The 55,565-nt window shown below is 57.9% G+C and carries 56 protein-coding genes, 1 tRNA gene and 1 pseudogene (1 of these 58 running past the window's edge); 31 read left to right on the top strand and 27 right to left on the bottom strand.

The window, feature by feature from the left end; translation table 11 throughout:
• The 3 genes from AC3WP4_RS24215 to cysC form a co-directional block, all read left to right on the top strand.
• Positions 1–4,347, top strand: part of the annotated coding region (locus AC3WP4_RS24215) for an Ig-like domain-containing protein (protein ID WP_256581787.1) (this coding region is incomplete at its 5' end). The annotated region extends 1,963 nt beyond the left edge of the window; 4,347 of its 6,310 annotated nt are in view.
• A gap of 42 nt (positions 4,348–4,389) precedes the next feature.
• A complete protein-coding gene (locus AC3WP4_RS24210; RefSeq protein WP_074872442.1) occupies positions 4,390–5,904 on the top strand; it encodes a TolC family protein in 1,515 nt (504 codons plus the stop codon).
• Positions 5,888–6,484, top strand: a complete 597-nt coding sequence (cysC, locus tag AC3WP4_RS24205; protein ID WP_074872444.1) for an adenylyl-sulfate kinase — start codon at positions 5,888–5,890, stop codon at positions 6,482–6,484. Before AC3WP4_RS24210 ends, cysC begins: the two co-directional genes overlap by 17 nt.
• A 170-nt stretch (positions 6,485–6,654) precedes the next feature.
• Here the strand turns inward: cysC and AC3WP4_RS24200 are convergent, their stop codons facing one another.
• The 3 genes from AC3WP4_RS24200 to AC3WP4_RS24190 all read right to left on the bottom strand — a co-directional run bounded on the left by AC3WP4_RS24200 (position 6,655) and on the right by AC3WP4_RS24190 (position 8,676).
• Positions 6,655–7,038, bottom strand: a complete 384-nt coding sequence (locus AC3WP4_RS24200) for a DUF6124 family protein (protein WP_102616237.1) — start codon at positions 7,036–7,038, stop codon at positions 6,655–6,657.
• Positions 7,039–7,384: 346 nt separating this feature from the next.
• Positions 7,385–8,143 (bottom strand): slipin family protein, encoded by a 759-nt coding sequence (locus AC3WP4_RS24195; protein ID WP_074872448.1) that lies wholly within the window; start codon positions 8,141–8,143, stop codon positions 7,385–7,387.
• A 2-nt stretch (positions 8,144–8,145) separates the two neighbouring features.
• Entirely contained in the window at positions 8,146–8,676 is a 531-nt protein-coding gene (locus AC3WP4_RS24190; RefSeq protein ID WP_074880437.1) for an NfeD family protein, read from the bottom strand.
• 197 nt (positions 8,677–8,873) lie between these two features.
• Between AC3WP4_RS24190 and AC3WP4_RS24185 the strand changes: the two genes are divergently transcribed.
• From AC3WP4_RS24185 to AC3WP4_RS24160, 6 genes and pseudogenes are all read left to right on the top strand, one after another.
• Positions 8,874–9,335 carry an aminoacyl-tRNA deacylase gene (locus AC3WP4_RS24185; protein ID WP_008148137.1) on the top strand — a complete coding sequence of 154 codons (462 nt, stop codon included), beginning with the start codon at positions 8,874–8,876 and terminating at the stop codon, positions 9,333–9,335.
• A gap of 140 nt (positions 9,336–9,475) precedes the next feature.
• Positions 9,476–9,721, top strand: a complete 246-nt coding sequence (locus AC3WP4_RS24180; protein WP_074872451.1) for a DUF2789 domain-containing protein — start codon at positions 9,476–9,478, stop codon at positions 9,719–9,721.
• A gap of 111 nt (positions 9,722–9,832) precedes the next feature.
• Positions 9,833–10,078: a type II toxin-antitoxin system Phd/YefM family antitoxin gene (locus AC3WP4_RS24175; protein WP_074872453.1), complete on the top strand. Its 246-nt coding sequence runs from the start codon at positions 9,833–9,835 to the stop codon at positions 10,076–10,078.
• A pseudogene (locus AC3WP4_RS24170) lies at positions 10,068–10,397 on the top strand (type II toxin-antitoxin system RelE family toxin). Before AC3WP4_RS24175 ends, AC3WP4_RS24170 begins: the two are co-directional and overlap by 11 nt.
• An 82-nt stretch (positions 10,398–10,479) precedes the next feature.
• Complete coding sequence (locus AC3WP4_RS24165) at positions 10,480–11,118, top strand: NADH:ubiquinone oxidoreductase subunit N (RefSeq protein WP_074872455.1); 639 nt, start codon at positions 10,480–10,482, stop codon at positions 11,116–11,118.
• Between the two features lie 290 nt (positions 11,119–11,408).
• Complete coding sequence (locus tag AC3WP4_RS24160) at positions 11,409–12,914, top strand: YdgA family protein (protein ID WP_102616236.1); 1,506 nt, start codon at positions 11,409–11,411, stop codon at positions 12,912–12,914.
• A 118-nt stretch (positions 12,915–13,032) separates the two neighbouring features.
• On the opposite strand, the gene AC3WP4_RS24155 is transcribed toward AC3WP4_RS24160, so the two are convergent.
• On the bottom strand, positions 13,033–14,562 hold the full coding sequence (locus AC3WP4_RS24155; protein WP_102616235.1) for an FAD-dependent oxidoreductase: 1,530 nt from the start codon (positions 14,560–14,562) through the stop codon (positions 13,033–13,035).
• A gap of 139 nt (positions 14,563–14,701) precedes the next feature.
• Here AC3WP4_RS24155 and AC3WP4_RS24150 point away from each other — a divergent pair, with 139 nt between their 5' ends.
• From AC3WP4_RS24150 to AC3WP4_RS24130, 5 genes are all read left to right on the top strand, one after another.
• Entirely contained in the window at positions 14,702–15,262 is a 561-nt protein-coding gene (locus AC3WP4_RS24150) for a YbhB/YbcL family Raf kinase inhibitor-like protein (RefSeq protein WP_102616234.1), read from the top strand.
• 88 nt (positions 15,263–15,350) lie between these two features.
• Positions 15,351–17,054: a vWA domain-containing protein gene (locus tag AC3WP4_RS24145; protein WP_102616233.1), complete on the top strand. Its 1,704-nt coding sequence runs from the start codon at positions 15,351–15,353 to the stop codon at positions 17,052–17,054.
• A gap of 1 nt (position 17,055) precedes the next feature.
• Positions 17,056–17,622, top strand: coding sequence for an RNA polymerase sigma factor (locus AC3WP4_RS24140; RefSeq protein ID WP_074872463.1), 567 nt, complete (start codon positions 17,056–17,058; stop codon positions 17,620–17,622).
• The gene (locus tag AC3WP4_RS24135) at positions 17,619–18,242 is read left to right on the top strand and encodes a hypothetical protein (RefSeq protein WP_102616232.1); all 624 of its coding nucleotides are present in this window, start codon (positions 17,619–17,621) and stop codon (positions 18,240–18,242) included. The genes AC3WP4_RS24140 and AC3WP4_RS24135 overlap by 4 nt, the downstream gene beginning before the upstream one ends.
• Positions 18,243–18,263: 21 nt before the next feature.
• Entirely contained in the window at positions 18,264–18,533 is a 270-nt protein-coding gene (locus AC3WP4_RS24130; RefSeq protein ID WP_232252221.1) for a hypothetical protein, read from the top strand.
• Positions 18,534–18,808: 275 nt separating this feature from the next.
• Here AC3WP4_RS24130 and AC3WP4_RS24125 read toward each other — a convergent pair whose 3' ends face one another.
• The 19 genes from AC3WP4_RS24125 to AC3WP4_RS24035 all read right to left on the bottom strand — a co-directional run bounded on the left by AC3WP4_RS24125 (position 18,809) and on the right by AC3WP4_RS24035 (position 32,732).
• Positions 18,809–19,117, bottom strand: a complete 309-nt coding sequence (locus AC3WP4_RS24125) for a hypothetical protein (protein WP_102616231.1) — start codon at positions 19,115–19,117, stop codon at positions 18,809–18,811.
• The gene (locus tag AC3WP4_RS24120) at positions 19,117–19,377 is read right to left on the bottom strand and encodes a hypothetical protein (RefSeq protein ID WP_102616230.1); all 261 of its coding nucleotides are present in this window, start codon (positions 19,375–19,377) and stop codon (positions 19,117–19,119) included. The genes AC3WP4_RS24125 and AC3WP4_RS24120 overlap by 1 nt, the downstream gene beginning before the upstream one ends.
• A 13-nt stretch (positions 19,378–19,390) precedes the next feature.
• Complete coding sequence (locus AC3WP4_RS24115) at positions 19,391–21,616, bottom strand: S8 family peptidase (protein ID WP_158242616.1); 2,226 nt, start codon at positions 21,614–21,616, stop codon at positions 19,391–19,393.
• Positions 21,616–22,746 carry an AAA family ATPase gene (locus AC3WP4_RS24110; RefSeq protein ID WP_102650626.1) on the bottom strand — a complete coding sequence of 377 codons (1,131 nt, stop codon included), beginning with the start codon at positions 22,744–22,746 and terminating at the stop codon, positions 21,616–21,618. The genes AC3WP4_RS24115 and AC3WP4_RS24110 overlap by 1 nt, the downstream gene beginning before the upstream one ends.
• 531 nt (positions 22,747–23,277) lie before the next feature.
• On the bottom strand, positions 23,278–23,469 hold the full coding sequence (locus AC3WP4_RS24105) for a helix-turn-helix transcriptional regulator (protein WP_102616227.1): 192 nt from the start codon (positions 23,467–23,469) through the stop codon (positions 23,278–23,280).
• Positions 23,470–23,537: 68 nt separating this feature from the next.
• Positions 23,538–24,290, bottom strand: a complete 753-nt coding sequence (locus tag AC3WP4_RS24100) for a hypothetical protein (protein WP_102616226.1) — start codon at positions 24,288–24,290, stop codon at positions 23,538–23,540.
• Positions 24,291–24,713: 423 nt separating this feature from the next.
• Positions 24,714–26,504: a DUF927 domain-containing protein gene (locus AC3WP4_RS24095; protein WP_102616225.1), complete on the bottom strand. Its 1,791-nt coding sequence runs from the start codon at positions 26,502–26,504 to the stop codon at positions 24,714–24,716.
• Positions 26,501–27,511, bottom strand: coding sequence for a toprim domain-containing protein (locus AC3WP4_RS24090; RefSeq protein ID WP_102616224.1), 1,011 nt, complete (start codon positions 27,509–27,511; stop codon positions 26,501–26,503). Before AC3WP4_RS24090 ends, AC3WP4_RS24095 begins: the two co-directional genes overlap by 4 nt.
• Positions 27,504–27,857 (bottom strand): hypothetical protein, encoded by a 354-nt coding sequence (locus tag AC3WP4_RS24085; RefSeq protein ID WP_102616223.1) that lies wholly within the window; start codon positions 27,855–27,857, stop codon positions 27,504–27,506. The genes AC3WP4_RS24090 and AC3WP4_RS24085 overlap by 8 nt, the downstream gene beginning before the upstream one ends.
• Positions 27,847–28,128, bottom strand: coding sequence for a hypothetical protein (locus AC3WP4_RS24080; RefSeq protein WP_256581215.1), 282 nt, complete (start codon positions 28,126–28,128; stop codon positions 27,847–27,849). Before AC3WP4_RS24080 ends, AC3WP4_RS24085 begins: the two co-directional genes overlap by 11 nt.
• A complete protein-coding gene (locus AC3WP4_RS24075) occupies positions 28,121–28,384 on the bottom strand; it encodes a hypothetical protein (protein ID WP_102616222.1) in 264 nt (87 codons plus the stop codon). The genes AC3WP4_RS24080 and AC3WP4_RS24075 overlap by 8 nt, the downstream gene beginning before the upstream one ends.
• On the bottom strand, positions 28,377–28,559 hold the full coding sequence (locus AC3WP4_RS24070) for a hypothetical protein (protein WP_102616238.1): 183 nt from the start codon (positions 28,557–28,559) through the stop codon (positions 28,377–28,379). Before AC3WP4_RS24070 ends, AC3WP4_RS24075 begins: the two co-directional genes overlap by 8 nt.
• A gap of 474 nt (positions 28,560–29,033) precedes the next feature.
• Entirely contained in the window at positions 29,034–29,288 is a 255-nt protein-coding gene (locus AC3WP4_RS24065) for a helix-turn-helix transcriptional regulator (RefSeq protein ID WP_102616221.1), read from the bottom strand.
• Entirely contained in the window at positions 29,285–29,527 is a 243-nt protein-coding gene (locus AC3WP4_RS24060) for a helix-turn-helix transcriptional regulator (protein ID WP_102616220.1), read from the bottom strand. Before AC3WP4_RS24060 ends, AC3WP4_RS24065 begins: the two co-directional genes overlap by 4 nt.
• On the bottom strand, positions 29,524–29,862 hold the full coding sequence (locus AC3WP4_RS24055; RefSeq protein ID WP_102616219.1) for an ogr/Delta-like zinc finger family protein: 339 nt from the start codon (positions 29,860–29,862) through the stop codon (positions 29,524–29,526). The genes AC3WP4_RS24060 and AC3WP4_RS24055 overlap by 4 nt, the downstream gene beginning before the upstream one ends.
• 122 nt (positions 29,863–29,984) lie before the next feature.
• Positions 29,985–30,164: a helix-turn-helix domain-containing protein gene (locus AC3WP4_RS24050; protein WP_256581217.1), complete on the bottom strand. Its 180-nt coding sequence runs from the start codon at positions 30,162–30,164 to the stop codon at positions 29,985–29,987.
• A 132-nt stretch (positions 30,165–30,296) separates the two neighbouring features.
• Complete coding sequence (locus AC3WP4_RS24045) at positions 30,297–31,178, bottom strand: hypothetical protein (protein ID WP_102616217.1); 882 nt, start codon at positions 31,176–31,178, stop codon at positions 30,297–30,299.
• Between the two features lie 73 nt (positions 31,179–31,251).
• Positions 31,252–32,487 (bottom strand): tyrosine-type recombinase/integrase, encoded by a 1,236-nt coding sequence (locus AC3WP4_RS24040; RefSeq protein WP_102616216.1) that lies wholly within the window; start codon positions 32,485–32,487, stop codon positions 31,252–31,254.
• Positions 32,488–32,655: 168 nt separating this feature from the next.
• Positions 32,656–32,732, bottom strand: a tRNA-Arg gene (locus tag AC3WP4_RS24035).
• 350 nt (positions 32,733–33,082) lie between these two features.
• On the opposite strand from AC3WP4_RS24035, the gene gabD reads away from it, so the two are divergent.
• The 3 genes from gabD (at position 33,083) to AC3WP4_RS24020 (ending at position 37,365) form a co-directional block, all read left to right on the top strand.
• On the top strand, positions 33,083–34,525 hold the full coding sequence (gene gabD / locus AC3WP4_RS24030; protein WP_102616215.1) for an NADP-dependent succinate-semialdehyde dehydrogenase: 1,443 nt from the start codon (positions 33,083–33,085) through the stop codon (positions 34,523–34,525).
• Positions 34,526–34,722: 197 nt separating this feature from the next.
• A complete protein-coding gene (gabT, locus tag AC3WP4_RS24025) occupies positions 34,723–36,000 on the top strand; it encodes a 4-aminobutyrate--2-oxoglutarate transaminase (protein ID WP_074872471.1) in 1,278 nt (425 codons plus the stop codon).
• Positions 36,001–36,150: 150 nt separating this feature from the next.
• Entirely contained in the window at positions 36,151–37,365 is a 1,215-nt protein-coding gene (locus tag AC3WP4_RS24020; RefSeq protein WP_102616214.1) for a response regulator, read from the top strand.
• A gap of 126 nt (positions 37,366–37,491) precedes the next feature.
• Here AC3WP4_RS24020 and AC3WP4_RS24015 read toward each other — a convergent pair whose 3' ends face one another.
• Together AC3WP4_RS24015 and desA are read right to left on the bottom strand one after the other, a co-directional pair.
• Positions 37,492–38,481: a GGDEF domain-containing protein gene (locus AC3WP4_RS24015; protein ID WP_074872475.1), complete on the bottom strand. Its 990-nt coding sequence runs from the start codon at positions 38,479–38,481 to the stop codon at positions 37,492–37,494.
• Positions 38,482–38,719: 238 nt separating this feature from the next.
• The gene (gene desA / locus AC3WP4_RS24010) at positions 38,720–39,907 is read right to left on the bottom strand and encodes a delta-9 fatty acid desaturase DesA (protein ID WP_074872477.1); all 1,188 of its coding nucleotides are present in this window, start codon (positions 39,905–39,907) and stop codon (positions 38,720–38,722) included.
• 147 nt (positions 39,908–40,054) lie between these two features.
• On the opposite strand from desA, the gene dibA reads away from it, so the two are divergent.
• The 6 genes from dibA to AC3WP4_RS23980 all read left to right on the top strand — a co-directional run bounded on the left by dibA (position 40,055) and on the right by AC3WP4_RS23980 (position 46,377).
• The gene (gene dibA / locus AC3WP4_RS24005; protein ID WP_074872479.1) at positions 40,055–41,980 is read left to right on the top strand and encodes a phosphodiesterase DibA; all 1,926 of its coding nucleotides are present in this window, start codon (positions 40,055–40,057) and stop codon (positions 41,978–41,980) included.
• A gap of 208 nt (positions 41,981–42,188) precedes the next feature.
• Complete coding sequence (gene oscA / locus AC3WP4_RS24000; protein ID WP_007941032.1) at positions 42,189–42,371, top strand: sulfur starvation response protein OscA; 183 nt, start codon at positions 42,189–42,191, stop codon at positions 42,369–42,371.
• Positions 42,372–42,441: 70 nt separating this feature from the next.
• Positions 42,442–43,455, top strand: coding sequence for a sulfate ABC transporter substrate-binding protein (locus AC3WP4_RS23995; protein WP_074872480.1), 1,014 nt, complete (start codon positions 42,442–42,444; stop codon positions 43,453–43,455).
• Positions 43,456–43,683: 228 nt separating this feature from the next.
• Positions 43,684–44,502 (top strand): sulfate ABC transporter permease subunit CysT, encoded by an 819-nt coding sequence (gene cysT / locus AC3WP4_RS23990; protein ID WP_102616213.1) that lies wholly within the window; start codon positions 43,684–43,686, stop codon positions 44,500–44,502.
• A 12-nt stretch (positions 44,503–44,514) separates the two neighbouring features.
• Positions 44,515–45,384, top strand: a complete 870-nt coding sequence (gene cysW / locus AC3WP4_RS23985; RefSeq protein ID WP_007899636.1) for a sulfate ABC transporter permease subunit CysW — start codon at positions 44,515–44,517, stop codon at positions 45,382–45,384.
• 3 nt (positions 45,385–45,387) lie between these two features.
• Positions 45,388–46,377: a sulfate/molybdate ABC transporter ATP-binding protein gene (locus tag AC3WP4_RS23980; RefSeq protein WP_102616212.1), complete on the top strand. Its 990-nt coding sequence runs from the start codon at positions 45,388–45,390 to the stop codon at positions 46,375–46,377.
• Positions 46,378–46,474: 97 nt separating this feature from the next.
• Here AC3WP4_RS23980 and AC3WP4_RS23975 read toward each other — a convergent pair whose 3' ends face one another.
• Entirely contained in the window at positions 46,475–46,993 is a 519-nt protein-coding gene (locus tag AC3WP4_RS23975; RefSeq protein WP_102616211.1) for an Mpo1 family 2-hydroxy fatty acid dioxygenase, read from the bottom strand.
• An 85-nt stretch (positions 46,994–47,078) separates the two neighbouring features.
• On the opposite strand from AC3WP4_RS23975, the gene AC3WP4_RS23970 reads away from it, so the two are divergent.
• From AC3WP4_RS23970 to AC3WP4_RS23955, 4 genes are all read left to right on the top strand, one after another.
• A complete protein-coding gene (locus AC3WP4_RS23970; RefSeq protein ID WP_102616210.1) occupies positions 47,079–47,765 on the top strand; it encodes a Crp/Fnr family transcriptional regulator in 687 nt (228 codons plus the stop codon).
• A gap of 63 nt (positions 47,766–47,828) precedes the next feature.
• Positions 47,829–48,194 (top strand): response regulator, encoded by a 366-nt coding sequence (locus AC3WP4_RS23965; protein ID WP_074872488.1) that lies wholly within the window; start codon positions 47,829–47,831, stop codon positions 48,192–48,194.
• Positions 48,195–48,304: 110 nt separating this feature from the next.
• Positions 48,305–48,553, top strand: a complete 249-nt coding sequence (locus tag AC3WP4_RS23960) for a helix-turn-helix domain-containing protein (RefSeq protein WP_074872489.1) — start codon at positions 48,305–48,307, stop codon at positions 48,551–48,553.
• The gene (locus AC3WP4_RS23955; RefSeq protein WP_102616209.1) at positions 48,546–49,778 is read left to right on the top strand and encodes a type II toxin-antitoxin system HipA family toxin; all 1,233 of its coding nucleotides are present in this window, start codon (positions 48,546–48,548) and stop codon (positions 49,776–49,778) included. The genes AC3WP4_RS23960 and AC3WP4_RS23955 overlap by 8 nt, the downstream gene beginning before the upstream one ends.
• Here the strand turns inward: AC3WP4_RS23955 and AC3WP4_RS23950 are convergent, their stop codons facing one another.
• Entirely contained in the window at positions 49,779–50,783 is a 1,005-nt protein-coding gene (locus AC3WP4_RS23950) for an AraC family transcriptional regulator (protein ID WP_074872493.1), read from the bottom strand.
• Positions 50,784–50,883: 100 nt separating this feature from the next.
• On the opposite strand from AC3WP4_RS23950, the gene AC3WP4_RS23945 reads away from it, so the two are divergent.
• From AC3WP4_RS23945 to AC3WP4_RS23930, 4 genes are all read left to right on the top strand, one after another.
• Positions 50,884–51,957, top strand: a complete 1,074-nt coding sequence (locus tag AC3WP4_RS23945) for a fatty acid desaturase (protein WP_102616208.1) — start codon at positions 50,884–50,886, stop codon at positions 51,955–51,957.
• 485 nt (positions 51,958–52,442) lie between these two features.
• Entirely contained in the window at positions 52,443–53,024 is a 582-nt protein-coding gene (locus tag AC3WP4_RS23940; RefSeq protein WP_102615013.1) for an alpha/beta hydrolase, read from the top strand.
• 71 nt (positions 53,025–53,095) lie between these two features.
• Complete coding sequence (locus tag AC3WP4_RS23935; RefSeq protein ID WP_074872499.1) at positions 53,096–54,028, top strand: sigma 54-interacting transcriptional regulator; 933 nt, start codon at positions 53,096–53,098, stop codon at positions 54,026–54,028.
• Between the two features lie 296 nt (positions 54,029–54,324).
• Positions 54,325–55,107: a MetQ/NlpA family ABC transporter substrate-binding protein gene (locus AC3WP4_RS23930; protein ID WP_074872503.1), complete on the top strand. Its 783-nt coding sequence runs from the start codon at positions 54,325–54,327 to the stop codon at positions 55,105–55,107.
• The last annotated feature ends 458 nt before the right edge of the window (positions 55,108–55,565 follow it).

The raw sequence follows: 55,565 nt of genomic DNA, 5'->3' as shown, positions 1-55,565 counted from the left end.
GGCATAAGTGACCCGAGCAACGTCATCACCCTGAACAATACCGGTGTGGCCGACATTTCCGGCAACACCGGCAGCGGCACCACCAACTCCGGCAACTACACCATCGATACGGTGCTGCCGACCGCCACTATCGTTGTTGCCGACAACGCGCTGAGAATCGGCGAAACCTCACTGGTGACCATCACCTTCAACCAGGCCGTGACCGGTTTCACCAACGCCGATTTGACCCTCGCCAACGGCACGTTGACCGCGGTGAGCAGCAGCGACGGCGGCATCACCTGGACCGCGACTCTCACGCCGAGCGCGAGCATCACCGACACGACCAACCTGATCACCCTCGACAACACCGGCGTGCAGGCTGTCGGCACCGGTAATGTGGGCAGCGGCACCACCGACTCCAATAACTATGCTGTCGATACGGTGCGGCCAACGGCAACCATCGTGGTGACGGACACGGCGCTGAGAATCGGCGAAACCTCGCTGGTGACCATCACCTTCAGTGAGGCAGTCAGCGGTTTCACCAACGCCGACCTGACCATTACCAACGGCACCTTGAGCGCGGTGAGCAGCAGCGACGGCGGTATCACCTGGACCGCGACCTTCACGCCGAGCGCGAGCATCAACGACACCACCAACCTGATCACCTTGAACAACACCGGCATCGCGGATCTGGCGGGCAACACTGGCAGCGGCACCACCGATTCCAATAACTATGCGATCGACACGGTTCGCCCTACGGCGACCATCGTTCTGGCTGACCCGACCCTGAGTGCCGGGGAAACCTCCCTGGTGACCATCACCTTCAGCGAATCGGTCAGCGGGTTCACCAACGCTGACCTGTCCATCGCCAACGGTACATTGACGGCGGTGAGCAGCAGCGACGGCGGCATCACCTGGACCGCGACCTTCACACCAACCGGCGGCATAAGTGACCCGAGCAACGTCATCACCCTGAACAATACCGGTGTGGCCGACATTTCCGGCAACACCGGCAGCGGCACCACCAACTCCGGCAACTACACCATCGATACGGTGCTGCCGACCGCCACCATCGTCGTGGCCGACAATGCGCTGAGCGTCGGTGAAACGTCGCTGGTCACCATCACGTTCAGCGAAGCCGTCAGCGGTTTCAGCAACGCCGACCTGACCATCGCCAATGGCACGTTGACCGCGGTGAGCAGCAGCGATGGCGGCATCACCTGGACCGCGACGTTCACGCCGACGGCCAGCATCACCGACGCGACCAACCTGATCACCCTGAACAACAGCGGTGTACAAAATGCCTCGGGCAACGCAGGCAGCGGCACCACCGATTCCAACAACTACGCCATCGACACCGTGCGGCCAACCGCGACCATCGTCGTGGCGGATACCGCATTGGCGCTGGGTCAAACCACGGTGGTAACCATCACCTTCTCCGAGGCGGTGACCGGTTTCACCACCGCCGACCTCACGGCCGCCAACGGCACCCTGAGCGGCCTGAGCACCAGCGATAACATCACCTACACCGCGACCTTCACCCCGACGGCGAGCATCAACGATGCAACCAATATCATCACGCTGAACAACACCGGCATTGTGGACGGAGCCGGCAACACTGGCGCGGGCACCACCGATTCCAACAACTACGCGATCGACAGTCTGCGTCCGACCGCCACGATTGTGTTGGCCGATACGACACTGGCAGCGGGCGAAACCTCGCTGGTGACCATCACCTTCAGCGAAGCGGTCAGCGGTTTCGCCAACGCCGACCTGACCATCGCCAACGGCACCCTCACGGCGGTGAGCAGCAGCGACGGCGGCATCACCTGGACTGCGACCTTCACGCCAACCGTCGGCGTGAGTGACCCGAGCAACGTCATCACCCTGAACAATACCGGTGTGACCGACATCGCCGGCAACACCGGCAGCGGCACCACCAGTTCCGGCAACTACACCATCGATACGGTCCTGCCGACCGCCACTATCGTGCTCGCCGATAACGCGCTGAAAATCGGCGAAACATCGCTGGTGACCATTACGTTCTCGGAAGCGGTGAGCGGTTTCAGCAATGCCGACCTGACGATTGCCAACGGCACGTTGACGGCGGTGAGTAGCAGCGATGGCGGCGTCACCTGGACGGCAACATTCACCCCGACCGGCGCGATCACCGACACCAGCAACCTGATCACCCTGGACAACACGGGCGTGCAAAACGTCTCGGGCAACACCGGCAGCGGCACCACCGACTCCAACAACTACGCCATCGACACCCAGCGCCCGACGGCCACTATCGTGGTCGCAGATGCAGCGCTGGCGGTGGGGCAAACCTCGGTGGTGACCATCACCTTCTCCGAGGCGGTAACCGGTTTTACTACAGCCGACCTGACGGTGAGCAACGGTACCCTGAGCAATCTGAGCACCAGCGATAACATCACCTGGACCGCCACCCTGACGCCGACCGCGAGCGTCACCGATTCGACCAACCTCATTACCCTGGACAACACCGGAGTGATCGATGGGGCGGGCAACACCGGCAGCGGCATAACGGACTCCAACAATTACGCCATCGACAGCCAGCGCCCGACCGCGACCATTGTGTTGAGCGATACAACCCTGAAACCGGGAGAAACTGCGCTGGTGACCATCACCTTCAGCGAAGCGGTGAGCGGTTTCGACAACAGCGATTTGAGCGTCGCCAACGGCACGTTGAGCAATGTCAGCAGCAGCGACGGCGGCATCACCTGGACCGCAACGTTCACGCCTGCCATCGGCGTGACCGACACCAGCAACCTCATCACCCTGAACAATACCGGCGTCACGGACCAGGCCGGCAACGCGGGCTCGGGCACGACCAACTCCGCCAACTATGTCGTGGAAACCCAGGTGCCGACCGCCACCATCGTGGTGGCCGACAACGCCCTCAAGGCGGGTGAAACCTCAGGGGTGACCATCACCTTCAGCGAATCGGTCAGCGGTTTCACCAACGCGGACCTGAGCATTGCCAACGGCACGCTGAGCAACGTGTCGTCCAGCGATGGCGGTGTTACCTGGACCGCGACGTTCACGCCGACCGTCGATGTGACGGACACCACCAACCTGATCAGCCTCGACAACAGCGGTGTAATCAACGCGTCGGGCAACAGTGGCGTGGGCGTGACCGATTCCAACAACTACGCCATCGACACGGCGCGGCCGACGGCAACCATCGTGGTGGCGGATAACCGCTTGGGCATCGGCGAGACGACCACGGTCACCATCACCTTCACCGAGACTGTTTCAGGTTTCGACCTGTCGGACCTCAGCGTCGCCAATGGCACCTTGTCCAACCTGCTCAGCAGTGATGGCGGCAAGACCTGGACCGCCACCCTGACCCCGACCGCCAGCATCAGCGACACCACCAACCTGATCCTGCTCGACAGCAGCCTTGTGGCAGACGCCGCGGGCAACGCCGGTGCCGGGATCGCGATCTCCAACAACTACGCGCTCGATGCCACCCGGCCGACGGCAACCATCGTGGTCGCCAACCCGAACCTGGGCGTCGGTCAAACCACGCTGGTGACCATCACCTTCAGCGAAGTGGTGAGCGATTTCGACCTGTCGGACCTCAGCGTCACCAACGGCGAGCTCACCAACCTGGCCAGCAGCGACGGCGGCAAGACCTGGACCGCGACCTTCACGCCGACGGCGAGCATCACTGACCCGAGCAACTTCATTGCGCTGGACAGCAGCAACGTCAGCGACGGTTCGGGCAATACCGGCACGGGTGTGGCGGTGTCCAACAACTACACCATCGACACCGTGCCGGTGCAGACGCCTGCCGTGGTCGTGACGCCTGACCCGCTGGCCCGGATCCCACCGCCGGTCACCGTTGCCGATCAGCCCAACGTGCCACTGCAACCGATCATTTTCACGCCCCCGACCGGCGATCTCGGCTCACCGCTGACCTTTACCCCGTTGTTCGAAAGCCGCGTGATCGGCAATGGCATCCGGCCGCTGGGCGACATCTTCATGAACCACGGTGCGCTGGCCCCCAGCTTCATCGCCCAGGTGTTCAGCAGCAGTGACAGCGGCGGCGATGGCTCGGGCAATGGCTTCCTCGGCTTCGGCGGTGGCGATGGCGGGGTGTTCGGCACCAGCACGCTGTCGAGCCTGTTCAATCAGGACGCCGGCAGCGAACGAGACTCGCTGAACTCATTCGGCAGCCAGTCGATCAAGGCCGGGGATGTTTCACAGGGGCTGCGCGGCGTGTTTGGTGCGCCGAGTCTCGTCCAGCAATTGCAACAGCTCAAAGACACCGAGCAACGGCAGGTCGACAGCCTGGCCGCGGCTTTGCGACAGGTCGGCGTCAGCGAAATGCAGGCCTGAAAAAACACCTAAAAACAATGCTGTGTCCAGGGGCAGTCAAGGATGAATAGAAGTTCTAAGTTGTTTGGTGCCAGCCTGCTGGCGCTTGCAGTCAGCGGATGTGCAGTCACCAGTGAACCGATCGAACGCAGCGTCAGCCAACAGCGCGCCAGGAGCGACCTGCAAAACATGTACAAGGATCAGGAACCCCTCAGCGGTCCGCTGACCCTGCATCAAGCCATGGCCCGCGCAGTGAAGTACAACCTCGAAGGCCGGCTCAAAATCATGGAAGAGGCCCTGGCCAAGCGCCAACTCGACCTCGCCAGTTTCGACATGCTGCCGCGCATGGCGCTGGACGCCGGGTACGTCGGCCGCAACAACGTCAACGCCTCCAGCAGCCAGAGCGTACGGACCGGCACCCAGTCTCTGGAGCCATCGACCTCGCAAGACCGCGACCGTGAAGTCGCCGACCTGACCATGGTCTGGAACGTGCTCGATTTTGGCGTCAGCTACATCAGCGCCAAGCAACAGGGCGACCAGCGACTGATCGTTCAGGAGCGCCGGCGCAAGGTGATCAACACCATCGTTCAGGACGTGCGTTCGGCCTACTGGCGAGCCATGGCCGCCGAGCGCTTGCTCAAGCAGATCGACAGCCTCATGGCCCGGGTCGACACCGCGCGCGGCAACAGCCAAAGCATGAGCCAGCAGCGAATCGGCGATCCGATTCAGGCGCTGGGGTATCAACGCTCGCTGATCGAAGCCACCCGCCAACTGGAAGAACAGCGGCGTGCGCTGTCGCTGGCGAAAACCGAACTGGCGACCCTGATCAATCTGCCGCTGGGCACCGACCTGACCCTGGCGACCCAGGACGACTATGTCATTCCGGAGTTGAAAGTTGACCTCGCCAGCCTGGAACAGGAAGCCCTGACCAGTCGTCCCGAGCTGCGTGAGCAGGATTACCAAAGCCGCATCAGCGCGGCGGAAACCCGCAAAGCCATGTTGCGGCTGCTGCCGGGGCTGGAGTTCTCGGCGGGCGGGCATTACGACAGCAACTCGTTCCTGGTGGAGCAGGGCTGGGCCGACTACGGCGTGAAAGTGACCTGGAACCTGTTCAACGTGATCTCCGCTCCGGCGGCGATCAACGTCGCCAAGGCCGGCGAAGAAGTCGCTGCGGCGCGCCGCCAGGCCATGTCGATTGCGGTGCTGGCGCAGCTTTATGTGGCCAACGCCAACTACCGCGAGGCGTTGCGGCAGTTCAAGACCAATCAGCAACTGTCGGACATCGACGGGCAGATCGTTGGCCAGCTGCGCAACCGTTATCAGGCGGCCGGGCTGGGTGAACTGGACTTGATCCAGGGCGAATTGAACACTTTGCAGGCCGATTTGCGTCGAGACCTGTCGTACGCCGATCTGCGTAACGCTTACGGCCAGATCTTTGCCAGTGCGGGGCTCGATCCGCTGCCGGATCAGGTGCAATCCACCCAAGTGCAATCCATTGCCACCGCGCTGGCCAACCGCGAAGCGGCGTGGGCGGACGGGAACATCACGACACCGGTGGCCCATGCCCCGGTCCAATAATCTGCTGGCGCCGACGGCGAGCATCAGCCGCGCACAACGGGAGGCGCGCAACGGCCATCGCGGCACGGCGATTTTGCTCACCGGTCTACCGGCGGCGGGCAAATCGACCCTGGCCCAGGCGCTGCACGCCGAGCTGTTCGGGCGCGGTGTGCAGAGCATCGTGCTTGATGGCGACGGGCTGCGGGTCGGGCTCAATCGGGATCTGGGTTTTACCGACAGTGACCGTCTGCAGAACATCCGCCGCGCCAGCGAAGTCGCGGCGCTGCTGGTGGAGAACGGGCAAATCGTCATCCTGGCGATGATCGCGCCGCTGATGGAGTTACGTGAGGTGTTTGCCCGGCGACTGGGCGAGGATTACCGCGAAGTCTGGTGCAGCGCTTCCCTCACCGTGTGCGAGCAGCGCGACCCGAAAGGGCATTACGCCCGTGCACGACGGGGGGATTTGCCAGGGTTTACCGGCGTGTCTGCGCCGTATGAACCGCCGTTGTCCGCTTCCTTGGTGCTTGATACGGGCGTGCAATCGGTTGAGGCCTGTCTCGATCACTTGCTGACCTGGCTTGGCGGTGAGGTGTTGGGCTAGGTGCCGAGTCATGTATTGACGGCACTGAAGCAATCGCGAGCAGGCTCACTCCCACAGTGGATCTCAGTCGTACACATATTTTGTGTTCACCGAAGATCCACTGTAGGAGTGAGCCGACTCCGGGCGGCGTTCCGACGATAGCGGTGGTCAATTCACCACAAATCCACCGGCTAAACCTTGACCCGAGCCTGCATGACCTCCGACTCATCCCAATGATCCTGCACTCGCTCTACGAGCAATTGCACGCCATCGGCCATGCGGCTGAGCGCCAGGGCTACGGAGCGCCGTGTCCCGTCCACTTCGTCTGCCAGATTGGCCGCGATGGCGCTGATGGACAGCAGGTCTTCAGCGGCGTTGGCCAGCAGGGTTTCGGTGTTGACCTCGGGGGCGACGGTGAAGAGGTGGCCTTTGCGGTGCCTGGGCGGCTTTTCGGTGGTCGGGGGGAAGTAGTGGGCGAAGGCGCGGTCGGCGGCTTCTTTGAGTTTTTCGGCTTCGAGTGGATCTTCGGAGGGGGTGCCAGAGTTGTCTGGCGGATTTGGCGATACCTTGAACATATAAAACTCCCTAAACAGTAAGTTGGAACCGCCACCGTTCGTTTGCACGCGAATGGGGTGGCGGCTGAGCGCAGGTGTGCAAGACCGGGACTGTTTAGGACACCCAGCAGATCCGAGGATCTCCTGCGCGCAGCCGCCATAAAACAGCGAGCCTATAAAGGCTCATTGAGATATATGGCAATTGCGACCTAAACAGTTTCGTCGGACTTGCACGTCCGTGTCACCGTTTATTCAGTGACAAAGCCAGACTAGACCCGGCTTCGGACCGGAACAAGTTCACCAACGCCGCTACAACTTGAAGGAAATCTCCGACGCGGTTACCGGACGTTGGCGCCTGTAGGAAAGGTCAGGATTTGGACGACAAATCCGCCATGCCCTTGAGCAACTCGATCGGCAGCGGAAAGACAATCGTCGAACTCTTGTCCCCGGCAATCGAACTCAACGTCTGCATGTACCGCAGCTGCATGGCCCCCGGCTGGCGCCCGAGCATTTCGGCGGCCTGCATGAGTTTTTCCGAGGCCTGCAATTCGCCTTCGGCGTGGATCACCTTGGCCCGGCGTTCCCGTTCGGCTTCGGCCTGTTTGGCGATGGCGCGGATCATCGATTCGTTGAGGTCCACGTGCTTGATCTCGACGTTGGCGACCTTGATGCCCCACGCATCGGTCTGGGCGTCGAGCACTTGCTGGATGTCGATGTTCAACCGCTCACGCTCGGCCAGTAGTTCATCGAGTTCATGTTTACCGAGCACTGCCCGCAACGTGGTCTGGGCCAATTGGCTGGTGGCCATGAGAAAGTCTTCGACCTGAATAATCGCCTTCTGCGGATCGAGGACGCGGAAATACAACACTGCGTTGACCTTGACCGAGACGTTGTCGCGGGTGATCACGTCTTGTGGCGGCACGTCGAGGACCACCGTGCGCAAGTCGACGCGAACCATTTGCTGCACCACCGGAATCAGCAGGATCAAGCCAGGGCCTTTGACCTGCCAGAAGCGCCCGAGCTGGAAGACCACCCCGCGTTCGTATTCGCGCAGGATGCGGAAGGTCGACCCCGCCAATGCAATCAGCAGTAACAGCAGCGCGACAAAACCCAGTTGCAAACCCATGGTTATTCTCCAGCCGGCGCCGCGTCAGCCGCGGCCACTTCCAGCAGTAATCCCTTGCGTGCCACCACCCGGACTTTCTGCCCCGGTTGCAGCGGCGTGGCGCTGAGCACTTGCCACTTTTCTCCTTGCAGGTGCACCCAGCCGTTATAGGCATTGCCGGCCAGCGACATCACTTGTGTCACGCTGCCCACCAGCCCTGCATCGCCACTGACGTTTTCCCGCGGTCGTGTCTTGAGGGCGCGGATCAGCAGGAAAATCAACAGCAGCGCGCTGATCAGTCCCAAACCGATCATCAACGGAACCGGCACCTCGGTGTTGGTCAGAATCACTGCCCCGATCACGAACATCACAATGCCGCCCAGGCCGATCACGCCGTAATTGGGCAGGGCCGCCTCGGCGATCAGAAACGCGATGCCGAACGTGATCAGCCAGATCCCGATGGGATTGGGTACCAGCACGACGACGGTGTCCGCTGCGAAAGCCGATCCGCATAGAGCCCACAGCAGCGCAACCGTAAAACAACGAGTGTTCACGTGACCCTCCGGGAGAGTCATTGATGGTTCTTTATACAGTCTAGCTGAGCGCTCAATTGTACGAATTTTGATCAATTGTTGACCGTGTTCCGGCGGGCAGATTTCCCGCGCGCTGGCGTCAGCGGGCCTAGACTTTTAGTGGTGAGAAAGGTTTAACCATCGTCCGCGAAACGTTGTTGCGGACACCGAGGTGCATCATGCGTATGGCAAGAACAGTGCAGGACAGCCTGGACAAGGCTCAATGCGAATTTGACGTCGTCACCCATCCGCACTCGGCCAGCAGCCTTGAAACGGCGCGGGTCGCAGGCATTCCTGCCGAGCGGGTGGCCAAATCGGTGATCCTCGACGACCACCACGGCCATTACCTGATGGCTGTGCTGCCAGCGAGCCGTCACCTGGACCTGAGCAAAGTACGCGGCAGTGGCGAATGGCAGATCACCCGGGAAAGCACCCTGGCGCATCTGTTCCAGGATTGCGAACGCGGCGCCGTGCCGGCGTTGGGCGAATCCTATGGCCTGGACATGGTCATCGACCCACTGCTGACCCGGCAAAAAGACATCTACCTGGAGGCGGGTAACCACAACAACCTGGTGCACATGAGCGTGCCGGAATTCCTGAAAATGGTGCCGCATGCTGAAGTGTGTGAGTTGAGTCAGTAGTTTTTGCGGCGTCAGTGATGACGCCTTCGCGGGCAAGCCACGCTCCCACAGGGTTCTCGCCGTTCCTGTGGGAGCGTGGCTTGCCCGCGATTGACTGCGCAGCAGTCACCCAATCATTTGCCATGAAAAAGGAGCCCACCATGGAATCCCCAATCCACAGCCTTCCCAACCTGTTCAAACAACTCGGCCTGCCCGACGACGCCGAAAGCATCGACAAATTCATCGCCACCCATTCCCCGCTCAAACCCGAATTGCACCTGGCGGATGCGTTTTTCTGGACTCAGAGCCAGGCGGAATTCCTGCGCGACGACATTCTGGATGACGCCGATTGGGCGGAGGTGGTGGATCAATTGGATGTGCTGCTGAGGAAGGGGCGGGGGGTGTAAAAACGGGTGAGCGGTAAATAATTCGAATGCAAATACAGTTTTAGAGTTTCTTCCAGGTTGCTCATAAAGCATGAATGGACCAGAATCGTGACCTGAATTGAGGTCTTAATTATGCAATATGTTCTGGCCGACCTGGCTGTCAGTGTGTCTGAGTTGAAGAAAAACCCATCTGCGGTTTTCAGCGGCGCCCATGGTGGGCCCGTTGCAGTGCTGAATCACAATCGAGTAATGGGCTACATGGTCCCGGCCGATGTTTTCGAGGCCATGATGGAACGCCTCGATGACCTTGAATTGGCAGAAATCGTTCGCTCGCGCAGGCATGAAACGCCGATCCCGGTAAATCTGGATGACCTATAAGCTCGAATTCCTGCCGTCTGCACGCAAGGAGTGGGACAAACTGGGTCATACATTGCGCGAGCAATTCAAAAAGAAACTGGCAGAGTGACTTGAACTCCCGCGAGTGCCCTCAGATTCACTCCATGGAATGCCTGACTGCTACAAAATCAAGCTGCGGTCATCGGGGTACAGGTTGGTGTATGAGGTTATTGATGAGCGTGTAGTCGTTTCCGTGGTGGCGGTAGGTAAGCGTGAGCGCAGCGCTGTTTATGATCGAGCCAAGAAACGTGGCAGCTGGGAAAGCGGACGAACGCAAGGCCCGAACGAGGGCAAACCCTGAGGCCGTTGCTATGCTTTGACTTGATGAGGTTGCGCGTTGACCTCATCAATCAAGGCTCGTGTTGGTCATGGGGATTCCAATAATGAAAAACCCTTATGCTCCCGGCTTCTGGTGCGCTATAGCGGCATTGGTGTTGCTGTCGGCCACCTATTTCTACGGCATCATGCTGGCTCACCAGATCGACACGGCGCTGGTGTTCCTCGACAGCGCCGCGGCATTGATTGCCGTGATGGCAATCGTGGTGGTGGCCTGGGCGTCGGTCCAGGGTCAGCGCATCAAGAAAAGACAGCTCGAACAAGGCAAGACCCTGGTGCTGATCTGGGACACCAAGGTTGCGCTGCGCCGTGTTGAAACGGTGTTCGATCGGTATTTCTGGGGCAGTTACTGGCAACCGGGCCGTACGTTCCAGGAAGTCATGGGCGAACTGACCGGCACACCGCTGGAAAAAAGCCTCGAAAACCTGAAAAAACAATGCCAGGCGCTGGACAAGCAAGTGGCCGAGGAGGGCTGGCACTGGCTCAATAACGCCCGTGAACTCTCCGATGTCGCCACCGCCATGGCCCGCGAACGCTATCAACTGGACTTCTGCGACCCGCGCTCGGAATCCCCCAGCGGCACGGCGGTGATCAATCGCGACTTCGAAGTGCTGGTCTATACATGGACCGCACGGCTCAAGAGTTTTGATCATCAGCTTGATGAGATTGAAACGCAGTATTCCTGATCGGTGTTGGCAGGACTGGCGCCATCGCGAGCAGGCTCGCTCCCACATGGGTTATGTGTCGATCACGACACCCTGTAGGCGCGAGCCTGCTCGCGATGGCGATTTCATATCCGCCGAAACTCTCAACCCCTGTGTACGGTCCATAGACACTCTTTCACCTTTAATCATTGGGTCGCCCGGTGCGCCTGATGCTAATCTGCACCGCACTTTTACGCAGTCGTGACCGTAACCCGTCAGGGTTCAGGGAAGACGACCACACCTCCAAACAACGGACATTGATCGGGTCATTCATGAATAAATCAGCAGGCGTGCTTCTTGGAATCGTCGTTGCCATCGGCGCAATCAGCGCCGGCGGTGCCTGGTACACCGGCACCAAACTCGAAGGTGTGCTGAACACCTCCATCGCCGACGCCAACAAAGAGCTGCAAGCTGCGCTGGTCGGTTCCAACGGCACGGCGTCGCTGGAGCTGGTGTCGCTGGAGCGCCATGTGTTCAGCAGCACCGCGCATTACCGCCTCAAGGGCGAAGGCGAGATGTTCGGTGAAGCACCGGTGGAGTTGCTGTTCGTCGATCGCATCGAACACGGCCCGCTGCCGTTTTCGCGCCTGGTGTCGCTGAAGTGGCTGCCGGTCCTGGCCACCAGTCACTACGAACTGGAAAGAACTCCGACCACCGAGAAGTGGTTCGTCGCCGCCAAGGACAAATCGCCACTCACGGGCGTGGTCAACATCGGTTACGACAATGCCACCAACGGCACCCTGCAATTGCTGCCGCTGGACGTGGCGCTTGACGACAAGTCCAACCTGAAGTTCTCCGGGCTGAACCTCGATGTCGCCGCCAGCGCTCAAGCGCAGAAGGTCAAGGCCAACGGTTACATGGACAGCCTGACACTGAGCACGGTGGCTGAAGATCAGACGCCGGTGAAGGTCGAACTGCATGGTCTGACCGTGGCCAGCAACCTGACAAAAAGCACCTACGGCTACTACACCGGCGAAAACACCGTCGAGCTGACCGACAGCAAGACCACCTTCGGCGCCAAGCAGTCGGTCTTGGGCTTCAAGAAATTTGAAATGAAAAACCAGACCGAGGAATCCGGCACCAGCGCTTCGGGCCGTGCCGATTACAAGGTCGGTGAGGTGTCCCTGAACGGCAAGGTTGTCGGGTCTGCGCAGATGGCCATGAGCCTGAAGAACCTCGACATCCCGGCAACCATGTCGCTGATGCAGATTTACCAGACCAAACTGCAACCGTACGAGAGGGCCGCCGCCGAGGCCGTGGCTGCGGGTGAACCGGCGCCAGAGCTGGTCCTGACCCCGGCCGAAGAGGCGCAGGTCAAAACCGACCTGGAGAAACTGCTGGCTGCCGGTCCGCAGGTTGCCCTGGAGAACCTGTCGTTCAACACTGCCAATGGCGAAAGCCGCGCCAATCTGGTGCTCAACCTGACCAAGCCACAATCCATGGACCTGCCGCCGGACCAGTTGGCCCAACAACTGATCGCGCTGCTGGACGTCAACGTGAAAGTGTCCAAGCCAATGCTCGTTGACCTGCTGAGCGTGCAGTCGCAAATCGACGGTCAGACCGACGCCAAGCTTATCGCCGACCAGGCCACCGCCACCGCCGACATGTTTGGCAGCATGGCCGTCGGTACGCAGTTGGCAAAACTGGATGGCAGCAACATCGTCTCCACATTGCATTACGCCAATAATCAGGTGGAATTCAACGGCCAGAAGATGACCGTCGAAGAGTTTGTCGGGTTTGTCATGAGCAAATTCGGCGGGAATGTCGCCGTCGAGTAAAACCAGGGCTTACACACCAACGCCCAGCCTCTGCGCAACGCAGACGCCGGGCGTTTTGCTGTCTGGCTTGTGGCGAGGGAGCTTGCTCCGCTGGAGGCCGAAGGACTCCCACATCACGTTAATTCAAGTCCCGAACCAACCGCCACGCCTCATCCACCGACAAAGGCTGTTTCATCCGTTCGGCGAGCAGCGCTATTGCGCGTTCTTCATCGCATGCCACTGCGGCGACCACCAATCCGTCCTTGCCGAACAGACCGATAAAAGGGGGATGGTCAGGGTCGCCTTTGAACTCGACCTCGTCCCAGGTCGCGGCGTGCCCAAGGTAGTCGTAGTTTTTACCGAAGTGCCAGGTCCAGAAATAGGGCACGTCGAGGTAATGCTCGTCGCCGCCGAGCATGTTCATCGCCGCGATCCGTGCCTGTTGCTGTGCCAGGCGCCAATGTTCGATCCGTTGGGGCTGGCCGTTGAGCGGGAAGGTGGCGATATCGCCGGCGGCCCAAAGCCCATCGGTCACGCGCATCCCGCCGTCGACCTTCAGCGACTGGTCTTTTTCCAGAGGAAGGCCGGTAAATGCAGCGGTTGCCGGGCTGACGCCAATGCCGACCAACACCAGATCCGCCGGTAAACGTTGACCGTTGTCCAGGCGCACCGCTTCGACCCTGGCGGTGCCTTCGATGTGCGTTGCATTGCCATCCGTATGAAACACCACGCCATTGGCTTCGTGCAGGGCACGAATCGCCTTGCCGACGGCCTCGCCAAACTGTTTGGCAAAAGGCACGGCGTGGCGGGCCAGAACGGTGACGTCCAGGCCGAGTTGACGCAAGGAGGACGCGGATTCCATGGCGATGAAACTGTCGCCGATGATCACCGCTCGTTGGCCTGGTTTTGCCGAACCCAGAATCCGCTGCGCCTGATCCTTCGAACGCAGCACGAACACCTGCGGCAGCTCGGCGCCAGGCAGCGTAAGCGGGTTGGGTGTGCCACCGGTGGCGAGCAGGGCCGCGTCGTAGCTCAGGGATTGACCATCAGCCAGGCGCAACGTTTTGTTCGCCGCGTCCAGGCTCGCCACTTCGGCGTTTATTCGTTCAATACGCTGTTCGCGGTAAAAGTCTTCATCACGCAACGGCGGGACTTCTTCTGGCGGCATCTGCCCGGCAATCACGAATTTGCTCAAGACCGTACGGTCGTAACCGGCGCCGGTTTCACGGTCGATCAACAGCACCCGGCCACCGAAGCCCTTTTCGCGCAACGCCGCCGCGCACGCCGTGCCTGCTGCGCCGGCACCGATGATCACAAACGTTCGCTCGTCGTCCGCCGGAGGGGTATGAGGGTCGGACATGGGCTGATCGTCGACCCAGACCTCGTCATCGAGTATTTCCAGCCGATAGCGCTTGAGGCTGTCCAGAGACGGCGGTTCGCACAGCGCACCGTCCTCGATCCGATACGCAGCCTTGTGCCACGGGCAGATCAACCGTCCGTGGCACAGAGCGCCTTCGGCCAGCGGTGCCCCGGCATGGGGGCATTCGCCCTGAAAGGCGCGCAGATGATCGCCCACCCGCAGCAGGACAATTTTCGTGTCCGCGCTCTGGACTTCAAGGCCCCGGTTTTCGGGCACATCGGCGAAACGGGCGACGCGGTGCAGTGCCATGATCGCTCTCCAGGCAAGCGTTTCACTTAAGAGTTTGGCGCTTATCTTGAGGTTCAGCCAATTGCCGCTGCCACCGAATGAACGGTCCGGCTATAGTTTGCCCGCCGACGACGGCCCCACCCGCACAAGGTGCTCCGGTATGACCCGTTTGACCTCTCTGAACCCTTGGCTGGCGGCCATTGCAGTCGCCCTTTGCGTGCAGTTTCCGGCGCAGGCCCAGGAACGTTTTACCCTGAACATCCCAGGTGTTTCCGATGACCGACTGTTCACTGTCGCCGCCGCCAGCGATGCCCCGGGTTGTGGCGGGCACAACGCGTCACCGGCACTGAATTGGAACGCCGGGCCGGCGGGCACGTTGAGTTATGCCATCGTCATGCACGATCCTGACGGCCAAAAAGGCCAAGGCGTCGATCACTGGGTGCATTACGGTATCAAAGCCACGACTCATCAGATTGTCGCTGGTGTTGGCGCAAAATCCGCCCTTGAAGGCGTCGGTGGTACCAACAGCAAAGGCACCACCGGGTATGTCGGCCCTTGCCCTCCGGTCGGCGACAGCGCGCACCACTACATCATCCAGCTCTATGCACTGGACCTGGCGCCGCAAGCTCTGCCCGCCGGCCTGACGCGCGCGCAGCTACTGGAAAAAATCAAAGGCCATGTGCTTAAAAACAGCAGTGTGGTGCGGCGTTATCACCGCTGAAATTAATTTTCGGCCGGTTTAACCCGAACCTGAAGAGGGGCTCGTCTCAGAGGATGAATGGATCAATTTCCACCTGAGGTCAGCCCCCATGTCCCTCCCTCTGCATTTCCTCCGACCCGCCGCCCAGGGTTTCGCCGCCGGGTTGCTGCTGGCCATCGCCGGTTGCGGCGTTTCATCCAAGCCTGATTCCGCCTCGGCTGCGCCGCCGGCTAAGGGCGCGCTATCGGCTGAAACACTGGTGCGCAGCGAGGCTGTCATGGCCGACACCTCGATGGCCAAACGCAGCGTTCGCCCGGCACCAAGCTATGCGCCGCTGCCCGCGAGCGAGGCGTATCCGCAGGGCTATCAGGATGAGCAGCGGGAGCAGTATCAAGCGCTGGCGGATAACCCGATTCACAGCGTGGCCGAAGCGCCCGTCTCGACCTTCAGCGCCGACGTCGACACCGGTGCTTACGCCAACGTCCGCCGCTTGCTCAATCAAGGGCGCCTGCCACCGGAGGGTGCGGTGCGACTGGAGGAGATGGTCAATTACTTTCCCTACGATTACGCATTGCCCACCGATGGCTCGCCCTTCGGCGTGACCACAGAGCTGGCGCCGTCACCGTGGAACCCGCATACCCGATTGCTGCGCATCGGCATCAAGGCCTCGGACCGTGCGGTTGCGCAACTGGCCCCGGCGAACCTGGTGTTTCTGGTGGACGTGTCCGGCTCGATGGACCGACGCGAGGGGTTGCCGCTGGTCAAAAGCACCCTGAAATTGCTGGTCGACCAATTGCGCGAACAGGACCGGGTTTCATTGGTCGTCTATGCCGGCGATTCGCGTGTAGTGCTGGAGCCAACGTCTGGACGCGAAAAAGCGAAAATTCGTACAGCCATCGATCAATTAACCGCGGGTGGATCAACTGCCGGGGCGTCAGGCATCGAACTGGCCTATCAGATGGCGCAGCAGGCGTTTATTCCCAAGGGCATCAACCGCATCCTGCTGGCCACTGACGGTGACTTCAACGTCGGCATCAGCGACTTCGACAGCCTCAAGCAAATGGCTGTGGATAAACGCAAGACCGGCGTTTCCCTGACCACATTGGGTTTTGGTGTGGATAACTACAATGAACACCTGATGGAGCAGTTGGCCGATGCCGGCGACGGTAACTATGCCTACATCGACAACCTGCGCGAGGCACGCAAGGTGCTGGTGGATCAACTCGGCTCGACCCTCGCGGTCGTGGCGAAAAACGTGAAGCTGCAAGTGGAGTTCAACCCGGCGCAGGTCAGTGAATATCGGCTGTTGGGGTATGAGAATCGCGCATTGAAGCGTGAGGATTTCAGCAACGACAAGGTCGATGCCGGTGAAATCGGCGCAGGACATACGGTGACCGCGTTGTATGAAATTGTGCCCAAGGGCGAGAAGGGCTGGCTGGAGCCGCTACGGTATGGCAATCCTGGGGCCGCTGTTTCCGAAAAGACTGGGGAATTGGCGATGTTGCGCGTGCGATATCAGTTGCCCGAAGGTGGGAACAGTCGCTTGATCGAGCGGCCGATCACTGACAGTGCTGCGCCAACCAGTGAGGACCTGCGATTTGCCGCGGCCGTGGCGGCGTTTTCCCAGCAGCTCAAGGACGGGCGTTATACCGGTGATTTCAGCCTGAAGGACACCGAGGCGTTGGCGCGTGGTGCGCGGGGCGAGGATCGATTCGGTCTGCGCGCTGAGTTCGTGCAATTGGTGGAGTTGGCGCAAAGTCTGCGAACCACGACCGCATCGAACAGTGAGCCGCTTAAAGGAGGCTACAACTGAAATGTCAGCGCCTGAATCGAGCGACGAATCGCTGCTGGCCCGCTATCGCGCAGGCGACGGGCCGGCGTTCGAGATTTTGTACGCCCGCCACCGCCAAGGACTCTACCGATTCCTGCTCGGCCTGAGCGGCAAGTCCGAACTGGCGGAAGAGGTTTACCAGGACACCTGGCTTAGCCTGATCCGCAGCACCAGTCAGCCACAAGGCCGGGCGAATTTTCGTACCTGGCTTTACCAGATTGCCCGCAATCGACTGATCGATCACTGGCGCAAACACGGAATCCACAACCCCTTGCACGACAGCTATGACGAACAGATCCACGCCCTGAGCGATGACGCTGCCGATCCCGAACAACTTCTGAGCCTGAGCCGCGACAGCCAGCGCCTCGAAGCGGCCCTGCAAAACCTGCCCGCTGACCAGCGCGAAGTGTTCCTGCTGCGCGCCCACGGCGATCTCGACCTGCCGCAGATCGCCACCCTCACCGAAACACCGCTGGAAACCGTCAAAAGCCGCTTGCGCTACGCCCAGCAAAAACTGCGTCGGCTGCTGGCCGAGGAGGTACTGACATGACTGACGCCCGTCCTACGCCAGAAGACCAAGTGTTGAAGCACTATCGTGAACACACGACCGGCGAACCGCCGTCCCATCTCGACGCGTTCCTCCTGGCTACCGCACAGCGCGAAGTCCCCGTGCAGAAACCAGGGCTGTGGAAACGCTGGGTCCAGGCCTGCCAGAAACCCCGTTGGCAAGTTGCATTTGCCAGCCTTGTCGGTGTGGCCCTGATGCTTGCACTGGTGCAACGCACCGAGGAGCAACCGCCGAGTTACGACTTCGCGCCTGCACCTAAGGCGTCTGCACCGGCCGCCAAAAAAGAAGCATCGTCATCGGTTGCGCGTTCCATGGCTGCCCCGACCGGCGCCTTGTCCGCCCCCGCGCCTGCGGCGCCAATGGCCGATCTTGCTGCCCCAGCGCAGAGCGAATCGATCAACGCTGAAATGGCCGATGAAGCGAAGGTCAGCAAACGCTCGGCGATAGCTCCGGCCACGTTTGTCGACGATCAATTAAGGGAAGTGATCCGCCTGCAAAAGGCTGGTCAGGCTCAAGCGGCCGCTGACCTGATGGCGACCTTGCACAAACGCTTTCCCAAGGAAAATCTCACCGCCAGGCTCAAGGAATTGCAGAAGGAATGAGGGGAACAGCGGTCGGCAAATTTGGCATCGACACCCGAAAGCGCGCACTATCGGCCCATAGCCGATGCGTTGGAGGAAGCCATGGCAAAAAAAATCGACCGCATCGCCCAAATGCTCAACTGCCCGGAGAAGGGTGAGGAATTACGGCGCGCGGTGACTGAGAGTCGTAAGGAGTTTCTGCTGGCGAAGCAGGCAGAAGAAGCGTTTGAGGAAGACGTTCTTGATGATGAAGTGGTCGAGGATGAAGAAGACGATGATGAGTACGACGAGTTCGACTGGACGACTGAATGAAAAAACCGCTTCGGCGGTTTTTTTCAGATGCAGTTGTTCGGTTAAACCGAACAACTGCATCCAGCGCCCGTCCAGAGGCTTTAACGACGCCCACAAAAAAGCCCCAGACCCTGCGGTCTGAGGCTTTCTCGTTTCTACGTATGGTGCCCAGGCGGGATTCGAACCACTAAAAAAATCGTATTAAAATCAATAAATTACTGAAAGTAATGATCGGCGGGATACACGAAGGGATACAGATCCTCTGCTGTCCCGCCTGACCGGACTTCTGTGGACCTTCAGGCTCCTTCGCCAGGATCGATCACCTTCGGGGAAAAGCGCTCAATAGCCGATCTCAGTACAAGCGGCGCGGTTAAGCCAATGTTCAACGCGAGAAACGGGCTCAATTTTTGCCCCGACTGCAGATGAATGAAGGCGAGAAATCCTCCTGCCAATGGCAGCACGAGATAGGGTATCCAATACCAGACCTCAGTTACATCTGGGCGCTGGAGCTTTGGTAGTTTGTAGATTTCTGCCATTTCAAGCATTTTAACGCAAAGTGCGCTTGCCGATGCCCACAGAATGGGCGCCCATAGAAACTCTTCCATTAGCCTGCCCTGTTCCTAATCGCCAGACCTATTCGGGACCAAGTGCTGGTCTCTTTGTGGTGTTTCTCTCTGGTCGTATAAAGCGCCTCGCCTTTAGGCGTCAGTGCGGAAGATTGCACTATTTGATCAGAATTGTTAGTGATAATTTCTTCGATCTTTTCTCCTGATACCCCTGTCTCCCGAGAAATACCGGAGATGGTACGCCACTTGTATTTGGTTTCATTTAGCGCGGAGATAACCATTTGGGTTTCACTGTCCATGTCAATTACCTATTTAAACGCTAACTGCAATTGGTATTTGAATCTTCGGCTGTATTGCGACAAGCTCTTTGTAGCGCTCTTGAACCTTCTCATATAAGTCTGGTATTTTCTTCGCTTGTATAGTTACAACTAAGGCGTAGTTGAGTTTCGGAGCGCGGCGCGGAGAGTTACTATTGCCTGGTTCTCTTGCAATATAATGAATATCAAAAACAGGTTCGAGTAGTGAGCTACCTCTTTTTTTCAGAGAAGCGCTTCGCACTGTATCCCACTTGTGAGCATCAGTTCGTAGTTCCTGTTCGTTACTTTTAGCATGCCTGCCAAAAAAAGACTCTGTTGCGGGGAATCTAGGATCTTTCTTTTTTTGAGACTTTACGAATTTATCTTTATGAGGTCTGAATTTGACATCCAGGCCCGCACGCGTATATTCCCCTGGAGTATGAGGGTCAGTTGTGCAGGTATAGCAGAAAGTGGCTTTGATGGTTATATCGCCAGCCAGGGCTCCCTCAGGTAAGGGGATTGGGGCACGGAGCACTTTTCCAGGTTCAAGTTTGCCCGTATACAGCACCTTGACCTCTCCATCCGCGCATGAAGTTATTTTGCGGATATCATTATTGACGACGCCCCAACCTACTTCCTCAATTGGATGACCTGAGGTTTCTGCGGAGTGGACCAGCAAGGATCTTATAGCTGGGGTGGTTAATGCTCCGCCGAAATATGCACGCAAACCCGCAGCTAAGCGAATAACAGAAGGTGTTGCGAAGCTTGTCCCCGAATCTTCAGCAATCTTCGGGCCAGGAAATATGAACTTAAAGCTTTCGTGAGCCGATCCTCCAAATGCTACGAGATCGGGCTTAACAAGGCCCGGGCTACGTCCTGGACCAATCGAGCTATAAGGTGCACGGCTCCAGCCTTTTGCATCACGATCAGTTGCGCCTATTGCTAGAGCATTTACAGAATCGCTAGGCACCTGAATACGATTCATAGGCCAGCTTGTGGTGCCATCGTTTCCTACCGCCACAGCAGCCAACATATCTCCGGTCCCGAGATGGTCATCTAACATTGATGTCCAAGCCGTGACTTCATCATCGCCCGCAACTTGGTCTGGACCTATACTAAAGGAAACTAAAGGGTAATTCGTCTGGGATAGAATATTATCAACATACAGCATTACTTCGTAGAGGCTGCTGTCGTTGATCTGGTCTCCGAGTACCCGGTAGTGATCTACATCTGCAAACGGACGTTCTAATGCGCCTGGTTTCACGCTGCCAAAAAGCAGCGCAGATGTCACGGCCTGCCCGTGATCCAGGAAATCCGGCATAGGTGCCCCTATGTTAAAGGATCCACTGGGTTCTATGTTCTTCGCCCACAGGCCAAATGGGTGGTTGCCGGGCAGGCCACCATCAAAAACTGCAATTCTGAATGATTCATCCAGTGCCTTTTCGACGGGTATTGAAATACTGCTTGCCCCTGTGCTTCTTAGCATTTGCGGTCGGCTTACTGTTCTTAGTACCGGCATTTTTCGTATTGCGCGAACGAAAGAAAATTTGGCTAACTCCCTGACTGAGCTCTCGCTGCCCTCAGCACTCAAAAAAAGAAGTCCCCTACTTTGATATGAGCGAGCCATGTTGAGCTTGACTTTGCTTTTTTTTGCGTACTTTTGAAAATCGTCCTCCCAGCCGATATCAACAGCACTATCAAAATGCACGATTACCTCAAGTGAGTTAGACCTTTTGTCCAGATCACCGAGAATTCGGTCGGCGGGTTTGAATGATTCAATTTGTTCGATCTTTATTATATCATTGCCCAAATCGCTACCATCTACGATGTCTGGCAGAGCGCGTTTAAGTCTTTTAAAATCTGCACCCGTGCCCGCAATATAAAGCACTGTAGAAGCAATCCCTTCTTCATTCTCACTTCCACGCCCTGCTCGGGGCTGGTTCTTAAGAGGTTTACTTCCGATCAATCTTAGAGAGAATTCGGACAGGAGGTCTACGGGGAAGCCCGACCTTGCTACGTACTGCGGATGTAGAGTTAGGGCTGCTACAGCTTTTCCATCGGCTAGAGCATCTTTCGGTGTTTCGCTGATGTCCTCGATGAGCTTGTTAAGCATTACATCGACATGCTCGACTTGTTCCTCAAGCGAGTATGGCGGCACTGGCTCTCCAAAACTTCCTTTGTAGGGAATTTTGTCAGTTAATTTTTCACCGCGACCAAACAAAAACCTTTCTTTCTCAGCCATCATTGAGCTCCTGCTGCTAATGCCGATCTTAAAGTGTCTCTTGACACGCCCGTAATTTTACTCGCAGTTCTCTGGGACGATTTCCCTTTTGTTACTAGAAGTAATGCCAAATTTTTACGTTGCACGCGATCATCTGCAGCGCATTGACGCTCTAACAGCTTTTTCAAATATTCGATTGCACCCGACTCACCCTCAAGTAACAGTGCTTTTCGCAAGTTATTTATTTCTCTTTGGAAGTCACTGTAAGACGTTTCTTCCATCAAAGAGGCTACAAAGTAGATCCATGCTTTAGGAACGTTGCCGCCTGATACTAGAGCGATCCCTACTTGCATGAGTTCTTCTAGCTTAGGTGGCTTAAACTCTACTATTTGATCAAACCGTCGCTGTACGGCTGCATCGAGAAGGTGGTAGTGGTTAGTTGCAGCTATCAACAAGTTCTCGCCCTGCCACTGATCTAGCTCTTGCAGAATTACAGTAACCAAACGTTTAGTTTCTCCTACGTCTGAGGAGTCATCGCGCTTTTTTGCTATCGCATCCAATTCGTCGAGAAGTAATACGCAAGGTTTTGACTTCGCATATTCCAGCGCTTTTTTTATATTATTCCCAGTGCGACCTAGGTAGCTGCTTACAACAGTAGCGAGGTCAAGTGTCAATAGAGGAACTTTGAGCTTCTGCGCTAGATATTTTGCACATACTGTTTTGCCAACGCCTGGTGGACCAGTAAACAAAATTTTGCTAGTGGGCGTTATTCCCGCATCTATAAGTCTTCTCGTGTTCTTTCTTTCAGAAATAATAAGATTTAATGGGCCTCGTATTTCCTCAGAGCTTATGAAGCCGTTCGGTAAGTAGATTGGGTCTTCTACAGATAAAAGATCGCTGTTTGACTCATTATCAGCGGGTACAGGAGAGTTAAGTCCAGAATCTTTTACTCTCCTGATGGCGTTAGCTGAGCCCTGATCGAAATTCTGAGAAAAAACTTCATTCTGGATGTGATCCGCCAGCGGATTGCTACTCTGACGAAGTGCTCTTACCAAGCGCAGTGCTTGTATGCGGACCTTCTCACCGTCACCCAGCGCACCGATTTTCGTGATCTGGACTAGTTTATCTATGACGTCACGAGATTCGTCCATTTTGTACGTAAACCCCTGATATATATGAATATTTAAGTGGACTAGGAGGTCATTATCCCACTTGACCGACCCTTCCACAAGGTGGTAGGCGACGAACGTATAGATTTTTGTGTATGGATATACAGTGTGCCTGGTGTGCTTGCTTTGAAACTTTCAGCTAGCTCCGGCTGGCTCGACTCCCCTGCCATCGGGGTACGGTCGTGTGCAGACTGTATTTTGGACGCTATGAGCTTTGCCAAGCTTTGCTAAGCAAGCCTTTTTAGGTTCAGTGGTTGTTGAGGCGTCATATCTGCCGAGACGCTAAAAAAGTTGAACGAAAGACATAGGGTTCTGCAGGGAATTGCAGGGTTTTTATCTAGCTATAAGCTTGGCACGCCGCCCCAGTGCATGCGGCTGTGCGCCTCTTACAGGGGCGCAGAAAATGACACCAATTTAGCCCTCAGGTGTGGTGGGGGGACAACAGTGCGCGCCAGGATAAAGCCCGTCGCGCCGAAAGCTGTTGTGCAATATCGTGCGGGATGAGAATCACGGTTACTTTTGCCAACGGCCGGGGGCCTCTTGCCATGTAGCTAACTCTGAAGCCCGCCAGGCAACGCGACCAACGCTGATGCGCACTGATTTCGGGAAGCGCCCGGCCTTCACTTCTCGCCATAAGGTGGCGCGTGAAAATGACGTGATTTGCAGCACCTCTGATGTAGGTACGAATCGATCGAGTTCTTTCACGGTGGTCCTCCTTGCGAAGAAAAAAAGCCGCTAAAAAGCGGCTTAACATCTTTGGTGTCGATCTTTAACTAAACCTGCTTCAGCTGGAACTCACGACGGTGTCCGTCGGATGCCGGCATGGAACCGCCTGTCGCTCTCAGGCGGTTAAGTCCTACCAGGCTGGTGGCGATAATTTCGCCAGATACTGGGGTCGGCACGGTCGCTAGATTGGCTACCGCAGGCCTTGCATCTTGTTTAAGCAACCGCATCAGTCTTACCGAAAATTTGCGCCAAGCATCGGCGTCCACATCCCGTATATCAACGGGCGCCGTTGGTTGTTCAACTGCCCTGAGAGCAGCCATGCACTGGACCTCGCAAATGCTATAAGCCGAGCGTGCAGTAATCAGGAAATCTTTATCCGTCATGAGGGATACAAGCCGCTGCTCAAGATCCGAGGCATTGATGCTCGCAGCGCTCGCTGTCAACTTGAAGCGCGCCTCCGCCATCGCGAGTGCAGTCTGTTTGACGAGCTCTGCTCGTGCTTCGGCTGTCATGCGGATTGTTTTGGCCTTTTGCTTTGCCTGGATGCTCCGCTCTATCTCAGCATTAACCTTGCGTTGGTCTACGTTCTGTTGCTCCGCCAAATGTTTCCACTGTGAGTTGCTAGCCTCGGCTTCAGCCTCCAGCGCCTCTGCAGCCGATATCAAGCGTTTGGTTTCGTTCGCTATCTCCAAAAATCGGCTTTGTGCCATTTGATAGGCCGCTCGGTCGATTTCAAAATTTGCATTAGCCTCCGCCAGCAAATCGGAGGGGGTTTCGGAATTGGTATTTGTCTCAGTCATAGAGTGTCTCCGTCAAAGAATGGCCGACATGGTGCCGGCTGGATTGCAGCCGGGAGCGCGCAGGGAGAACCTGTGTCGTCCCCGGCAGTTAGTTGCGCAGATCAAATGGTTTTAGGTCTGTCAATGAAAACAGCTCACACCCACCCTTGTTCACACGACTGAATTCAAAATCGCCGGGAACGCGGGAATGCGGGATCAAGGCCCAGAATCCGGGCCTTCCAGAGGTGTTATTTGTTCCCCGCTTTTTTTCACCGGGAACAAGGTATGGGAGGGGGCTCTCTATTAAACAGAGTTGTGTTCCCTTGTTCCCACTCTCATGTCTTATTAGGGAACGCTGTATGTCCCGGCGTTGCTGGATCGTTCCCTCTGTTCCCGTGTTCCCACTGAAAAACGAGCTTTGCAGGTTGTTGCGTGGGTTCGAGTTCATTGACTTTCACCCTCACTTTCCAAGAGGTCGGGGTCAATAACGTAAAAACGGGAACTTCCCCCGCCTGGCGTGCGTTGCTTTTTCATCCAACGCTTGCCATTCGCTTCTTGGTCAAATTTGACCAGTGCCTCGACACCGACCAGGGCGCGCACGATCCTCTCTCTGCCGAAACCGGAGGCTGCTTCCAGCAGAGCAGGTGCATTAAACAGGTACAGCCGCTTGTCGAACTCCACCTCGTAGTACCCGGCTCGGTCCCGCACGGTGATATTGGCGTGTTGGGCGTGCACATCTGAGAAGCGGCTATCGCCATGCAGGGCGATGAAGTTAGCAATGCCGCGGAGGATCTGGCGATCTTCGGCGTTGCCATCCCCCATACGGGTCAGCCACTCGTTGAATAACTGGCGGCATGCGTTAGTAGCGGAGCCTGCAGGCCATCCGACAAGATTATGTTCAATGGCCAATTCCCCCGCTAAAGCCATGATGGCGAAACGATCAGCCACCCGGCCGGCCTGTGAGCTTTCGGTTTCGAAGGCACTACGCACTTGTGCATAGGCGCTATAGAGATCTTTTGGCTGCTGAATCAGAGCCTCCACGAACGTGGGGCCAAGATGGCCATAGTGTTGCGTTACTGCATCACTGAGAACGCGGTGGAATTCTTGCCCGGTCTTTCCATGCACATCATCGAAGGCGCGATGGGTCCGTGTACCGGCGTTCACATCGACCATGCGCAGTTCGGCTCCCGCGTGCGCACCGTTGCCACCGAGTGCGGCATGCTCGGACAAGGAGCGTTCGCCACTGGAAAGGGCCAGAACACGCCAAGTCAACTTGGCGCGGCCCTCTCGTTCGCGGGTCATGGTGCTTTTGCCCATGCCGTTAGCGATGGCGTAGGCCATTTCCTGCACTCGCTTGGGGTCGGCACGCTTGATCTCGTCCAGAATCAGCACGGTGTCATTGCGAGATGCAGCCTCGATCTCAACACCGCCCTTAGAGACGTCCCAGGAAGCGGCAAAGGTGCCAGGATCGCCCCATACGGACGCTGCAAGAAGCTGCGCCAATGATTTGCCGCTGGACGAGTCACCAACCAGGTGAATACCGCCACCGTTAACGCCAACCTTGGCCAGCAATGGGCCTGCCAGTGCGCAGCACACCGACAGGATCAACACCGGATTGCCGAGGCACAGCGGCGCAATCTCAGATTGCCAAGTCTCAAGAGTGCCTCTGCAGGTGAAAAGGTTCGCTGACCGGCCGGAGCTTTGATAACGCACGTTGTCGCCACCAATCACCCGGGATGGTAAGACGAACGCCCCCGACTCATGCCAGCCTGGCTTGGTTGTCGTGGCGATAATTAACGCTGGTGCATGGTGGCTGGCTAGATACGGCGCAATATGGCGCCGGTGGTGGTATTCGATGGTCAGTCCCTGTCGCATCAGTGCTTTCATCACATCGTCAGCTTTGCCCGCAAGCGCCTCCATGGGCATGACCCACTCGATGCGTCGGCCACGGTAGTCGAAGCTCAACAGACGACCGATGCTGCCGTCGTCGCTGTTCACTGTCTCGGCTTCTACGTACAGCGGTGCGCAGATCCAGTGATCTACCTCAATCGCTTTCTCGTCCGGACCGCTTTGTTTAATGCCGTGATACCAGGTCCCAGCTTTGTACTGTTTACCCTCGATGTAAGCAGCTTTCGGATAGACCGCGAATCGGGGACGCTCGAGCTTGTCGGGCATCGGTGCGATAGGTTCGCCGACGAGACTCAGTTCGGCCTTGCTTTGATTTCGGTCGCTCATGGCTGAATCTTCTTTTGTTGGCTGCGCCATAAGTGCAGATCGTTGAAGTCGGAAAGTTCTGCTGGAGCGTTTGACGGCCATTCGGGGAAGAGCACTAAAGCATTTGCCGCATTAGCTGCTCGATTGGCCGCTGTGCGTCCTGGATTTCCGAGTGTTTGACGATCGTCATCACCAGCTATGACGAGCTCGACGCTCTGCCCGTAGCGCTCACGCATTGCCAATGCGACCGGTTTGAGATTGCCTGCATTCATTGCGCAGACGACGGGGCTGCCAGTGTGGATATGCAGCGTAGCGCCAGTCGCCCAGCCTTCGCAGATGTACAACCGACAGCCATCGCTGACTTTGCCTAAAGGTGAGTAACAGGACTGAACCCGACCTCCAGCCAAGAATCGTTTCACGCCGTCGCCGTCGATGATCTGCAGATTGACCAAGCGGCCCCCGCTACAAAGTGGTACGAGAAGCCGGCCGCGGCTTAATTGGCGCAGTTGCAGCGGCTGAACACCTTTCGCTTGCAGGTAGTTGTGTTGTCGATCGGCTGGCCTCCCCATCTGCCACAGCTTCGCTGCCTGATTGGCCGCGTCCCCATGTTTTTCCTGCAGACGCTGTAGCTCATGCTGGCTGGCTACCCGACGCGCTTCCTCAGTCGCCCGAATGCGTTTCTCCAGCTGGTGTGGGTCTACAGTGCTCGGTGAGCTAAACAGTCCTAATGAAAGTCGTTGATCGATTTCCTGAGCCGCTTCCACCTGACGGCAGCCACGCAAATATGCAAGTAGAGACACCAGGTCACCGCCGTGGGCAGCATCGTCTGCGAAGTCGTTCCACCGACCGCTGTCCATCGAGACACCAAAAGAACCGGCGTGACGATCACCGCGTGCAGTATTGCGAGCCACCCATTCGCTGCCATTGCGAGTGCCTTCCGGCAGCCACTCAGACAGAAGGTTTTCAACTGCACCAAGTGCTTGAAAGGCGACCTGCCGAATAAGATCTGGCGCGCTGGACTTACTCATAATTCAGACCTTCAACCGATTGCTGGGGTATCACCGAAGCAGCAGATTTTTTCTCATGGCTTGAGTCATTGATCAGAGCCTGACGAGCTGTTGAAAAGGCTCGCAGACGCTGTTCCAGCCGCATCAAAAATGCTTCTTGAAAAGGTGTCCGAGCACTGCCTGGCATTCTCTCCATCCAATGGTTCAGCAGATCCACCAGCGAGTGGGTAAGCGGCTGCGCTAGCCACTGCTCTGCGACGGAAGCGGCAGCGGTAATAGCATCCTGATAAGAAGCGGGGTGGCGGGTCGCGATGGAGGTCTGGCCATCAGCGGCGGGCAATATCGCGCGACGAACCTCATATTCCATGGCCGGCGCCCTCCCGTTTGGCTGCACGGTGAGCCGCTTTGAAAAGGTCGCTTGCGTCCTCTAGCAGCAAGTAAGCGGCGTCTGCGAATTTGCTTATCTCTTCGGCATGTGCAGTGCTGATCGTGATAGTGGCCAGGCTCGACAGAAGCCCTTTGGCGACGCCTAAGCGTTGTTCAGCGCACTCTTGCAGGTCCATGTAGGAAGCGCAGGTGTCTATCAATAAAACCGGAGTTTTAGAAGGACTCGTGGTGAGCGGTACGAGATTAGCCATTGCGCACCTCCGTTGTTGCGGCAGCGGCGATCAGGCAGCGCAATACAGCGATGGGCACGCCATCAACGTGCAGATCCCCGGCACGCTCTGCATTGTTGATAGCGGAGGTAAGAGCGGCTTGGGCTGATTCGCAGTTGTTCAAACTGTCGAGGGCGTTGAGAGTGTCCCGTATAGAATCTTCTGGTAACGGTGCACCTGCCTGGTGGTTGCTTACCGCATGAATGAATTTGGCGAGGGCGCTTGGTAGGTTAGACATGACGCACCTCCTTGGAGGGCGCCAGCCCTGCCGCCGCGAGGCAAGAGAGCTGCATATGGCGGTTGTATCGGGATAGGCGAGTAGTCAGGGATGAGTTTGCGTGAAGTGCAGCGAAGGCCATGGCCCTGTGTGCTGCTGCGCGAGCGGAACGTGCGGACGGATTGAGGGCGTGCAAAAGCGTCATCGGTGTAGCTCCTAGAGTTGAGGAGCTGCCACGGATCGTCGCCAAACGATTTAGGGTGGCAGCTGTACGCAGGTTGGCGAACCGGGACTCTAGGCACCCGGCAGACCCGAAGGTCTCCCGCGCACAGCCGCCATAACACTTAACGGCAGGCACAAAAAAAGCGCCTGCTGTCGGATGGTGGGCGCTTATGCGCCTAGAGGTAATCGGGTCGCCAAACCCGGTCGCTGAATTAGCAGCGACAGACTCACTATAAGTGAGCAGGCCTCGATGATGCAAGCTCGACCGCCTGCCAAAACGGCTCAAAGATCCGGTGTGCGTGTTATGCTCGGCGGTGTATGTTGAGAGGTAATTAGCCCTGGTAGCGTTGGCGCGCTTGCCGGGGCTTTGTCTTTTCTGAGGCATGCAAAACTCCTGTCCGCTCGGCGTGAGGCCAAGCAGCGATGTGATTCGTCGTGAAGTAAGTTGTTAGCGGTTGGTCAACTGGACCTGGTTGCGCTCTGCCAGGCGTTCAGCGATCCATTGATCAACTTCAGCCTCCAACCAAGCCACACTGTTGATGCCGATTGGCATTGGCCCAGGGAAAGTACCGGCGCGAATGTCTGCGTAGATTGCTGCCCGACTCTTCCCTGTTTTTTGTTCAACCTCACGTCTACGCAGCAGCCGATTGCCTAGCTCAATACGTTGCACGGGTTGGAATGGCTTCGGCGTAAAGCGGCTCATGCACGCTGCTCCCGTGCACTGATTCGGCTCTGTATCCAAGCCTGAACTTCGCTCAATACGAATGCCACTGGAGCATTGCGCGCGCCGCTGTCGCTGAGCTTCACCGGCCTTGGAAAGGAGGCGTCGCGTTGGATCATCTTGTACACGGTAGGACGCGCAAGCCCGGTCATTTGCTGTAGCTCGGGCATGCGGACTAGCGCGACAGAAGTGTCATTGCGCAAGTTTTTAGGCTGATTCATAGCCGATTCTCCTGGCCAACGCTCACCTGCCTCACGGACAGGGGATCTTCACGATCAGTAGGTAGCCCAAGCACTCTGAGCACGCCTCGGCGGATCGCGCTGGGGGCGTAGGGCAGTTGGATATCCACGTTTGGCCGACTTGGTGGGCTGAGGCGGTGAGTAATTTCGTCAATCCCAGCAAAAGTGGCGCCACACACCGCGTTTTTACAAACCAGAAAAGTTTTCGACAGCAGTAAATGCTCGCTATTAGAGCTGCGTTTGATCAATGCGGCGCCGCAATCTGGGCAGGGCCGTTTAACTTGCGGTTGCGATCTGAGTCTAGGGTGAGTGGTCATGATCAGGCTTCCTGGTCTGGATTGCCCAAGCATCATTGATCTCGCCCAAGACTGAAATTCTCCGGGGTTGTGAGCTGAGCCATTACAGGTGGTTAGACTCTTGGCGGTTGCGGAGAAAGCCATCACGCGACCCCTGTGCCAGGGCGAAGGTTGGCCTGTAGCCAATCGGCAATATCGTGTGCCCGGTAGCGTACTAGACGCCCGACTTTCACGTAGGGGAGGGTATTGCGGCCGACGCTGCGCCAGGCGGCCAGCGTTCGAATAGAAACACCCAAGACATGGGCTGCATGCTCGGGCGTCATCAGGTCAGCGCTGAGCGCTGTAGGGCAATGTGGATGCATCTTCGACTCCATAGGACTGTCAGCGACTACGGAGGCGAGTGTGTAATGGTCAGGTGCGAAGGTGTGTGAAGTGGTAAATGGGACCTCCCATCGTCAGCTGATGGTTTTCAAGGCCTTGCGCAAGCGTTCTTCAAAGCCCCTGTGTCCAGCGCCATAGCCGCTGTAGTTCAACTCTTTGGCAGTATCAGAGAGCTTCATTGCAATGCCTCTAGTATTGGGGCGTCCGTCTATCCTGAGGTTCAGATGCAAGCCTGGCTTGGACTCTTTCTGATCAAGCTTTTCTGCTAAGTCAGCGATGACGTGGGCCGCAAGTGCCAATGTTCTTAACATCGGCTCGGAGTGTTCATCATCGGTCAGGTGTTCGCGTTGTTCGGCAAATGGAATGCTGCCGCCTGTTTGGGCGCAGCGTGCGACCCAATTCTGGAGCTCCTTACCATCATCACCGTATTTAGAAACCTCCATGACAGGCGCCAACTCTCGGCTGGCCGGCAAATTCTGGTGGTATGCCAGCAAAATATCAGTGTGGACAAGTACAACGAAATCGATGTCGGCCAGAGACAATGGGTGTCCCATTTCATCAACTGCGAGGCAGACGCCAATCGGTGAACTCTGGAACAGGTCTCGCACATTGATGCCAACGTAGTCATTCCAGGTCGCTAATTCAGGATCGAGCGTAAAAGCCATGCTGACCGAAAACGACGTGTAGTCGTCGAATGGGACGGGTCCACTGATGACTGCCCTGAGTGGATAGGCGAATTCCTCTTCAGTGCTGTTGAGGTACTCCGGCGCGTTCAAATGAGTCGTTTGATTTGCAAGGTCGAATAGCCCAAGGGTTACCGGTTCGACAGGCCAGTAATGGGCTTGCAATTTTTTTTGCTGAATTGCGCGCCAAAGTTGTTCAGCGCTGTAGTTACGTACGCCGATGTGATCTGCAAGCCAATTCGCTGCACTGGCGACTGTGTGCCACTCACTCATAATTGTCTCCGCATTACCAATCTCGCTAATGATTCGTTTCCACGGCGTCTCACAAGCGTGGAGGTCGGTGGCTTTAGCTCTTGGCGTTGAAGTCGACAGTAATGACGTTTCCACGCTCAAGCTTGTCCAGATGATCCGAGTACCATTGCATCATTTGCCGTCGCTGCTCGAGGTAGATCGCCTTGTTGTAGATGCCGGAAACGCCCCCTTCGACGTGGGCCAGCTGCGCTTCAACGTGCTCGCGGGGAAAGTTGTTTTCACGCAAGGTTGTCGACGCGATATGACGGAAGCCATGGCCTGTCTGCCGGCCGTCATAGCCCATGCGACGTAGCGCCATGTTGAACGCCATATTGCTACGCGCTTTCTTGCGGTCGTTTCGGCCAGGGAAAAGCAGCGGGTAACGGCCGTTGATGGTTTGCAGTTCCTTCAGCGCCTCGAGCGCCTGCCGTGACAGGGGTACAAGGTGATCGCGGCGCTTCTTCATCCGCTCGGCCGGAATACTCCACAGCCCCTTTGCCAAGTCGAACTCAGACCAGGGCGCCTCGCGTAGCTCGCTGGGTCTGACACCGGTCAGCATCAACAGGCGAAGGCCCAGCCGCAAATCCGTAGCGTGCGGATATGCACTAATTGCCCTTAGGAGGTCAGGCAGCTCCTGAGCGGTGACATGGGCATAGTTTTCGGCTGGCTTGCGCTGCAAGAAGCGGCTGAGTCCTTCCAGGGGATTGTGGATGGCTCGTCCGGTAACTCGGGCGAGGTCATAGATTTCCTTGCAGGAACGGCGCACCCGCTTCATCTGCTCGAGGATACCCTTCCGCTCCAGCGTCTGTAGAAAGTCCATCCACTGCTTGGGAGTGATTTCCGTGTAAGGGCGTTTGCCGAACACGGGGAAAACGTGGAGTTCAAGAGATCCGCTATTCCGGCGAGCGGTGCTCGCCGCCCAGGTGGGTGTGCGTAGCTCGAGCCACTCGCGGGCCAGCATCTCAAATGTGTTGGTCGCGGTCTCGAGCTCGGTCGCTGCTCGGGCCTTGCGTTTAGCGATGGGGTCTTCACCATCGGCAATCTCTTTACGTAGTTCGCCAGCCTTCTTCCGGGCCAACGCACCACTAACTTGCGGATACCCGCCAAGCCCCATCCAGCTCCACTTAGATTGCTGATTCTTGTAGCGCAACTGCCATGACTTTTGACCGTCCGGCTTTACTCGCAGGTACAGGCCGTTGCCATCAAGCTCGCGATATTCGCGGGTCTCTGGTTCGATGCTCGCCAAAACCGTGTCGCTGAGTGGCCTACGTTTGATTCCGGAGCGTTTCACGTCCGTGTATCCCTTCAGTTCGAAGATTGCCCAGGGATACACCCTGGGATACAGGGGGTGAGGTTATAAGGGGATACAGCGGGAGACAACCAGAAACAACAAAGCCCGCACGGGGCGGGCTTTGCAGGGAGTTTCGTAGACATCTGTAGACAACTAGAAACAACGATATGGTGCACCAGGCGGGATTCGAACCCACGACCACTGCCTTCGGAGGGCAGTACTCTATCCAGCTGAGCTACTGGTGCAATGCGGGCGCCATGATACTCATATGCACTGCGGGCGTCCATGCTGCTGAATCGCCTGCGGTTTTCCAAAGCGTAACCTGTGTTTGCTACGTTGATCAGAAAAATTAGGCAAATGCGGCGTTTTCGTTCTTTTTTTCGAACGCCCTATTGTCCTTTCCCAGCATTGATCCTAGGATTCGTTCGAGATATCAAACGCTCTTGTCTGGGTGCTGAACCGCACGAGTTTCAATCAGTGCGCTATTTATGTGCTTCAGCCCGGTGAATGATTTCCCTGACGGCAGCCTTTAAGGCGCCTTTCTACAATCATAATTCGCTCCGCGCTTGCCGCGGTGCTGTTAAGGAAAGCCGACATGCAGCTTAAAGACACCCAGTTGTTCCGCCAGCAAGCCTTTATCGATGGCGCTTGGGTTGATGCGGACAATGGTCAGACGATCAAGGTCAACAACCCGGCAACGGGCGAAATTCTGGGCACCGTGCCGAAAATGGGCGCTGCCGAAACCCGCCGTGCAATCGAAGCCGCTGACAAAGCGCTGCCGGCCTGGCGTGCACTGACCGCCAAGGACCGCGCCAACAAACTGCGTTGCTGGTTCGAACTGATCATCGAGAACCAGGACGACCTGGCTCGTCTGATGACCCTCGAACAAGGCAAGCCATTGGCCGAGGCCAAGGGTGAAATCGTTTACGCCGCTTCCTTTATCGAGTGGTTCGCCGAAGAAGCCAAGCGCATCTACGGGGATGTGATTCCGGGTCACCAGCCAGACAAGCGCCTGATCGTGATCAAGCAGCCAATCGGCGTGACCGCTGCAATCACCCCGTGGAACTTCCCCGCCGCGATGATCACCCGTAAAGCCGGCCCGGCCCTGGCCGCCGGTTGCACCATGGTGCTCAAACCTGCTTCGCAAACCCCGTTTTCCGCATTCGCCCTGGCCGAACTGGCCCAACGTGCCGGCATTCCTGCCGGTGTGTTCAGCGTGGTGACTGGCAGTGCCGGCGACATCGGCAGCGAGCTGACCAGCAACCCGATCGTGCGCAAACTGTCCTTCACCGGCTCGACCGAAATCGGTCGTCAGCTGATGGCTGAATGCGCCAAGGACATCAAGAAAGTGTCTCTGGAACTGGGCGGCAATGCGCCGTTCATCGTGTTCGACGACGCAGACCTGGATAAGGCCGTCGAAGGCGCGATCATTTCCAAGTACCGCAACAACGGCCAGACCTGCGTCTGCGCCAACCGTCTGTACATTCAGGATTCGGTCTACGACGCGTTCGCCGAAAAACTGAAAGTGGCCGTGGCCAAACTCAAGATCGGTAACGGTCTGGATGACGGCACCACCACTGGCCCGCTGATCGACGGAAAAGCCGTGGCCAAGGTTCAAGAGCACATTGCTGACGCGATCAGCAAAGGCGCAACCGTTCTGGCCGGTGGCAAGGTCATGGAAGGCAACTTCTTCGAGCCGACCATCCTGACCAACGTGCCGAACAACGCTGCCGTGGCCAAGGAAGAAACCTTCGGTCCATTGGCGCCACTGTTCCGCTTCAAAGACGAAGCCGACGTGATCGCGATGTCCAACGATACCGAGTTCGGTCTGGCTTCGTACTTCTATGCTCGCGACCTGGGTCGTGTGTTCCGTGTGGCTGAAGCCCTGGAATACGGCATGGTCGGCGTCAACACCGGGTTGATCTCCAACGAAGTCGCGCCGTTCGGCGGCATCAAGGCGTCGGGCCTGGGTCGTGAAGGCTCCAAGTACGGCATCGAAGATTACCTGGAAATCAAATACCTCTGCCTGGGCATCTAAGCTCGAAGGGATAAGCCCGGCAAGGCATTGCTTCAAACGCAAAGGGCACGAGAGCGCTGTCCCTTTGCGTGCTTCAAACGGAATTTTCTCTGTGGTGGGGAAAGCTGTGGCAGTCGATCATCGCATGCTGCCGTAGTTGCCTCCCCGCCGCATTTTCCTTGAACCACGCCGCCCGATGAGCGGTGAATGAGGACTTTATGAGCAAGACTAACGCATCCCTGATGAAACGCCGCGAAGCCGCTGTACCACGCGGTGTTGGCCAGATTCACCCGATCTTCGCCGACCATGCGAAGAACGCCACCGTGACCGACGTTGAAGGTCGCGAGTTCATCGACTTCGCCGGCGGTATCGCCGTGCTGAACACCGGTCACGTGCACCCGAAAATCATCGCCGCCGTGACCGAACAGCTGAACAAGCTGACCCACACCTGCTTCCAGGTACTGGCCTACGAGCCGTACGTGGAAGTGTGCGAAAAGATCAACGCCAAGGTGCCGGGTGATTTCGCCAAGAAAACCCTGCTGGTGACCACCGGCTCCGAAGCCGTGGAAAACTCCATCAAGATCGCCCGCGCCGCCACTGGCCGTGCCGGTGTGATTGCGTTCACCGGCGCTTACCACGGTCGCACCATGATGACCTTGGGCCTGACCGGTAAAGTCGTGCCTTACTCGGCCGGCATGGGCCTGATGCCAGGCGGCATCTTCCGCGCGCTGTACCCGAACGAATTGCACGGTGTGAGCATCGACGATTCGATCGCCAGCATCGAACGCATCTTCAAGAACGACGCCGAGCCGCGTGACATCGCTGCAATCATCATCGAGCCGGTTCAGGGCGAAGGCGGTTTCTACGTCGCGCCTAAAGAGTTCATGAAGCGTCTGCGCGCGCTGTGCGACCAGCACGGGATCCTGCTGATCGCTGATGAAGTACAAACCGGCGCTGGTCGTACCGGCACGTTCTTCGCCATGGAGCAGATGGGCGTTGCTGCCGACCTGACCACCTTCGCCAAATCCATCGCTGGCGGCTTCCCGTTGGCCGGTGTTTGCGGCAAGGCCGAATACATGGACGCCATTGCTCCAGGCGGCCTGGGCGGCACTTACGCCGGTAGCCCGATCGCTTGCGCCGCGGCCCTGGCCGTGATGGAAGTGTTCGAAGAAGAGCACCTGCTGGATCGCTGCAAAGCTGTCGGCGAGCGTCTGGTGACTGGCCTGAAAGCCATTCAGGCCAAGTACCCGGTGATCGGCGAAGTCCGTGCCCTGGGCGCGATGATCGCGGTCGAGCTGTTCGTTGATGGCGACAGCCACAAGCCGAACGCTGCTGCTGTGGCATCGGTTGTGGCCAAGGCGCGTGACAAGGGTCTGATCCTGCTGTCCTGCGGCACTTACGGCAACGTTCTGCGCGTGCTGGTACCACTGACTTCGCCGGACGAGCAACTGGACAAAGGTCTGGCAATCATCGAAGAGTGCTTCTCTGAGCTTTGATTTAAAGTGCTCCGATGAATGTGTGAACTGATCGACAAAAAAACCCGCTTCGGCGGGTTTTTTTGTGTCCATGGAGCCCATTGATGGCAAATGCGCTGTATCGAATGGCCATCATTGACTAAGGTGCAAGCACGACTTTGGAGTGTGTAAATGACTGCTGTGGTGTTACCCGCTGCGCCGCGTGTGCTGATTGCCGAGGCCGATCCCTGGTCCCGCGATCTGCTCAAGCAGGTTTTGTTGAATGTGCGCTGTGACGCGCGGCTGGATCTGTGTGCCGATGGTCAGGAAGCGCTGCACCTGTTGGCGGAAAATCCTTACGACCTGGTGATCGTCGATTGGGAGCTGCCCGGCGTCGATGGTTTGAATATCTTGCGCAATGTCCGTCAGCGCAAACGCAACCCGCCGCTGCCGTTCATTCTGATGAGCAACCGTAACGACAGCGCCAGCGTTCGCGAAGCTCTGCCGCTGGCGCCTGCGGCGTACCTGACCAAACCCCTTAACATGGAAAACCTGACCCAGCGCCTGCAGGATTTGCTGTTGAATGCCGGGGAAGAGGTGTCTTGCGAAACGCCTTCACTGTCGCCAGGCATGACGTTGGCGGTTTACCTGGAGCGTCGTCGTGAGCTGGCCGACGGTGCGCCGCTGATGACTGACGTGCAGTTGGCGGTCAAGCGCAGCCTCAATCCCAATGGTCTCGACCTGACACTGCTGCATGACGAGATTCGTACCGATCCGCAAGTGACCGCTGTGCTGATCGCCGCTGCCAACAGCGCGGCCCAGCACCATGGCGCCGCCGTACAAACCCTGTCCCAGGCGCTGCACCGCCTCGGCACCGGGCAAAGCATGAACCTGATTCTGGGGCTGGCCCTCAAGCGCAGTGCCCGACTCAGCGATCCGTTTCTGGCCGACTATGCCGAGCGCTATTGGGAGCTGTCGCTGCGCACTGCCGAGTATGGGCGGACCCTGGCGCGCTTGCTGGATCTGGATCAGGAGCGCTGTTATTGCGCCGGCATGCTGCATCGCCTCGGCGACCTTGCGCTGTTGCGGTGTTTGCAGGAGTGGAAGCAGGCCGGGGGCGAGCTGGATGAATGGGAGGAGGTTGGCGAGGCGCTGGCCGAGTTCGGCGCGGCTTATGGTTCGGCGCTTCGCACTCGCTGGCGCCTGCCGCTGGAGCTGCGAGAGCTGATTGCGGCGGTCTACCAGTTCGGTGGCGGGGTTTACTCCCGCGAAGCGCTGGTGATGAACATGGCTGCGCAACTGGCGCGCCTGACCGAGCATGAGGGCATTGAAGACCTGGCGAAGAGCCGGACGGCGCGGTTGCTCAAGATCGGATTGCCGGAGCTGATGCGCTTACGCAAGAAATAACGCAGGGAGATCGTTCCCACGCTCTGCGTGGGAATGCCGCCCCGGACGCTCCGCGTCCCTTCGCAAGTCGCGACGCAGAGCGTCACAGGATGCATTCCCACGCAGAGCGTGGGAACGATCATGGGCTCAGGATGAGACGATGCGGTTCTTGCCCTGGTGTTTGGCCTGGTACATTGCCGCATCTGCGCGGGCAAACAGGTTGTCCACGCTTTCGTCCTCGGCGGTGAGGCTGGTCAGGCCCTGGCTGACGGTGATGCCGAACGTCTGGTCGCCATGGCTGAAACGCAATCGCTGAATCTCCCGTTGCAGGCGCTCGGCCACTTGCATGGCCATGTCTGGCGCACAGCCGGGAAACACCGCAGCGAATTCCTCGCCACCAATTCGCCCGAACACATCACCTCGCCGCAACGTCGCGCGACCGCACTCGGCGATTCGTTGCAGCACGTTGTCGCCTTCCTGGTGGCCGTAGGTATCGTTGATCACTTTGAAGTCATCGATGTCCAGCAGCAGGAAGGCCAGCGGCGTGCGTTGGTGCAGTGCCTGTTCGAATTCACGGTGGGCGCAGTCGAAGAAGTGTCGGCGGTTGCTGCTTTGGGTCAGCACGTCGGTGGTGGCCAGGCGTTGCAGCTCGGTTTCCATCTGCTTCTTGTCAGTAATGTCTTCGGCAATGCCGACAATGATCACCGGTTGCCCTGGTTCGGCCTGGCGGTTGATGAAGCACTTGTCACTGAGCCAGCGGACCTGGCCGTCGGCGGTAATGATTCGGTACTCACGGTCTTCAACGGCGCCTTTGACCAATACTTCGGCCAGGCTGCGTTCGGCATAGTCCAGATCGTCGGGGTAAATGCTGTCGCGCCATTGGTTGTAGTCGGACAGTAACAAGCCTGCGGAGCGGCCGAAAATCCGTTCATACGCCGGGCTGACATAGAGCACGCGACGAGATTCCCAGTCGAAAGCCCAAAGCACCGCGTTGACGCTCACCAGCAGAGTGCTGAACAGTTGTTCTCGTTCACTCAGGCGTGCCACTTCGCCTTGCGCGTGCATTAGCGCCAGCAGGGTTTGCGCAGCCTCGGGCCACTGCGGGAGGGATGAGTCTTGTAGGCTTTTATTGACCATAGACACAAAATCTCAAAGGGCGTGTGCCGCTCGAGGGTCGAAAGCGGCCAATACCAGAGCCCGCCTGAATGGCGAAGTGTCTTTGAGATAGGGGATTTTGAGCGAAGTTCCCGCCTTATGTGGTGAGGGAGCTTGCTCCCGCCGGGCGGTACTGGCGACGCGTTTTTCAATGAAAGAACGCCTCGCCAGGTTTTGCGACTGCTGCGCAGTCACGCGGGAGCAAGCTCCCTCGCCACAGTCAGACTGCAGCGGCAGGGCGCAGGGAGTAGGTTTTCAACTGGTCGGCGAAGTCGCGCAGGGATTGAATCCCGCTGGCTTCGGCTTCGTGTACCCAGTCCTTGATGGCGGCCAGCATGTCGTGACCATTTGAGCTGGTCTTGACCCAGATCTGCTGCAAGGCCAGGCGTTTCTCGTAAATTACCTTCAGCGCCTGACTGTGCTCGAGCATGGTCTGAATGCGAACGTGATGTTTGTCATCCAGCAGGCTGGTTTCCCGCGAGAGCAGGCGCTTGGCGCGGTGGAACTGGTGGCGGACCGAGTGATCGACTTTTTCCAGCTCTTGCTTGACCAGCGGTGCGATTACCAATTTGCGGTACTGGGCCATGATCTGGAAGCGGTTGTTGAGGATCGCCATGGCGGTGTCCATGTCCAGGTTGCCTTTGCCTTCGACCCGATGGGCGATGGGTGCAACACGCTGAACCTTGGCCAGGCGCAGGAAGCTGAAGACCTGGATCCAGGCCCAGCCGAGATCGAATTCCCACTTCTTCACCGACAGTTTTGCCGAATTAGGGTAGGTGTGATGGTTGTTATGCAGTTCTTCGCCGCCGATCAGGATGCCCCACGGCACCAGATTGGTCGCCGCATCGCGGCATTCGAAGTTGCGGTAGCCGATGGCATGGCCCAGGCCATTGACCACGCCGGCGGCCCAGACCGGGATCCACATCATCTGGATTGCCCAGATGGTGATGCCGATGGTGCCGAACAGCAGCAGGTCGATGACGCCCATGATCGCCACGCCCAGCAGCGGGAAACGGCTGTACAGGTTGCGTTCGATCCAGTCTTCGGGACAGTTCTTGCCGTAGATGCGCAGGGTCTCGGGGTTTTCCGCCTCGGCGCGGTACAGCTCGGCGCCTTTGCGCAGAACGGTGGCCAGGCCCTTGATGACCGGGCTGTGCGGGTCATCGACGGTTTCGCATTTGGCGTGGTGCTTGCGATGGATAGCGGTCCACTCGCGGGTGTTCTGTGCCGTGGTCAGCCACAGCCAGAAGCGGAAGAAATGTTTCAGGCCAGCATTGAGCTCAAGCGAGCGATGGGCTGAATAACGATGCAGATAGACCGTGACGCCGATGATCGTCACGTGGGTCATCAGCAGGGTGACTGCCACCAGTGACCAGGGCGACAAGCCGAGAAAACCTTCGTACCACATAGGCTATTGGGCCCTCGATAAAGAAAAAAACAGCCGTTGCATTATCACTGAGCCCACAGATAAAACCAGTCGCCCTTTCAGATAAGAGTGGCCGGATGTTTCTTTAAACTATAATTCCATCCACTTTTAAGGGACATGGACGACCTAATGGCTGCTACCTACCGCGATGCTCTGCGTGCAGCGCTGCTTTATCTTCTGGTTTCTGTCGGTTGGCTGCAGTTCAGTGGCCATTTATTGAACAGTTTCTTCGATAGCTCTGCCGAGCTAATGCGTTGGCAACTGATCAACGGTTATGCCTGGGTGGTGTTCAGTGCCGGTTTGATTTTTCTCGCTCGGGCGCGATTGTTCCGTTGCCTGGGAATCGGCGCCAAGTTGCGTGAGCGCACTGAAGACCGTGAGCGCTTGCGTCAGGCAGCGGCGGTCTTCGATTGCACCCGTGAAGGGGTGCTGGTCACTGATAGTCAGGGCCTGATCGTTCATGTGAACCGGGCCTTCATGCAAATCACCGGTTATCAGAGTGAGGAAGTGCTGGGTCATCGACCCAGTCTGTTCAAGTCCGGCCATCACCCGCCGGCTTTCTATCAAGCGATGTTCGCGACACTCAACAGCACGGGCGAGTGGAGCGGAGAAATCTGGAACCGCCGCAAAAGCGGCGAGATTTACCCGCAATGGCAGACTATCCGCATCATTCACGATGACCGACGGCGGCCTAGTCATTACGTTGCAGTGTTTTCCGACATCAGCGCCATCAAGAACTCCGAACATGAACTGACACGTCTGGCTCACTACGATCCGCTGACCGATCTCCCCAACCGCTTGCTGTTTACCGACCGCACCGAGCAGGCCCTGGCTTCGGCGCAGACCCACAAGCGCGGCTGCGCGTTGCTGATGATCGATCTTGATCACTTCAAGATGATCAACGACAGCCTCGGGCATAGCATTGGGGACCAGCTGCTCAAGGGCGTGGCCGAGCGTTTGAGCGCGATGGTCGGTCCGGGAATCACCCTGGCGCGCCTTGGCGGTGACGAGTTCGCCGTGCTGGCTGAAAGCTGTCCGCAAATGGTGCAGGCGGCGGCGCTGGCTCAGCGGATCATCGATGGTCTCAGAGAGCCGTTCCAGATCGACGGGCATCAGTTGTTCGTCAATATCAGCGTCGGCATCAGCCTGTTCCCCGGTGACGCCCTGAGTGCCGAGCAGTTGTTGCGCAACTCAGACTCGGCGCTGTTCAAGGCCAAGAGTGCCGGCCGCAACGGCTACGCCCTCTATACCGAAGAATTGACCGCCCATGCCCAGCAACGGGTCGAGACAGCATTCCAATTGCGCCGTGCGCTGGAACAGCAGGAGTTGCGGGTTTATTACCAGCCGGTTCACGACCTCAAGACCAGCCGCCTGATCGGCGTCGAGGCATTGGTGCGCTGGGAGCATCCGCAGCGAGGGTTGGTGTCGCCGGCAGAATTCATTCCCATTGCCGAGCGCACTGGTCTGATCGCCGAAATTGATGCCTGGGTGATGCGCCAGGCGTGTGAGCAGATGTGCCGGTGGCAGCAGGCCGGGGTGGTGGTGTCGTTTGTCGCGGTGAATGTTTCTTCCCGGCTGTTCGCCCGCCGAGAGCTGTTTGGGCAGGTGGCGAAGGTGCTGCACGAAACCGGGCTGGACCCTGCCTGTCTGGAGCTGGAAGTCACTGAGAGCGCTGTGATGGATGATCCGGAAGTCGCGCTGGAGCAGATGCACAGGTTGCGTGAACTAGGCGTTCGGCTGGCCATCGATGACTTTGGTACAGGCTATTCCTCATTGCTGCGCCTCAAGCGGATGCCGGTTCAGAAACTCAAGATCGATCAGGGCTTCGTGGCGGGGCTGCCGTGGGATGAGGATGACGCGGCGATTGTGCGGGTGATCATTGCGCTGGCCCAGAGCATGGGGATGCAGGTTCATGCCGAGGGGATCGAGCAGGTCGAGCAGGCGAGCTTTTTGCTCGAACACGGCTGCGACCTGGGGCAGGGGTACTGGTTTGGGCGGCCGGTGCCGGCCGGGCAGCTGGATTGGTACCTGACTCCACAGATTCTGCAGCACTGATCGCGCGTTCCTTCTCAAACCTGACGCAGAGCGTCACAGGATGCATTCCCACGCAGAGCGTGGGAACGATCAGTCTTCGAGCATTCTTTTGGTTATATTAAAATTCTTAAATAGTCTTTTTAAGAATATCTGCGCTTATCTACTATTGGCCTCACGCCGCAAGCAGTCCCGCCACTGCCAGGCAACCTCTAGTTGAAGGAGCAGCACCATGAGCGCATCCCTACGCAGCGTTGACGGCCAGGACGAAGCAACCATTTTGCGTGAGATCCAGAGCGCCTTGCGCGATCTGCGTTTTGGCGCAGTGGAAATCACCGTGCATAACGCCCAAGTGGTCCAGATCGAACGCAAAGAGAAATTCCGGTTGCAGAACCCGGGCAACAAACCGAGTTAAAAACCGGCAAGCCGATACCAGCACACCATAAGAAAAAGCCAACACAATCAGAATTCCAGGAGCTTTCACCATGTCGTCGATTCGTCATTTCGCTTTGGCCGCCCTGGCCAGTGCCCTCTTTGCTGGTTCTGCGGTTGCCAAGGATTACGAACTGCTCAACGTGTCGTACGACCCGACTCGCGAGCTGTATCAGGACTACAACGCCGAATTCGTCAAGTTCTGGCAGAAAGATCACGCCGGCGACAAGGTGAAAATCCAGCAGTCCCACGGTGGTTCGGGCAAGCAGGGGCGAGCTGTGATCGACGGTCTGCGTGCCGACGTGGTGACCCTGGCCCTGGCCGGTGACATCGATGAAATCGCCAAGCTCGGCAAAACCTTGCCGGCGGATTGGCAGCAGCGCCTGCCGCAAGCGAGCACGCCTTACACCTCGACCATCGTGTTCCTGGTGCGCAAGGGCAACCCCAAGGGCATCAAGGATTGGGGCGACCTGATCAAGAACGGCGTGGAAGTCATCACCCCGAACCCGAAAACCTCCGGTGGCGCACGCTGGAACTTCCTCGCGGCGTGGGCCTATGGCCTGAAAGCCAATGGCGGTGACGAAGCGAAAGCCAAGGAATACGTGCAAGCCCTGTTCAAACACGTTCCTGTGCTGGACACCGGTGCTCGCGGTTCGACCATTACCTTCGTCAACAACGGTCAGGGAGACGTGTTGCTGGCCTGGGAAAACGAAGCCTTCCTGGCGCTGAAAGAAGACGGCGGCGCCGACAAGTTCGACATTGTCGTGCCTTCGTTGTCGATCCTCGCCGAACCTCCGGTCGCCGTGGTCGACAAGAATGCCGAGAAAAAGGGCAACACCGAGATCGCCGAAGCGTACCTCAAGCACCTTTACAGCCCGGCCGGCCAGGAAATTGCGGCAAAAAACTTCTATCGTCCACGTGACAAGGATGTCGCCGCCAAGTACGCCAAACAGTTCCCGACACTGGACCTGGTGACCATCGACAAGGACTTCGGCGGCTGGAAAACCGCACAGCCGAAATTCTTTAACGATGGTGGTGTGTTCGACCAGATTTACCAGGCGCAATAACCTGTAAATAGATCTGCCAACGGTAAGTCAGGGGTGGGCAACTTGTGGGAGCGAGCCTGCTCGCGATGACGGCGGTACATTCAACATCAATGTTGGCTGACCAGGCGCTATCGCGAGCAGGCTCGCTCCCACAGGGATTGCAGTGTTCAGTCCTTGACTGCCGGGCATTGGCTAAACAGGCCCCGATTTCACCGTCGGGGCTTAGCGCGTTATCAACCAAGGACTTTTATGTCGCGTCGTATCTCCCCCGTCATACCCGGCTTCGGGCTGACGCTGGGTTACACCTTGGTGTACCTCAGCCTGATTGTGCTCATTCCACTGGCGGCGATGTTCGTGCATGCCGCTCAACTTACCTGGGAGCAGTTCTGGGCGATTATCTCGGCGCCACGGGTGCTGGCGGCGTTGAAGCTCAGCTTCGGCACCGCGCTCTATGCCGCGATCATCAACGGCATCATCGGCACGCTGCTGGCCTGGGTGCTGGTGCGCTATACCTTCCCTGGACGCAAAGTCATCGATGCGATGATCGACTTACCCTTCGCATTGCCCACCGCTGTGGCCGGTATCGCGCTGACTGCGCTCTACGCGCCCAATGGTTGGGTGGGTCAGTTTGCAGCGGACCTGGGCTTCAAGATCGCCTATACCCCCCTCGGCATCACCCTTGCCCTCACTTTTGTGACACTTCCATTCGTAGTACGTACCGTACAGCCAGTATTGGCCGATATCCCTCGTGAAGTGGAAGAAGCGGCGGCGTGCCTGGGTGCAAAACCACTACAGGTTTTCCGCCATATTCTGGTACCTGCACTGTTGCCAGCCTGGCTGACCGGTTTCGCGCTGGCCTTTGCCCGCGGGGTCGGCGAGTACGGTTCAGTGATTTTCATTGCCGGTAACATGCCGATGAAAACCGAGATCCTGCCGCTGCTGATCATGGTCAAGCTCGACCAGTACGATTACACCGGCGCCACGTCCATTGGTGTACTGATGCTGGTGGTTTCCTTCGTCCTGTTGCTGCTGATCAACTTGCTGCAGCGGCGCATCGAAACCCCATAAGGAGGCGCAGAAATGTCCCAATCGTCTATTGCTGCTGCTTCCTCGAACGCCGCCCGCCGTGGCAGTGCTTCATCGCGGCGAATCTTGATCGGCCTCGGCTGGCTGGTGTTCGCCCTGTTCCTGTTACTGCCGCTGGTGATCGTGGTGTCTCAGGGCCTGAAGCTCGGAATCGGTGCGTTCTTCACCGCGATCTTCGAGCCCGACGCGTTGTCGGCCCTGAAACTCACGGTGATCGCCGTGCTGATTTCGGTGCCGCTGAACCTGGTGTTCGGCGTCAGCGCTGCATGGTGCGTGAGCAAGTACTCGTTCCGTGGCAAAAGTATGCTGGTCACGCTGATCGACCTGCCGTTCTCGGTGTCGCCGGTCATCGCCGGCCTGGTCTACGTGCTGATGTTCGGCGCCCAAGGCCTGTTCGGGCCGTGGCTGCAGGACCACGATATCCAGATCGTCTTTGCCTTGCCGGGCATCGTGCTGGCGACGATCTTCGTCACCGTGCCGTTCGTGGCGCGCGAGCTGATCCCGCTGATGCAGGAACAAGGCACGCAGGAAGAAGAGGCCGCGCGCCTGCTCGGCGCCAATGGCTGGCAGATGTTCTGGCACGTTACCGTTCCCAACATCAAATGGGGCCTGATCTACGGCGTGGTGCTATGTACGGCGCGGGCGATGGGTGAGTTCGGTGCGGTGTCGGTGGTTTCCGGGCACATTCGCGGGGTGACCAACACCCTGCCGCTGCACGTCGAGATCCTCTACAACGAATACAACCACGTGGCCGCGTTCGCCGTGGCGAGCCTGTTGCTGATCCTGGCGCTCTTCATCCTGCTGCTCAAGCAGTGGAGCGAAAACCGTATTAACCGCCTGCGCGCCAGCGCCGCGGAGGAATAAGTCATGTCGATCGAAGTGCGTAACGTCAGCAAGAACTTTCACGCGTTCAAGGCGCTGGACAACATCAGCCTGGACATTCAAAGCGGCGAACTCGTGGCGCTGCTGGGCCCCTCGGGTTGCGGTAAAACCACATTGCTGCGGATCATCGCCGGTCTGGAAACCCCGGATCAGGGCAACATCGTGTTCCACGGAGAAGACGTCTCCGGCCACGATGTGCGTGATCGCAACGTCGGTTTCGTGTTCCAGCATTACGCGCTGTTCCGCCACATGACCGTGTTCGACAACGTCGCGTTCGGCCTGCGCATGAAGCCGAAAAACCAACGCCCGAGCGAAAGCCAGATCGCGGTGAAAGTCCACGAGCTGCTGAACATGGTGCAACTGGATTGGCTGTCGGATCGCTACCCGGAACAACTTTCCGGCGGTCAGCGTCAACGTATTGCCTTGGCTCGCGCCTTGGCGGTGGAGCCGAAGGTCCTGCTGCTCGACGAACCCTTCGGCGCCCTCGATGCCAAGGTCCGTAAAGAACTGCGTCGCTGGTTGGCGCGGCTACACGAAGACATCAACCTGACCTCGGTGTTCGTGACTCACGACCAGGAAGAAGCGATGGAAGTCGCCGACCGCATCGTGGTGATGAACAAGGGCGTGATCGAGCAGATCGGCTCACCGGGCGACGTCTACGAAAACCCGGCCAGCGATTTCGTTTATCACTTCCTGGGTGACTCGAACCGGCTGCATCTGGGTGATGACAACCATGTGCTGTTCCGTCCACACGAAGTGTCGCTGTCGCGTCACGAGCTGGAGGATCACCACGCGGCCGAGGTGCGGGATATTCGTCCGTTGGGCGCGACGACACGGGTGACACTGAAGGTCGAAGGCCAGAGCGAATTGATCGAAGCGGAAGTGGTGAAAGATCACGACAGCCTGATCGGGCTGGCGAAGGGCGAGACGCTGTTCTTCAAGCCAAAGGTCTGGCAGAAACTCGCCAACCTCTAAAGCAAAAAGCATCGCCAGCAGGCTGGCTCCCACATTGGATCTGTGATCGACACAAATACCCTGTGGGAGCCAGAGCCAGCCTGCTGGCGATTGCGGTCTAAACCGCCGCGCGATTCGGATTGACCCGCACGCCCCCAACCCGCGCCTCGATCTGCTCTTTGAGCTCCCGCCGCAACCCCAGCAAAAACGCCAGCTCAACCACCACAAACAACGGCCCGACAATCAATCCGGTCACATCATCGACAAACGCCGGTTTGCGTCCTTCGTAGTGATGTCCGACAAACTGAATCGCCCACCCCAGCACAAACATCCCGATGCCGCTCGCCAGCCAGACCAGCGTGCTTTGCTGCGCAAGAACCTGACCCGCCCAAATGCACAGGCCGAGTAACACGGTCATCAACAGCCCGAGACGAATTTCCAGGCGCAAGTAAAACCACGCCGATGCTATCGCGACCAGCACCGCCGGCGAAACCCAGCCTGCGCCCCATTGCGGCCGAGACAGCAATACCGCGACCGCCACTACAATCAGCGGAATCCCGATAAAGTGGCTGGCAATATTGCGTGGGTCACGGTGGTAGGCGGCGTATTGACTGAGATGATCAACGAGGCTTTTCATTGTTATTCCTCCTGTAGGGTGATGGATGATGCCCCGGGTTTCATCTTTCGCTCTGTCAGCCAGACGACAATTTCCAGGAGTTTTCATGGGCATGCAGGTTTGGCGTTCGCGCCTGGAGACGGGGCAGTGGTTCAGCCATTTACCTGTTCCCTTAAAGGATAGTCTGCTGGCTGTGGCCCGGGTTCGGCGCCTGGCGTCGGGGCAATTGCTCTTCAAACGCGGTGATCCGCCGTGCGGGCTGTATGCAGTCCTTGAAGGGGCGGTACGCATTGGCGCGGTGAGCGAGCAGGGCAAGGAGGCGTTGCTGAGCCTGGTGGAGTCGCCGCACTGGTTCGGCGAAATCTGCCTGTTCGATGGCCAGCCGCGAACCCACGATGCTTATGCCGTTGGCCAGTGCAGCCTGTTGCACATCCCGCAGGCGACGCTGCTGAAGTTGCTCGACCAACAACCGGTTTACTGGCGGCAACTGGCGTTGCTGATGAGCCACAAACTGCGCCTGACCTTCATCAACCTCGAACAGCTCAGCCTGATGCCAGCCCAAGCGCGCCTGGCTCATCGCTTGCTGATGATCGCCGAGGGTTACGGCGAAATAGATCCGCCGCGCCGTGTTCTGCAATTGCCTCAGGAGCAACTGGCGTCGATGTTGTCGTTGTCGCGCCAGACCACCAACCAGCTCCTCAAGGATTTGCAGGGGCAAGGAATACTGAATCTCAAGTACGGCGAGATCGAGATTCTGGATGCGCAACGATTGCGAATGTTGGCGATTATCTGAAACCAGTGGTGGGCTTTGGACGCGAAGGCGCCTAGCCTGTGATGACGACAATCGAGGTGTGCCATGCGTGTGCTGTTAGTGGAAGACGAACCGGAGACCGCCAAACTCCTGGCTAAAGGTCTGAACGAGGCAAGTTACTCAGTCGATGTGGCCGTCAACGGCATGGACGGCCGTCGTTTCATCGAGTCTGGCGAATACGAGCTGATCATCCTCGACGTGATGCTGCCCGGGCTCAATGGCTGGCAGTTGCTGCAGCAGATCCGCAAGCTCGGTGATACGCCGGTGCTGCTCCTCACTACCAAGGACGGCATCGAAGACCGGCTGCGCGGGCTGGAGTTGCATGAAGATGATTACCTGCTCAAGCCGTTTGCCGTGAGTGAGCTGGTGAAGCGGGTGCGCAAGTTGTTGCGGCGGGATCGGGGGCGCTGAGACCGGGCCCGATCAATCCATGAGCTAGACTTCGACTTGTTTATGCATTAAATACAATGCATATAGATTATTTCAGTGAATATGCACTGTATACGATGCAGGTGAGCGGGATGGAAAACCTCGGTGAATTGATCAGGTTGCTGCGCAAAGAACGAAAGTTGTCTCAACAAGACCTGGCCAAGCAGTACGGCATGAGCCGTTCCACGATTTCGGGTATCGAGAACAACACCATTTCCGAAATTGGCCTGCGCAAGGTTGAAGCGATCCTCAATGGCTTCGGGTACGAACTGACGGCCGTGCCGCGGCGGTCGACGCGTCCTACACTGGACACCCTCAAAAAGGTGAACTTCCATGGGTGAGCAGCAGGCAAAGGACAGGCTGCACATCAGTGTTTCCGGCACAACGGTCGGAACCCTGGGCCGTGGTCAGTCTCGCATTGATTCAGTGTTTGCCTACGCCGAAGACGCGCTGGAAGAAAACGCGGTCTCGTTGACCATGCCCGCTCGCCTCGAGAGCTACACGTGGGAGCGAGGTGTACCGCCGGTTTTTGAAATGAATCTACCGGAAGGTTCTCTGCGCGATGAATTGACTCGTCGCTTCAGCAAAGCGATTCGAGGGTTTGACGATTTCGCGATGCTGGCGATCGTTGGCCCGCACCAGCTTGGGCGAGTGGGGATTAAAAACGCGCAAGAGGCAAGTGACCGGCTACCTGAAACCAGTCTCGCCGATCTGCTGGTTCATGACGGTGCGCAAGGTTTGTTCGAAGATTTGCTGCACACCTATGGCCAGTATTCGGGCGTTTCCGGTGTGCAGCCGAAGGTGCTTATCCGTGACAGTGCAACCACTGTCGACCGATTGACCCATCGAGGGGCAACGCATCTGGTCAAATCGTTTCGGCCAGAGGAGTACCCAGAGCTCGCTGCCAACGAATACTTCTGCATGAGGGCTGCACTGCATTCGGGTCTTGAAGTGCCGGTTTTCGAACTGAGCGATCACGGTAAGTTTCTGGTCGTCGAACGTTTCGATCTGAATGAAAGAGGTTATCTGGGCTTTGAGGATTTCTGCGTGCTCAATGCCTGGCCTTCGAAGGCTAAATACGATGGTTCGTACGAAGGTGCTGCGAGGCAGATCAAGGAGTTTGTCTCCCCGCCATTGCTCAATGACGCCCTGGAGTCTTTTTTCAAAATAGTGGCGTTGTCGTCCGCTCTGAAGAATGGCGATGCTCACCTCAAGAACTTCGGTGTGCTGTACGAACATTGCGGGGCTGATGCGCAAATCAGACTGGCTCCGGCCTATGACATCGTCACGACTTCGGTCTACATCAAGGCAGACAGTATGGCGTTGCTGTTAGGCGGTTCAAAGGCGTGGCCCAAATACAAAATGTTGATGCGTTTTGGTCGGTCGGCTTGCAACCTGACCGAGGGACGGTGCAATGAACTGCTGCAGCAAGTCGCTCATGGAATTGATGTCGCGAAGGCGGAAATGGTTGATTACATCAGGGGAAATGGCGCCTTTGTCATGGTTGGCGAAGCGATGATCGAGCAGTGGGAATCAGGTGTAGTCCGCAGCTTGGTCAAAAGCTGATCACCGCAACCCATCCCGAAACTGCCCCGGCGTCATCCCGGTCCAGCGCTTGAATGCGCGGCTGAAGCTGCTCGTGTCGGCAAATCCCAGCAGATAGCTGATCTCGCTCAATGAGCATTGCGGGTCGCGCAGATGCAGCAGCGCCAGGTTCTCGCGGCTCTCGTTGAGCAGCGTATCGAACCGACAACCCTCGTCCGCCAGATGCCGTTGCAGGCTGCGCAAACTCAGGTGCAAAGCCTGGGCGATGTGTTCGGCGCTGGGCTCGCCTTCCGGCAATTGCTCCTCGATGGCGTCGCGCACCTTGCGTTCCCAGGTCAGGGGTTTGAGTTGCGCGAGGGTGCGTTTGAGCACGGTTTCGTTGTGCTCGGCCAGTTCCGGGTTGGCGTCGTCCAGGTGGCTGTCGAAATCCAGCAGAGCGAACTCCAATCGATCTTCATCGGCGTTGAAATACACCGGCGAGCGGAACACTTTGTGCCATTGATGCGAGTCCGCCGGCTCGGGGCGACGCAGGTACACCGCCAACGGGGCGTAATCGCGGCCCAGGCGATTGCGGCAGGTGCGAACGTAAATCGCTGTGAAGGCGTCGATGGCTTCGAAGGCCGGAGCCGGATTACCGGGCGGGATTTTCAGGCGGAAGCGGTAGCGGTCCTCGGTGCGAGTCAGTTCCAGGTCCAGGGCATCGCTGACCACCTGGTGATAACGCACGATGCGCTCGAACACTTCTCGCAGACTGCCGCTGGCCACCAGCGCATAGCCGAGTGCGTGAAACGTGGTGGGGCTGACGAAGCGCGATACCCGCAAACCAATCGCCGGGTCGCCGCTGACCTGCACTGCGATTTCCCACAGCCGCGTGGTGCCCGACAACGGGTAACGGGCGTTCGGGTCGTCCATCAGTTGCGGGTCGAGCCCCGCCTGTTGGCACAGGGCGGTGCTGTCGAGGCCCAACGCATCGAGTTGCTTGCGCAGGGCGCGGGTCCAGCTGGCGAGGGAGGTCGGTTCAGTCATGCTGATTGGCGCTTCCGGTCAACAGGTTGGCGTCCACGGCTACCGCTTTGCGAGGGTTCGCAAGGCAGGATGCGAACATCAATAACCAGAGGATGGAAGCATGGACGGTACTTCTGCAAGTCCCCAGCGACTGAATGCAGCGCAACGATCAGCGCATATTCGCCAAGTGGTGCTGGCCAAAGGGGTCGAACTGCGTCAGCGCTACCCGATTCTCAATCATCAGGACGCTATCGGCGCGACTATTCTGACGTTGGCCCTGGCCGGCATGATTGTCTCGGCGACGCTCTACATGACCGGGCAGATGGCGTGGTGGGCGTGCCTGTTGCTCAACGCATTTTTTGCCTCGCTGACTCACGAGCTGGAACACGACCTGATACATAGCATGTACTTTCGCAAACAGCGCGTACCGCACAACCTGATGATGGGCCTGGTGTGGCTGGCGCGGCCGAGCACGATCAATCCGTGGATTCGCCGGCATCTGCACCTCAATCACCACAAGGTCTCCGGCACCGAAGCCGACATGGAAGAACGGGCGATCACCAACGGCGAACCCTGGGGTTTTGCGCGGCTGTTGATGGTCGGCGACAACGTGATGTCGGCGTTCATCCGCATGCTGCGGGCCAAGACCCGGGCGCATAAATTCAGCATCATCAAACGCTTTCTGAAGGTTTACGCACCGCTGGCGTTGGCGCATTGGGGAGCCTGGTACGTGTTCCTCGGTTTTCACACCGCCAACGGCATTGCGCATCTGCTCGGGGCGCCCATCGAATGGTCGGCGACTACTTTGGCGGTGATGCAGGTGATCGACATTGCGGCCGTGGTGATCATCGGCCCGAATGTGTTGCGTACCTTTTGCCTGCATTTCGTCAGCTCGAACATGCACTACTACGGTGACGTGGAGCCGGGCAATGTCATCCAGCAGACCCAGGTGCTGAACCCTTGGTGGATGTGGCCGTTGCAGGCGTTCTGCTTCAACTTCGGCAGCAGCCACGGGATTCATCATTTTGTGGTGAAGGAACCGTTTTACATCCGTCAGATGACGGTGCCGGTGGCGCATGAAGTGATGCGTGAGATGGGTGTGCGGTTCAATGATTTCGGGACGTTTGGGCGGGCGAACCGATTTGTACGCAAGCAAGCAGCAGAGGCACGGGAGGTGCGTGCCGCTCAGGCTTGATCGATGTGTCCGGAAACTCAAAACGGCAAAGGCGTCCGTCATCAATCTGACCCAAAAGGGCGATAGGTTATGACGCAAGCAGGGTTGTTTGGTGCTGATGGGTATATGTGTTTTGGATCTAACAAAGGAATTAAATATTCCTTTATCGGATAAGCCTTTCGGGCCAATCATCGCGCTATCAAATGTTGAGTTTCCGGGGCCGTCTCCTTGGCAGGGTGCGGTCCTTTTTTTTGTCCCAAGGCCAACCTTGGGAGCTCATGTGGCGAGGGGGCTTGCCCCCGTTGGGGTGCGAAGCGCCCCAAATCAGTTTTACGACTGCTTCGCAGTCGAACGGGGGCAAGCCCCCTCGCCACAAGGCTCACTCCCACAGGTGATCAACTTTATATTCCATATAGGTCTTAATAAATAGCTTCTTATTCCTTAACGAATATAACTCGCCTCCCTATACTCGCTCAGGAACAGACACGCAGCAGGAGAGTACCCCCATGCGCAACGAATCAATTCGCTACCTGATTGTGCCGGGCTGGCAAGGATCGCCAGAAGATCATTGGCAAAGCCATTGGCAGAACAGCCTGCCGAACAGCGCGCGGGTGGAACAGGCCAATTGGCTGACACCGCGCCGTGAAGACTGGGTCGCGGCATTGGCTGAGGCGATTGCCGCCGACAGCACGCCGGTAATCCTGATCGCCCATAGCCTGGGTTGCATCACTGTCGCGCATTGGGCGGCCACGGCGCCCGCGCAGTTTTTGCGTCAGGTACGCGGCGCCTTGCTGGTCGCCCCGGCGGACGTCGAGCGTCCGGCCTGCGCACCGGCTCTGCGCAATTTCGCACCGATTCCAACCCACCTTCTGCCATTCCCGAGCCAGGTTGTCAGCTCCGACAACGACAGCGCCGTCAGCGCGCCGCGTGCGATGGAACTGGCGCGCAACTGGGGTGCCGAAGCGGGGATTTTGTCGGGTGCCGGGCACATCAACGTGAAGTCCGGTCACCAACGCTGGGAGCAGGGTTTTGCTTATCTCTACCGCCTGCAAAACCGAATGGAACACCACGCCCTGCGCCGCGCTTGAACCTTTTCTTTTTTGCTTTTGTTTTTTAAACAACGCCCCCGTCTCCCGGCGGTTTTGGGCGGGAGTCTGCCATGAGTTTTGAAGCCTTCGGTCAGCCGCTGCTGACCTTCCCCGATGCAGAAAAAAGCCCCCTGAGCATTCGTGCCAAGGCGCTGGTGTTTGTCGATCCGCGTTCGCGTCAGTTACGCCAGGAGCTGGAGCTGTTGGCGCCGCGCTCGATTTCGGTGTTGATCCGTGGCGAAACCGGCAGCGGCAAGGAGTTGCTTGCGCGGCACATCCATCGTGAGAGTGATCGCGGCGGGTTGTTCGTTTCGGTCAACTGCGGCGCGATCAGCCCGACTTACGCCGATGCGGAATTGTTCGGGTATGCCGCTGGCAGTTACAGCGGTTCGGCCAGCAGCCGCGCCGGCTGGTTCGGTTCTGCCAATGGCGGGACGCTCTATCTGGATGAGATCGGCGACTTGCCCCTACCGATCCAGACAAAATTGCTCGCGGCGCTGGAAAACCACGAAGTCACCCGTGTCGGCGCTCACCAACCAAGCCCGGTGGACGTGCGTCTGGTCGCCGCGACCAGCATCGACCTGGCCCAAGCGGTGGCCGCCGGCAAATTTCATGAGCGGCTCTACCACTACCTCAGCGAGGGCCAGCTCGAACTGCCGGCCTTGCGGGAACGGGTGGGGGATATTCTTTCGCTGTCCGAATATTTCCTCGGCATCTATAGCCAGCGTCTGGGCCTGCCGGTGCCGCTGATCAGCGAAGCCGCGCAGCATTTGTTAGAGCAACACAGTTGGCCGGGTAATACCCGGGAGTTGGAAAACGTCATTCACTTCGCGTTGCTGGTCAGCACCGGCGATGAGATTTTACCGGAGCATTTGAATTTGCCTGAGGCGCCGGCGTCATTGGTACAGATTGAGCAACAAGCGGCTCAGCTGATTAAAAACGGCACGGCCTCAGAGCGATCTGCACTCAAGCATTTGCTTGAAAGCCTGACGCAGACTCTGTAGCAGCTGCCGAAGGCTGCGTCCGACGCGAAGCGGTCGCACCCAAACAACGCGGTCCTCAAAAGAAACCCGTTAAGCCATTTTGCGGCTGCTGCGCAGCCGAACGCAGCCTTCGGCAGCTGCTACAAAGCTATCGGCAGCTGTATGAACAAAATGGAATATGAAAGTGAATAAAAGATATTGTTCGGGAATAAAAAATCCCGGTATTGTCCGCGTCACGCCAGCGATAGCACTTCACTGGCACTCGTACTAAACAAGCCGTCGTCGATGACGACCGTGATTTTCGATAAGGACACTGCATGAAAAAGGTTCTGTTGTTCACCGCATTGGCGGCTGCCCTGACCGCGGGCCTGGCTCAGGCCGGCGAGAAACTGGTGGTGGCGGCGACCCCGGTTCCACACGCCGAGATTCTGGAACTGATCAAGCCAACCCTCGCCAAAGAAGGTGTGGACCTGGAAATCAAAGTCTTCACCGACTACGTTCAGCCGAACGTACAGGTCGACCAGAAGCGTCTGGACGCCAACTACTTCCAGACCTTGCCGTACCTGAAAAGCTTCAACGAAGGCAAAGGCACTAACCTGGTGACCGTGATCGGCGTTCACGTCGAACCCTTCGGCGGCTACTCGAAGAAAGTCAAAACCCTGGCTGAGCTGAAAGACGGCGCAACCATCGCAATCCCGAACGAAGGCAGCAACAGCGGCCGTGCTCTGATCCTGCTGCAGAAGGCTGGCCTGATCGAGTTGAAAGACCCGAAAAACGCTCTGGCCACCCCGAAAGACATCGCCAAGAACCCGCACAATTTCAAGTTCAAGGAACTGGAGTCGGCCATGCTGCCGCGTGTTCTGGACCAGGTCGATCTGGACATGATCAATACCAACTACGCGCTGGAAGCAGGTCTGAACCCGGCTAAAGACGCGCTGATAATCGAAGGCGCAGATTCGCCTTACGTGAACTTCCTGGTGGCTCGTCCGGACAACAAGGACAGCGTAGCCATCCAGAAACTGGCCAAGGCGTTGACCAGTCCTGAAGTGAAAGCATTCATCGAGAAGAAGTACAGCGGCGCGGTATTGCCGGCGTTCTGATTCGCGAGGCAAACCCCTTCAAGGTTTCAAACGCCGACGGCTGATACAGCGTCGGCGTGATCGTTCCCACGCAGAGCATGGGAACATCGTCTTAGGCCACCCGCGCCTTCAACGCCCTGCGCAACGCCATCAACAACTTCACGATGTCCTGCGGATCCAGCCGCTGTGGCACTTTCACGTCAGCCATTTTCTCTTCCTTGTGATGGTTCGGCCAGGGAGTCTGACCAAAAGCTGTGCATCCTTGGAGGGGGACTCTGAAAAAAAGATCCTTCCTACAGCGCAAAGAAAAATAGTCGTCTTCCGTTGCCCCGGCAAATGCGCAGGACAGTTTTTTGGCCGAGACAACCCGGTCAACTGTGGAAGCGTGTCAGACGCTGATCATGATCGTTCCCACGCTCCGCGTGGGAATGCCTCTAGGGACGCTCCGCGTCCAGTGACGCGGAGCGTCACGGGCTGCA

The sequence above is a fragment of the Pseudomonas sp. FW305-20 genome (assembly GCF_058788075.1).
The sequence above is the reverse complement of the archived record's forward strand: the minus strand, read 5'-3'. Positions and strand labels throughout refer to the sequence as shown.

What these genes read in the sequence shown, in the direction of transcription:
- AC3WP4_RS24210 (WP_074872442.1), top strand. Translation starts at nt 4,390, where the DNA reads ATGAATAGAAGTTCTAAGTTGTTTGGTGCCAGCCTGCTGGCGCTTGCA.
- cysC (WP_074872444.1), top strand. Translation starts at nt 5,888, where the DNA reads ATGCCCCGGTCCAATAATCTGCTGGCGCCGACGGCGAGCATCAGCCGC.
- AC3WP4_RS24200 (WP_102616237.1), bottom strand. Translation starts at nt 7,038, where the DNA reads ATGTTCAAGGTATCGCCAAATCCGCCAGACAACTCTGGCACCCCCTCC.
- AC3WP4_RS24195 (WP_074872448.1), bottom strand. Translation starts at nt 8,143, where the DNA reads ATGGGTTTGCAACTGGGTTTTGTCGCGCTGCTGTTACTGCTGATTGCA.
- AC3WP4_RS24185 (WP_008148137.1), top strand. Translation starts at nt 8,874, where the DNA reads ATGCGTATGGCAAGAACAGTGCAGGACAGCCTGGACAAGGCTCAATGC.
- AC3WP4_RS24180 (WP_074872451.1), top strand. Translation starts at nt 9,476, where the DNA reads ATGGAATCCCCAATCCACAGCCTTCCCAACCTGTTCAAACAACTCGGC.
- AC3WP4_RS24175 (WP_074872453.1), top strand. Translation starts at nt 9,833, where the DNA reads ATGCAATATGTTCTGGCCGACCTGGCTGTCAGTGTGTCTGAGTTGAAG.
- AC3WP4_RS24165 (WP_074872455.1), top strand. Translation starts at nt 10,480, where the DNA reads ATGAAAAACCCTTATGCTCCCGGCTTCTGGTGCGCTATAGCGGCATTG.
- AC3WP4_RS24160 (WP_102616236.1), top strand. Translation starts at nt 11,409, where the DNA reads ATGAATAAATCAGCAGGCGTGCTTCTTGGAATCGTCGTTGCCATCGGC.
- AC3WP4_RS24155 (WP_102616235.1), bottom strand. Translation starts at nt 14,562, where the DNA reads ATGGCACTGCACCGCGTCGCCCGTTTCGCCGATGTGCCCGAAAACCGG.
- AC3WP4_RS24150 (WP_102616234.1), top strand. Translation starts at nt 14,702, where the DNA reads ATGACCCGTTTGACCTCTCTGAACCCTTGGCTGGCGGCCATTGCAGTC.
- AC3WP4_RS24145 (WP_102616233.1), top strand. Translation starts at nt 15,351, where the DNA reads ATGTCCCTCCCTCTGCATTTCCTCCGACCCGCCGCCCAGGGTTTCGCC.
- AC3WP4_RS24140 (WP_074872463.1), top strand. Translation starts at nt 17,056, where the DNA reads ATGTCAGCGCCTGAATCGAGCGACGAATCGCTGCTGGCCCGCTATCGC.
- AC3WP4_RS24135 (WP_102616232.1), top strand. Translation starts at nt 17,619, where the DNA reads ATGACTGACGCCCGTCCTACGCCAGAAGACCAAGTGTTGAAGCACTAT.
- AC3WP4_RS24125 (WP_102616231.1), bottom strand. Translation starts at nt 19,117, where the DNA reads ATGGAAGAGTTTCTATGGGCGCCCATTCTGTGGGCATCGGCAAGCGCA.
- AC3WP4_RS24120 (WP_102616230.1), bottom strand. Translation starts at nt 19,377, where the DNA reads ATGGACAGTGAAACCCAAATGGTTATCTCCGCGCTAAATGAAACCAAA.
- AC3WP4_RS24115 (WP_158242616.1), bottom strand. Translation starts at nt 21,616, where the DNA reads ATGGCTGAGAAAGAAAGGTTTTTGTTTGGTCGCGGTGAAAAATTAACT.
- AC3WP4_RS24110 (WP_102650626.1), bottom strand. Translation starts at nt 22,746, where the DNA reads ATGGACGAATCTCGTGACGTCATAGATAAACTAGTCCAGATCACGAAA.
- AC3WP4_RS24100 (WP_102616226.1), bottom strand. Translation starts at nt 24,290, where the DNA reads ATGACTGAGACAAATACCAATTCCGAAACCCCCTCCGATTTGCTGGCG.
- AC3WP4_RS24095 (WP_102616225.1), bottom strand. Translation starts at nt 26,504, where the DNA reads ATGAGCGACCGAAATCAAAGCAAGGCCGAACTGAGTCTCGTCGGCGAA.
- AC3WP4_RS24090 (WP_102616224.1), bottom strand. Translation starts at nt 27,511, where the DNA reads ATGAGTAAGTCCAGCGCGCCAGATCTTATTCGGCAGGTCGCCTTTCAA.
- AC3WP4_RS24085 (WP_102616223.1), bottom strand. Translation starts at nt 27,857, where the DNA reads ATGGAATATGAGGTTCGTCGCGCGATATTGCCCGCCGCTGATGGCCAG.
- AC3WP4_RS24080 (WP_256581215.1), bottom strand. Translation starts at nt 28,128, where the DNA reads ATGGCTAATCTCGTACCGCTCACCACGAGTCCTTCTAAAACTCCGGTT.
- AC3WP4_RS24075 (WP_102616222.1), bottom strand. Translation starts at nt 28,384, where the DNA reads ATGTCTAACCTACCAAGCGCCCTCGCCAAATTCATTCATGCGGTAAGC.
- AC3WP4_RS24065 (WP_102616221.1), bottom strand. Translation starts at nt 29,288, where the DNA reads ATGAGCCGCTTTACGCCGAAGCCATTCCAACCCGTGCAACGTATTGAG.
- AC3WP4_RS24060 (WP_102616220.1), bottom strand. Translation starts at nt 29,527, where the DNA reads ATGAATCAGCCTAAAAACTTGCGCAATGACACTTCTGTCGCGCTAGTC.
- AC3WP4_RS24055 (WP_102616219.1), bottom strand. Translation starts at nt 29,862, where the DNA reads ATGACCACTCACCCTAGACTCAGATCGCAACCGCAAGTTAAACGGCCC.
- AC3WP4_RS24050 (WP_256581217.1), bottom strand. Translation starts at nt 30,164, where the DNA reads ATGACGCCCGAGCATGCAGCCCATGTCTTGGGTGTTTCTATTCGAACG.
- AC3WP4_RS24045 (WP_102616217.1), bottom strand. Translation starts at nt 31,178, where the DNA reads ATGAGTGAGTGGCACACAGTCGCCAGTGCAGCGAATTGGCTTGCAGAT.
- gabD (WP_102616215.1), top strand. Translation starts at nt 33,083, where the DNA reads ATGCAGCTTAAAGACACCCAGTTGTTCCGCCAGCAAGCCTTTATCGAT.
- gabT (WP_074872471.1), top strand. Translation starts at nt 34,723, where the DNA reads ATGAGCAAGACTAACGCATCCCTGATGAAACGCCGCGAAGCCGCTGTA.
- AC3WP4_RS24020 (WP_102616214.1), top strand. Translation starts at nt 36,151, where the DNA reads ATGACTGCTGTGGTGTTACCCGCTGCGCCGCGTGTGCTGATTGCCGAG.
- AC3WP4_RS24015 (WP_074872475.1), bottom strand. Translation starts at nt 38,481, where the DNA reads ATGGTCAATAAAAGCCTACAAGACTCATCCCTCCCGCAGTGGCCCGAG.
- desA (WP_074872477.1), bottom strand. Translation starts at nt 39,907, where the DNA reads ATGTGGTACGAAGGTTTTCTCGGCTTGTCGCCCTGGTCACTGGTGGCA.
- dibA (WP_074872479.1), top strand. Translation starts at nt 40,055, where the DNA reads ATGGCTGCTACCTACCGCGATGCTCTGCGTGCAGCGCTGCTTTATCTT.
- oscA (WP_007941032.1), top strand. Translation starts at nt 42,189, where the DNA reads ATGAGCGCATCCCTACGCAGCGTTGACGGCCAGGACGAAGCAACCATT.
- AC3WP4_RS23995 (WP_074872480.1), top strand. Translation starts at nt 42,442, where the DNA reads ATGTCGTCGATTCGTCATTTCGCTTTGGCCGCCCTGGCCAGTGCCCTC.
- cysT (WP_102616213.1), top strand. Translation starts at nt 43,684, where the DNA reads ATGTCGCGTCGTATCTCCCCCGTCATACCCGGCTTCGGGCTGACGCTG.
- cysW (WP_007899636.1), top strand. Translation starts at nt 44,515, where the DNA reads ATGTCCCAATCGTCTATTGCTGCTGCTTCCTCGAACGCCGCCCGCCGT.
- AC3WP4_RS23980 (WP_102616212.1), top strand. Translation starts at nt 45,388, where the DNA reads ATGTCGATCGAAGTGCGTAACGTCAGCAAGAACTTTCACGCGTTCAAG.
- AC3WP4_RS23975 (WP_102616211.1), bottom strand. Translation starts at nt 46,993, where the DNA reads ATGAAAAGCCTCGTTGATCATCTCAGTCAATACGCCGCCTACCACCGT.
- AC3WP4_RS23970 (WP_102616210.1), top strand. Translation starts at nt 47,079, where the DNA reads ATGGGCATGCAGGTTTGGCGTTCGCGCCTGGAGACGGGGCAGTGGTTC.
- AC3WP4_RS23965 (WP_074872488.1), top strand. Translation starts at nt 47,829, where the DNA reads ATGCGTGTGCTGTTAGTGGAAGACGAACCGGAGACCGCCAAACTCCTG.
- AC3WP4_RS23960 (WP_074872489.1), top strand. Translation starts at nt 48,305, where the DNA reads ATGGAAAACCTCGGTGAATTGATCAGGTTGCTGCGCAAAGAACGAAAG.
- AC3WP4_RS23955 (WP_102616209.1), top strand. Translation starts at nt 48,546, where the DNA reads ATGGGTGAGCAGCAGGCAAAGGACAGGCTGCACATCAGTGTTTCCGGC.
- AC3WP4_RS23950 (WP_074872493.1), bottom strand. Translation starts at nt 50,783, where the DNA reads ATGACTGAACCGACCTCCCTCGCCAGCTGGACCCGCGCCCTGCGCAAG.
- AC3WP4_RS23945 (WP_102616208.1), top strand. Translation starts at nt 50,884, where the DNA reads ATGGACGGTACTTCTGCAAGTCCCCAGCGACTGAATGCAGCGCAACGA.
- AC3WP4_RS23940 (WP_102615013.1), top strand. Translation starts at nt 52,443, where the DNA reads ATGCGCAACGAATCAATTCGCTACCTGATTGTGCCGGGCTGGCAAGGA.
- AC3WP4_RS23935 (WP_074872499.1), top strand. Translation starts at nt 53,096, where the DNA reads ATGAGTTTTGAAGCCTTCGGTCAGCCGCTGCTGACCTTCCCCGATGCA.
- AC3WP4_RS23930 (WP_074872503.1), top strand. Translation starts at nt 54,325, where the DNA reads ATGAAAAAGGTTCTGTTGTTCACCGCATTGGCGGCTGCCCTGACCGCG.